General features: G+C 40.0%; 59 protein-coding genes (1 of these 59 only partly in view). 36 read left to right on the top strand and 23 right to left on the bottom strand.

Features of this window, described 5'->3' with window-relative positions:
- The 3 genes from LEP1GSC195_RS13280 to LEP1GSC195_RS13290 all read left to right on the top strand — a co-directional run.
- Positions 1-51: the 3' portion of an HlyD family secretion protein gene (locus tag LEP1GSC195_RS13280; RefSeq protein ID WP_015681531.1), read on the top strand. The gene continues 1,287 nt to the left of window position 1, outside the view; only the last 51 of its 1,338 coding nucleotides appear in the window; its start codon lies off the left edge, out of view; its stop codon occupies positions 49-51.
- On the top strand, positions 48-1,544 hold the full coding sequence (locus LEP1GSC195_RS13285; RefSeq protein WP_015680776.1) for a TolC family protein: 1,497 nt from the start codon (positions 48-50) through the stop codon (positions 1,542-1,544). Before LEP1GSC195_RS13280 ends, LEP1GSC195_RS13285 begins: the two co-directional genes overlap by 4 nt.
- Before the next feature lie 77 nt (positions 1,545-1,621).
- Positions 1,622-3,322 carry a cation:proton antiporter gene (locus LEP1GSC195_RS13290; RefSeq protein WP_015682787.1) on the top strand — a complete coding sequence of 567 codons (1,701 nt, stop codon included), beginning with the start codon at positions 1,622-1,624 and terminating at the stop codon, positions 3,320-3,322.
- A gap of 25 nt (positions 3,323-3,347) precedes the next feature.
- Here the strand turns inward: LEP1GSC195_RS13290 and kdsB are convergent, their stop codons facing one another.
- Genes kdsB through LEP1GSC195_RS13325 form a run of 7 tightly spaced genes read right to left on the bottom strand, consistent with a single transcriptional unit; the run spans position 3,348 to position 8,362 of the window.
- On the bottom strand, positions 3,348-4,088 hold the full coding sequence (kdsB, locus tag LEP1GSC195_RS13295) for a 3-deoxy-manno-octulosonate cytidylyltransferase (RefSeq protein WP_015682124.1): 741 nt from the start codon (positions 4,086-4,088) through the stop codon (positions 3,348-3,350).
- Between the two features lie 4 nt (positions 4,089-4,092).
- Positions 4,093-4,620, bottom strand: coding sequence for a flagellar basal body-associated FliL family protein (locus tag LEP1GSC195_RS13300; protein ID WP_002972703.1), 528 nt, complete (start codon positions 4,618-4,620; stop codon positions 4,093-4,095).
- A gap of 1 nt (position 4,621) precedes the next feature.
- Positions 4,622-5,455, bottom strand: coding sequence for a flagellar motor protein MotB (motB, locus tag LEP1GSC195_RS13305; protein WP_002972845.1), 834 nt, complete (start codon positions 5,453-5,455; stop codon positions 4,622-4,624).
- 10 nt (positions 5,456-5,465) lie between these two features.
- On the bottom strand, positions 5,466-6,248 hold the full coding sequence (locus tag LEP1GSC195_RS13310; protein ID WP_015681831.1) for a motility protein A: 783 nt from the start codon (positions 6,246-6,248) through the stop codon (positions 5,466-5,468).
- A 3-nt stretch (positions 6,249-6,251) separates the two neighbouring features.
- The gene (locus LEP1GSC195_RS13315) at positions 6,252-6,467 is read right to left on the bottom strand and encodes a flagellar FlbD family protein (protein ID WP_040506726.1); all 216 of its coding nucleotides are present in this window, start codon (positions 6,465-6,467) and stop codon (positions 6,252-6,254) included.
- Between the two features lie 21 nt (positions 6,468-6,488).
- Complete coding sequence (locus LEP1GSC195_RS13320; protein ID WP_040506728.1) at positions 6,489-7,568, bottom strand: glycosyltransferase; 1,080 nt, start codon at positions 7,566-7,568, stop codon at positions 6,489-6,491.
- Entirely contained in the window at positions 7,568-8,362 is a 795-nt protein-coding gene (locus tag LEP1GSC195_RS13325) for an MlaD family protein (RefSeq protein WP_015681416.1), read from the bottom strand. The genes LEP1GSC195_RS13320 and LEP1GSC195_RS13325 overlap by 1 nt, the downstream gene beginning before the upstream one ends.
- A 52-nt stretch (positions 8,363-8,414) precedes the next feature.
- Between LEP1GSC195_RS13325 and LEP1GSC195_RS13330 the strand changes: the two genes are divergently transcribed.
- Genes LEP1GSC195_RS13330 through LEP1GSC195_RS13345 form a run of 4 tightly spaced genes read left to right on the top strand, consistent with a single transcriptional unit; the run spans position 8,415 to position 10,750 of the window.
- A complete protein-coding gene (locus LEP1GSC195_RS13330; protein WP_015680632.1) occupies positions 8,415-9,413 on the top strand; it encodes a zinc-binding dehydrogenase in 999 nt (332 codons plus the stop codon).
- On the top strand, positions 9,403-9,933 hold the full coding sequence (locus LEP1GSC195_RS13335; RefSeq protein WP_015682283.1) for an NDR1/HIN1-like protein: 531 nt from the start codon (positions 9,403-9,405) through the stop codon (positions 9,931-9,933). Before LEP1GSC195_RS13330 ends, LEP1GSC195_RS13335 begins: the two co-directional genes overlap by 11 nt.
- The gene (locus LEP1GSC195_RS13340) at positions 9,930-10,238 is read left to right on the top strand and encodes an LIC13255 family lipoprotein (RefSeq protein WP_015681928.1); all 309 of its coding nucleotides are present in this window, start codon (positions 9,930-9,932) and stop codon (positions 10,236-10,238) included. The genes LEP1GSC195_RS13335 and LEP1GSC195_RS13340 overlap by 4 nt, the downstream gene beginning before the upstream one ends.
- Positions 10,239-10,240: 2 nt before the next feature.
- On the top strand, positions 10,241-10,750 hold the full coding sequence (locus tag LEP1GSC195_RS13345) for a hypothetical protein (RefSeq protein WP_015681217.1): 510 nt from the start codon (positions 10,241-10,243) through the stop codon (positions 10,748-10,750).
- Positions 10,751-10,754: 4 nt separating this feature from the next.
- Here the strand turns inward: LEP1GSC195_RS13345 and LEP1GSC195_RS13350 are convergent, their stop codons facing one another.
- The gene (locus tag LEP1GSC195_RS13350) at positions 10,755-11,690 is read right to left on the bottom strand and encodes an acyl-CoA desaturase (RefSeq protein ID WP_015681456.1); all 936 of its coding nucleotides are present in this window, start codon (positions 11,688-11,690) and stop codon (positions 10,755-10,757) included.
- A 104-nt stretch (positions 11,691-11,794) separates the two neighbouring features.
- On the opposite strand from LEP1GSC195_RS13350, the gene LEP1GSC195_RS13355 reads away from it, so the two are divergent.
- The 5 genes from LEP1GSC195_RS13355 to LEP1GSC195_RS13375 are packed head-to-tail and all read left to right on the top strand — an operon-like array spanning position 11,795 to position 18,212.
- Positions 11,795-13,009 (top strand): aspartate kinase, encoded by a 1,215-nt coding sequence (locus LEP1GSC195_RS13355; protein WP_015682031.1) that lies wholly within the window; start codon positions 11,795-11,797, stop codon positions 13,007-13,009.
- Between the two features lie 12 nt (positions 13,010-13,021).
- Positions 13,022-14,074 carry a putative peptidyl-prolyl cis-trans isomerase gene (locus LEP1GSC195_RS13360; RefSeq protein ID WP_040506730.1) on the top strand — a complete coding sequence of 351 codons (1,053 nt, stop codon included), beginning with the start codon at positions 13,022-13,024 and terminating at the stop codon, positions 14,072-14,074.
- On the top strand, positions 14,074-15,624 hold the full coding sequence (locus LEP1GSC195_RS13365; protein ID WP_040506732.1) for a spiro-SPASM protein: 1,551 nt from the start codon (positions 14,074-14,076) through the stop codon (positions 15,622-15,624). Before LEP1GSC195_RS13360 ends, LEP1GSC195_RS13365 begins: the two co-directional genes overlap by 1 nt.
- Positions 15,599-17,209 (top strand): cytidylyltransferase domain-containing protein, encoded by a 1,611-nt coding sequence (locus tag LEP1GSC195_RS13370; RefSeq protein WP_015682276.1) that lies wholly within the window; start codon positions 15,599-15,601, stop codon positions 17,207-17,209. Before LEP1GSC195_RS13365 ends, LEP1GSC195_RS13370 begins: the two co-directional genes overlap by 26 nt.
- Entirely contained in the window at positions 17,199-18,212 is a 1,014-nt protein-coding gene (locus LEP1GSC195_RS13375; RefSeq protein ID WP_015680664.1) for a tetratricopeptide repeat protein, read from the top strand. Before LEP1GSC195_RS13370 ends, LEP1GSC195_RS13375 begins: the two co-directional genes overlap by 11 nt.
- 5 nt (positions 18,213-18,217) lie before the next feature.
- Here LEP1GSC195_RS13375 and LEP1GSC195_RS13380 read toward each other — a convergent pair whose 3' ends face one another.
- Genes LEP1GSC195_RS13380 through LEP1GSC195_RS13390 form a run of 3 tightly spaced genes read right to left on the bottom strand, consistent with a single transcriptional unit; the run spans position 18,218 to position 20,588 of the window.
- A complete protein-coding gene (locus LEP1GSC195_RS13380) occupies positions 18,218-18,889 on the bottom strand; it encodes a response regulator transcription factor (RefSeq protein WP_015680883.1) in 672 nt (223 codons plus the stop codon).
- A gap of 11 nt (positions 18,890-18,900) precedes the next feature.
- Positions 18,901-20,298 (bottom strand): NAD(P)(+) transhydrogenase (Re/Si-specific) subunit beta, encoded by a 1,398-nt coding sequence (locus tag LEP1GSC195_RS13385; RefSeq protein ID WP_015681385.1) that lies wholly within the window; start codon positions 20,296-20,298, stop codon positions 18,901-18,903.
- Positions 20,298-20,588, bottom strand: a complete 291-nt coding sequence (locus LEP1GSC195_RS13390; protein ID WP_039925846.1) for an NAD(P) transhydrogenase subunit alpha — start codon at positions 20,586-20,588, stop codon at positions 20,298-20,300. Before LEP1GSC195_RS13390 ends, LEP1GSC195_RS13385 begins: the two co-directional genes overlap by 1 nt.
- A gap of 207 nt (positions 20,589-20,795) precedes the next feature.
- Here LEP1GSC195_RS13390 and LEP1GSC195_RS13395 point away from each other — a divergent pair, with 207 nt between their 5' ends.
- Positions 20,796-22,538: a hypothetical protein gene (locus LEP1GSC195_RS13395; protein WP_232227792.1), complete on the top strand. Its 1,743-nt coding sequence runs from the start codon at positions 20,796-20,798 to the stop codon at positions 22,536-22,538.
- Between the two features lie 92 nt (positions 22,539-22,630).
- Here the strand turns inward: LEP1GSC195_RS13395 and LEP1GSC195_RS13400 are convergent, their stop codons facing one another.
- Genes LEP1GSC195_RS13400 through purF form a run of 4 tightly spaced genes read right to left on the bottom strand, consistent with a single transcriptional unit; the run spans position 22,631 to position 26,622 of the window.
- Positions 22,631-24,046 carry an SBBP repeat-containing protein gene (locus tag LEP1GSC195_RS13400; protein WP_015681351.1) on the bottom strand — a complete coding sequence of 472 codons (1,416 nt, stop codon included), beginning with the start codon at positions 24,044-24,046 and terminating at the stop codon, positions 22,631-22,633.
- Positions 24,047-24,097: 51 nt separating this feature from the next.
- Positions 24,098-24,814 carry a 7-cyano-7-deazaguanine synthase QueC gene (gene queC / locus LEP1GSC195_RS13405; protein WP_015680854.1) on the bottom strand — a complete coding sequence of 239 codons (717 nt, stop codon included), beginning with the start codon at positions 24,812-24,814 and terminating at the stop codon, positions 24,098-24,100.
- A gap of 9 nt (positions 24,815-24,823) precedes the next feature.
- Positions 24,824-25,195 carry a 6-carboxytetrahydropterin synthase QueD gene (gene queD / locus LEP1GSC195_RS13410; RefSeq protein ID WP_015682722.1) on the bottom strand — a complete coding sequence of 124 codons (372 nt, stop codon included), beginning with the start codon at positions 25,193-25,195 and terminating at the stop codon, positions 24,824-24,826.
- Positions 25,195-26,622, bottom strand: coding sequence for an amidophosphoribosyltransferase (purF, locus tag LEP1GSC195_RS13415; protein ID WP_040506733.1), 1,428 nt, complete (start codon positions 26,620-26,622; stop codon positions 25,195-25,197). Before purF ends, queD begins: the two co-directional genes overlap by 1 nt.
- A 41-nt stretch (positions 26,623-26,663) precedes the next feature.
- On the opposite strand from purF, the gene LEP1GSC195_RS13420 reads away from it, so the two are divergent.
- From LEP1GSC195_RS13420 to LEP1GSC195_RS13445, 6 genes are all read left to right on the top strand, one after another.
- Positions 26,664-27,878, top strand: coding sequence for a ribonuclease D (locus tag LEP1GSC195_RS13420; protein ID WP_040506735.1), 1,215 nt, complete (start codon positions 26,664-26,666; stop codon positions 27,876-27,878).
- Positions 27,878-28,498 (top strand): NUDIX hydrolase, encoded by a 621-nt coding sequence (locus LEP1GSC195_RS13425; RefSeq protein WP_015682425.1) that lies wholly within the window; start codon positions 27,878-27,880, stop codon positions 28,496-28,498. Before LEP1GSC195_RS13420 ends, LEP1GSC195_RS13425 begins: the two co-directional genes overlap by 1 nt.
- 32 nt (positions 28,499-28,530) lie before the next feature.
- A complete protein-coding gene (locus LEP1GSC195_RS13430) occupies positions 28,531-29,595 on the top strand; it encodes a vWA domain-containing protein (RefSeq protein WP_015681743.1) in 1,065 nt (354 codons plus the stop codon).
- A gap of 29 nt (positions 29,596-29,624) precedes the next feature.
- Complete coding sequence (locus LEP1GSC195_RS13435; protein WP_040506736.1) at positions 29,625-30,155, top strand: tetratricopeptide repeat protein; 531 nt, start codon at positions 29,625-29,627, stop codon at positions 30,153-30,155.
- Between the two features lie 78 nt (positions 30,156-30,233).
- Complete coding sequence (locus LEP1GSC195_RS13440; RefSeq protein WP_040506738.1) at positions 30,234-31,445, top strand: Crp/Fnr family transcriptional regulator; 1,212 nt, start codon at positions 30,234-30,236, stop codon at positions 31,443-31,445.
- A 48-nt stretch (positions 31,446-31,493) separates the two neighbouring features.
- On the top strand, positions 31,494-31,799 hold the full coding sequence (locus LEP1GSC195_RS13445; protein WP_002972217.1) for an STAS domain-containing protein: 306 nt from the start codon (positions 31,494-31,496) through the stop codon (positions 31,797-31,799).
- A 33-nt stretch (positions 31,800-31,832) separates the two neighbouring features.
- Here the strand turns inward: LEP1GSC195_RS13445 and gmd are convergent, their stop codons facing one another.
- Entirely contained in the window at positions 31,833-32,861 is a 1,029-nt protein-coding gene (gene gmd, locus LEP1GSC195_RS13450; RefSeq protein ID WP_015681103.1) for a GDP-mannose 4,6-dehydratase, read from the bottom strand.
- 146 nt (positions 32,862-33,007) lie between these two features.
- Here gmd and LEP1GSC195_RS13455 point away from each other — a divergent pair, with 146 nt between their 5' ends.
- Positions 33,008-34,318 (top strand): porin, encoded by a 1,311-nt coding sequence (locus LEP1GSC195_RS13455; protein ID WP_015681895.1) that lies wholly within the window; start codon positions 33,008-33,010, stop codon positions 34,316-34,318.
- Position 34,319: 1 nt separating this feature from the next.
- Complete coding sequence (locus LEP1GSC195_RS13460) at positions 34,320-34,847, top strand: hypothetical protein (protein WP_015680867.1); 528 nt, start codon at positions 34,320-34,322, stop codon at positions 34,845-34,847.
- Here LEP1GSC195_RS13460 and LEP1GSC195_RS13465 read toward each other — a convergent pair.
- A complete protein-coding gene (locus tag LEP1GSC195_RS13465) occupies positions 34,844-36,130 on the bottom strand; it encodes a DUF1501 domain-containing protein (protein WP_015682388.1) in 1,287 nt (428 codons plus the stop codon). The genes LEP1GSC195_RS13460 and LEP1GSC195_RS13465 overlap by 4 nt on opposite strands.
- A gap of 9 nt (positions 36,131-36,139) precedes the next feature.
- On the bottom strand, positions 36,140-37,978 hold the full coding sequence (locus LEP1GSC195_RS13470; RefSeq protein WP_040506740.1) for a DUF1553 domain-containing protein: 1,839 nt from the start codon (positions 37,976-37,978) through the stop codon (positions 36,140-36,142).
- A gap of 76 nt (positions 37,979-38,054) precedes the next feature.
- Here LEP1GSC195_RS13470 and LEP1GSC195_RS13475 point away from each other — a divergent pair, with 76 nt between their 5' ends.
- The 3 genes from LEP1GSC195_RS13475 to LEP1GSC195_RS13485 are packed head-to-tail and all read left to right on the top strand — an operon-like array spanning position 38,055 to position 40,673.
- Positions 38,055-39,125, top strand: a complete 1,071-nt coding sequence (locus tag LEP1GSC195_RS13475) for a zinc ribbon domain-containing protein (RefSeq protein ID WP_015682286.1) — start codon at positions 38,055-38,057, stop codon at positions 39,123-39,125.
- Position 39,126: 1 nt separating this feature from the next.
- Entirely contained in the window at positions 39,127-39,657 is a 531-nt protein-coding gene (locus tag LEP1GSC195_RS13480; RefSeq protein ID WP_015682806.1) for an LIMLP_15305 family protein, read from the top strand.
- Positions 39,658-39,674: 17 nt separating this feature from the next.
- On the top strand, positions 39,675-40,673 hold the full coding sequence (locus LEP1GSC195_RS13485; RefSeq protein WP_015681637.1) for an SPFH domain-containing protein: 999 nt from the start codon (positions 39,675-39,677) through the stop codon (positions 40,671-40,673).
- A 181-nt stretch (positions 40,674-40,854) separates the two neighbouring features.
- Here the strand turns inward: LEP1GSC195_RS13485 and LEP1GSC195_RS13490 are convergent, their stop codons facing one another.
- On the bottom strand, positions 40,855-42,612 hold the full coding sequence (locus LEP1GSC195_RS13490) for a patatin-like phospholipase family protein (RefSeq protein WP_015680957.1): 1,758 nt from the start codon (positions 42,610-42,612) through the stop codon (positions 40,855-40,857).
- Positions 42,613-42,627: 15 nt separating this feature from the next.
- The gene (locus tag LEP1GSC195_RS13495; protein WP_051122366.1) at positions 42,628-43,899 is read right to left on the bottom strand and encodes an MATE family efflux transporter; all 1,272 of its coding nucleotides are present in this window, start codon (positions 43,897-43,899) and stop codon (positions 42,628-42,630) included.
- A 102-nt stretch (positions 43,900-44,001) separates the two neighbouring features.
- Here LEP1GSC195_RS13495 and LEP1GSC195_RS13500 point away from each other — a divergent pair, with 102 nt between their 5' ends.
- From LEP1GSC195_RS13500 to LEP1GSC195_RS13540, 9 genes are all read left to right on the top strand, one after another.
- The gene (locus LEP1GSC195_RS13500; protein ID WP_040506741.1) at positions 44,002-45,312 is read left to right on the top strand and encodes an amidohydrolase family protein; all 1,311 of its coding nucleotides are present in this window, start codon (positions 44,002-44,004) and stop codon (positions 45,310-45,312) included.
- 30 nt (positions 45,313-45,342) lie between these two features.
- Positions 45,343-46,029, top strand: coding sequence for a hypothetical protein (locus LEP1GSC195_RS13505; protein ID WP_015681093.1), 687 nt, complete (start codon positions 45,343-45,345; stop codon positions 46,027-46,029).
- Entirely contained in the window at positions 46,026-47,843 is a 1,818-nt protein-coding gene (locus LEP1GSC195_RS13510; RefSeq protein WP_040506743.1) for a TrkH family potassium uptake protein, read from the top strand. Before LEP1GSC195_RS13505 ends, LEP1GSC195_RS13510 begins: the two co-directional genes overlap by 4 nt.
- A 5-nt stretch (positions 47,844-47,848) precedes the next feature.
- On the top strand, positions 47,849-48,544 hold the full coding sequence (locus tag LEP1GSC195_RS13515) for a potassium channel family protein (protein ID WP_015682579.1): 696 nt from the start codon (positions 47,849-47,851) through the stop codon (positions 48,542-48,544).
- Complete coding sequence (locus LEP1GSC195_RS13520; protein WP_198012801.1) at positions 48,545-49,324, top strand: cobalamin-binding protein; 780 nt, start codon at positions 48,545-48,547, stop codon at positions 49,322-49,324.
- 85 nt (positions 49,325-49,409) lie between these two features.
- On the top strand, positions 49,410-50,249 hold the full coding sequence (locus LEP1GSC195_RS13525; protein ID WP_015681534.1) for a MotA/TolQ/ExbB proton channel family protein: 840 nt from the start codon (positions 49,410-49,412) through the stop codon (positions 50,247-50,249).
- Positions 50,250-50,269: 20 nt separating this feature from the next.
- Positions 50,270-50,689: an ExbD/TolR family protein gene (locus LEP1GSC195_RS13530; protein WP_002977138.1), complete on the top strand. Its 420-nt coding sequence runs from the start codon at positions 50,270-50,272 to the stop codon at positions 50,687-50,689.
- A gap of 1 nt (position 50,690) precedes the next feature.
- A complete protein-coding gene (locus LEP1GSC195_RS13535; RefSeq protein ID WP_002972391.1) occupies positions 50,691-51,113 on the top strand; it encodes an ExbD/TolR family protein in 423 nt (140 codons plus the stop codon).
- Position 51,114: 1 nt separating this feature from the next.
- Complete coding sequence (locus tag LEP1GSC195_RS13540; RefSeq protein ID WP_015682015.1) at positions 51,115-51,711, top strand: energy transducer TonB; 597 nt, start codon at positions 51,115-51,117, stop codon at positions 51,709-51,711.
- 124 nt (positions 51,712-51,835) lie between these two features.
- On the opposite strand, the gene LEP1GSC195_RS13545 is transcribed toward LEP1GSC195_RS13540, so the two are convergent.
- On the bottom strand, positions 51,836-52,672 hold the full coding sequence (locus LEP1GSC195_RS13545; protein WP_015682594.1) for an LBF_0142 family lipoprotein: 837 nt from the start codon (positions 52,670-52,672) through the stop codon (positions 51,836-51,838).
- A gap of 147 nt (positions 52,673-52,819) precedes the next feature.
- On the bottom strand, positions 52,820-53,191 hold the full coding sequence (locus tag LEP1GSC195_RS13550; protein WP_002972640.1) for a phasin-related domain-containing protein: 372 nt from the start codon (positions 53,189-53,191) through the stop codon (positions 52,820-52,822).
- A gap of 244 nt (positions 53,192-53,435) precedes the next feature.
- Here LEP1GSC195_RS13550 and LEP1GSC195_RS13555 point away from each other — a divergent pair, with 244 nt between their 5' ends.
- Together LEP1GSC195_RS13555 and LEP1GSC195_RS13560 are read left to right on the top strand one after the other, a co-directional pair.
- Positions 53,436-54,308 carry an AraC family transcriptional regulator gene (locus tag LEP1GSC195_RS13555; RefSeq protein ID WP_015681503.1) on the top strand — a complete coding sequence of 291 codons (873 nt, stop codon included), beginning with the start codon at positions 53,436-53,438 and terminating at the stop codon, positions 54,306-54,308.
- A gap of 70 nt (positions 54,309-54,378) precedes the next feature.
- Positions 54,379-54,828 carry a DoxX family protein gene (locus LEP1GSC195_RS13560; RefSeq protein WP_015681728.1) on the top strand — a complete coding sequence of 150 codons (450 nt, stop codon included), beginning with the start codon at positions 54,379-54,381 and terminating at the stop codon, positions 54,826-54,828.
- A gap of 196 nt (positions 54,829-55,024) precedes the next feature.
- Here the strand turns inward: LEP1GSC195_RS13560 and LEP1GSC195_RS13565 are convergent, their stop codons facing one another.
- Positions 55,025-56,326 carry a malic enzyme-like NAD(P)-binding protein gene (locus tag LEP1GSC195_RS13565; RefSeq protein WP_015682379.1) on the bottom strand — a complete coding sequence of 434 codons (1,302 nt, stop codon included), beginning with the start codon at positions 56,324-56,326 and terminating at the stop codon, positions 55,025-55,027.
- A 134-nt stretch (positions 56,327-56,460) separates the two neighbouring features.
- Here LEP1GSC195_RS13565 and LEP1GSC195_RS13570 point away from each other — a divergent pair, with 134 nt between their 5' ends.
- Positions 56,461-57,174, top strand: coding sequence for an MIP/aquaporin family protein (locus LEP1GSC195_RS13570; RefSeq protein WP_015682774.1), 714 nt, complete (start codon positions 56,461-56,463; stop codon positions 57,172-57,174).
- Positions 57,175-57,192: the final 18 nt, after the last annotated feature.

Genomic DNA, 57,192 nt, shown 5'->3' on the forward strand with positions numbered 1-57,192 from the left:
GAAATCAAATCTCTGTTAGATGAAACTGGAAGTGGAGACAAAGTCAAATGATCCCAAAGTTAAAACAATCTCTATTCGCCTTCCTTTGTCCTTTTGGAATGTTCTTTTCCTTCGTCCTCGAAGCAGATCCTACACGTGATCCTTTTGAATCTCTACATGGCCCTAATATCTATTCACAAGATTATATCAACCAACAACCAGGAGTTCTCACCTTAGAAGAACTTCTTCGGTCTGTAGAAAAATCGTATCCCCTTGTCCTTGCGGCAGAAAAACTTTTATCAGAAGCCGAATACAATTACTTAGCGGCCGAAGGTGCTTTTGATCTACAATTCAAATCCATGGGAACCACAAAACCAATGGGTTATTATACAAACAATGCAACCGATGCCGTTTTTGAAAAACCAACACCACTGGGGGGAACCTCCTTTTTTGCAGGTTACCGAATCGGGCGGGGAAAGTTTCCGGTCTATGATGGCAAAAGAGAAACCAATGACTACGGAGAGGTAAGAGCAGGTGCCATCTTTCCCCTGATGCGCAACCGAGAGATTGATAAAAACAGAGCCGATATCAAAAAAGCAGATCTTGACCGAAGGCTTGCAGAACTCTCCATTCAAAAATTAAAAATTGAAGTCATCAAAGAAGCAACGAAACGTTATTGGAAATGGGTATCGAGTGGCCAAGAGTATCTAGTTAACAAAGACTTGTTAGCCATAGCGAAAAGTAGACAAGACCAAATCACACAAAGAATCAAGTTAGGTGACATTCCCAAAATGGAAGGAACAGAAAACGATCGTGCTATTTTACAAAGAGAGTCTCAATTTGTTTCTGCGGAACGAGAAATGCAAAAAGCCGCCATCGACTTATCTTTATTTCTGCGTGCCACTGATGGAAATTTAATCCTTCCTACTACAGACAGGCTTCCCATAGGATTTCCCAAACCCATTGAGTATAAAAAACTCGAACTGGAAAAAAGTATCAAACTCGCTTGGAAGTATAGACCAGAATTACAAGACTTTGAATTCAAACGAGACAAAGTTCGTGTCGACCAAGACATGGGTTACAATGCTCTGAAACCACAAGTGGATTTGGTAGTTGCCGGATCTCAAGACTTTGGACCAGGTTCTATCACAAGAGCCAAACCAGAACTAGAAGCATCTCTTGTTCTCAACCTACCTATCCAAACTAAACGCCCAAGAGGGATAATCGGTGCTGCCGAAGCAAAGATAGCTCAACTCGATCAGGAATTACAATTCTCAAAAGATAAAATCAAAACCGAAGTACAAGATTCCATTTCTGAGGTGATTGCTTCGGCAAAACGTGTTACTGTTACGCAAAATGAAGTCGAATTAGCGCGAAAGTTAGAAGAGATGGAACGAGAACGATTTACCCTTGGTGACTCAACACTACTATTTGTGAATATTAGAGAACAGACAAGTGCAGAAGCAGCAGTCCGTGAAATTAAGGCTTTGTACGATCATCATGTAGCCATTGCCCATTTCCAAGCAGCAACGGCTTCTATTTTGCAAATTTCTTCCCTTCCTTAGTCCGTTTTATTATTCAGAAAAAAAAACGACTTTCACTACTCAATGAATCTCTAAACTTTTCCATAAAGAAGGTTTCTATGCACGGGGAAGAGTCACTACTACAAGACATTGGTCTCAGTATTATTTTCGCAACAGTCTTAAGTCACATTGCCAGAGTCCTCAAACAGCCGTTAATTTTAGGTTATATTATCGGTGGAGCTATGCTTGGTAAGGAAATGGGGTTCGGCTTTGTTACCAACGAAGCAAGTATTGAACTTATTTCGGAGATTGGACTCATCCTTTTGTTATTCATCATTGGTCTGGAAATCAATTTAGCGGAACTTGCTAAAATGGGTAAGGCCATGTTTACCTTGGGTATCCTCCAATTCACACTTTCTGTTGCCTTTGTTTATTCCGTGTTTCCTTTTTTTGGACTCTCTATTGGTTCGGAAAAATTTGACCTTCTCTACATTGCAGTGGCTCTCTCTTTAAGTTCCACGCTGATCGTTGTCAAACTCTTACAAGACAAAGTGGAAATCAACACTCTCTCGGGAAAGTTAACCGTTGGAGTTTTGGTATTTCAGGACATCTGGGCTATTTTGTTTATGGGAGTACAGCCCAACCTAAACAATCCAGAGATTTTAAAGATTCTGACTTCTGTTGGAATCATTGTTTTACTAATCGCATTTAGTTTTAGTGTCAGCCGTTATGTTCTCGCAAAGTTATACAAGGCCTGCGCCAGTAGCCCAGAATTAATTCTTTTAACATCAATTATGTGGTGTTTTCTTGTCTGCGGGATTGCAGGTGAAGCTGGACTTTCTAAAGAAATGGGTGCTCTCGTCGCCGGTATGAGTATTGCGGCCTTCCCTTATGGGGCCGACGTGATTTCCAAACTCATCGGAATTCGAGACTTCTTTGTTACGTTGTTCTTTGTCGCTCTGGGACTAAAAGTTCCCCTTCCTAGTTTAGAAGTGATAGGACTCTCTGCGGCAATCATCGCCCTTATGTTGTTTGTTAGGATGATTACCATTGCCCCTGTCATCATTAAACTCAACAAAGGGGTTCGCAATGGCTTTCTCACTGCCCTAAACCTAGCACAGATTTCAGAATTCTCTCTCGTTATTTTGGCGTTAGGTGCTGGATTTGAACACATCACTCCAAAACTTCAAGCAGTGATTCTTACTTCTACCATCATCGCTTCGGTTTTATCCACATACATCATCATGTTCAATCATGATATTGCTGCTACCTTTGAAAGACTTCTTGCGCGTGTCGGAATCTCTGACCAAACCGAAGAATCATCCAAAGATGATAAGGCCGGTCATGGGGGACATGGAGATGGAATGGTGCGAGATATCATTGTCCTTGGATACTTTCGCATTGCTCGTGCTTTTGTGGAATATTTAGAAGATTTATCGCCATCGCTCATCAAACGGATCATCATTGCGGACTACAATCCTGCCTTTAAAGAGGAACTCACAAACAAAGGTTTCCAGTGGGCTTATGCTGACCTTGCTCATCCGGATTCTTTATCTCATATTGGACTTCATGATGCCTCGATGGTCATTTGTACCATCTCTGATTCCTTTTTGAAAGGAACCAATAACAACCGTTTGCTTTCCACTCTTAGCAAACTAGCACCCAATGCAAAAATCATTTTAACAAGTGATGAACCGGGAGAAGCAAAAAAACTAGTGAGTGATGGAGCACAAAAGGTCATTGTTCCTGGTGTCATCACTGGTGAATTTTTGTATGATTATATCTCGCGAGGGATGAGAAATAACGAAAGGGTAGTTTAAATCGAAAAAGGGTTTGATCGCGATTTTAAATCAAACCTTTCCGTTTAAATTCTGCGATCACAACTTCTAAGTCAGCCGGCGAATCCACACCCAGGTTGGCTTTATCAGAAAGATAAACCCCAATCGTGGAGCCGTTCTGCAAGGCGCGGAGTTGTTCCAGTGACTCTGCCGTCTCCCAATCGGAAGCCGGCAAGTGGTTATAATTCATTAAAAATTCCCGTTCATAAGCATAGATTCCTAAATGTCTAAAATACTTAGCATCAGCTTTAAAAGAGGCAGGGATAGGCGAACGAGAAAAATAGTTTGCTCGTCCGTTTGTATCAAAGACCACCTTTACTTTGTTAGGGTCTTTTGGGTCTTCTGATGTGCTAAAGGGAACAGCTGCCGTAGCCATTTCCCAATTTCTATGTTTTGTTTTTAAATCCACAACTCCATCAATGAGGACGGCTTCCATGCCTGGCTCATCCCCTTGGATATTCACAATGATTCCGTAGTTCGGATACTTTTCTGCAACTTCAATGATCCTGTCAGTGCCAGTAGGATGATCGGGGCTTGTTAAAACAGACTCTCCACCAAAACCCAAAACCACATCATGGATTCTTTTGTCATCAGTGGCGACCACCAAACGGTGGAAAGATTTAGATAGGGAAGCGTGGTGGTAGGTCCACTGGATCATTGGTTTGGTTCCAATGAGGGCCAGTGGTTTTCCGGGAAGCCTTGTGCTCGCGAAGCGAGCAGGGATCACACCGAGAATTTGGTCGGACATAGTCCTAGTTTACCAAGAACTCGGTAAAGTAAACCTCTTTGATTTTTCCATTAGTTAAAATGTGATTTAAGTGGGCTTTGATTTCCTCACGTAAATCCAATTGGTTGGTAATGGATTTTAAATCGTCTTTTGTTTTCCTTGCAATGACTAAGTTGATGATGTTTTGCATTTGAGCCACACGTGCCGCAAGTTCCGCAGAAAGTGCCGGTTGACCGGATTCAAATCCAAGAGACATCTTCAACTTAACAAAATGTGATTCACCAACATCAGAAGTATTCACTCTAAATTCTTCTTGAAATGTGTAAACTTCCAAAGGAGGGGGAGCTTTCACAAGAGAGATATTCTTTTGTTGTTTGAACACACTTGTTGCCGTCTTTTGAGCAACAAACATCGATATAACGGTTACAATGATAATCCCGAAAATGGCAGCAGCAATGTACAATAACCATTTTACAATGGGGGACATCCCTGCGGAGGCGGAACTACCTTCGGCTAACCCACCTTCTTCTTCATCTACTTCACGGTCACCCATGTTAAAATTCTCCTTCTACATTTGTTTCAGTGTTCGGCAAACGAGTGTCAGGGAGTCCGTATTTACTTTCTCCTGGTGCCCGTTTGGTAGACTTCTCGGTTAGGATGATGATATCCACTCTACGGTTGAAAGCCTTAGCTTCCGGTGTACCTTCATTTTCTAATACAAGAGGTCTGTAGGATCCAAAACTTACAGCTTGGAACCAACTTGGCTCAATTTCTTCTGAATTGATCATAAAAACGGTAGCATTGACTGCCCTAGCTCCCGCCAAATCCCAGTTATTGATATATTCTCTTTCTTCTCTTCCAGGACGGTTCACAGGATTGACGGCATCATCATCACTATGTCCTTCCACACGAACAAAACGTTCGAGTCCTTTGATCAGACCCGCCGCTTTCCGTAATGTTTCTCGAATGGTTGGTGTTAGGATCGCTGAACCGGGATAAAAATAATCAGCACCAACGAGCGAGATCACAAGTCCTCTTTCATTTTCAGAAATGCGAACTTTTCCCGCTTCTACTTCTGGTTTAAAAACTTCATGGGCATCTTTTTTTGCTTTGGAAAGGTTACGTCCCACCACTTGGGAAGGAAGAGATTCAATCTGCATTCCCATTTCTTCCAAAGAACCCTTGGAAAGAGTTTGCCCCCCAGTAAAAAATCCTGTTGTGGATTTGAATGCAGATAAAATGATCTGCATCTCCTTTGCATCTGTTTTACCCGTTGTATACAAAAGGATAAAGAAACAAAGAAGAAGTGTTACCATGTCCCCGTAAGTTGCCATGAACTCGGGAACTTTTTGGATACACTCAGGACATTTTTCTTTCTTAGAAGCCATGGTTTAGATATTAATCTCCGTCGTCTTTAAGTGCAGTTCTTTCTGCAGGAGTTAAGAAACTCGCCAACTTCTCTTTAACAATCCGTGGGTTGTCCCCTGATTGAATGGACAATGTTCCTTCCACCATCACTTGTTTGATCACAAGTTCATCTTCCGATCGTCTAGTTAGTTTTCTTACAACCGGTGCTGCAAATAAGTTCTGCGCTAACGATCCGTATAGAGTTGTAATAAGGGCAGTCGCCATACCTTGTCCAATCGCACTGGCATCCCCACCACCTAAGTTCTTTAACATCCCTACAAGACCCACAAGGGTCCCAAGCATCCCGAACCCTGGCGCAAAACCAGCGTAAGCATCCCACCAAGAACGGCCGTAAGCATGCCTTGTGGCCGTGTTCCCAATTTCGGTTTCCATAATATTTCGAACAAGTTCTGGGTCTGTTCCATCCACAACGAGTTGGATTCCCTTCTTTAAAAATTCTTCAGGAAGTTCATTGATATCATCTTCTAAAGCGAGTAGACCTTCCCTTCTTGCCTTTTCGGAAAAACTAACTAGTGTAGTAATGAGACCAGGAAGGTCGGAGGGTGGATTTTGAAAGGCTTTCTTTGTCACTGCCCCCACTCCAATGGTGGAAGTCCAAGGGAAGGAAATGATCGTAGCGGCTGCCGCACCACCAAATGTAATCATGACCGAGGGAATATCGATTAGGTCGGTTAAGGCAAGACCCCCCGAAACCACCCCAAGTAACATCAAGGCCACTCCAAGGGCCAAACCAATGACTGTAGCTATATCCATTTCTTATGTTTCCTTGGCCTTCTCTATGACTCGGGGGAGACCATGGATCCTAGTTTTGTAGGACACCACTTTTTCCACAACTTCCGCGACGGGCTCTTGTACAATGAATTTCTTCTCATTCACAAGAGTAATGATCGTATCTGGATTTGCTTCAATGGTCTCAATCAAATCTGCATTGAGAACAAATTCCGCACCTTTGAGTCGATGTAAAATGACCAGGAGATCCCCCTTCAGAGATTTCTACTTATGTCTATCGACTACCTTTCGAATTTCGCTTACGAATTTTTCTTCCGTAAATCGATTGATGGAATTTTGGAAATCTCCGCGTTTGAAATGGATCTTTTCTGCCCTTTGGATGGCCTCATTTAAGGATTTTACGGTCTGTTCTTTGAAAAATACCCCCGTTCTGTCCTCATTGACCGACTCCAAAGCTCCGCCCTTGCCATAAGCAATGACCGGAGTGGCATAGGCCTGGGACTCCACCGGTGTGATCCCGAAGTCTTCCATACCAGGAAAGATAAAGCCACGGGCCTTTTTGTAAAGTTCCACGACTTCCGTGCGGGGTAGGCCTTTTTTCCATAGGATGTTTTTCGGTAAATTTTTAACAAGTTTCCCTTCTTCCTGACCTCCACCGACAAGGATGAGTGGTTTTCCATTCTCACGAAAAGCTTCGATCGCTAGGTCAATTTTTTTGTAAGGAGCAAAGGCCGAGACCATTAAATAATAATCGTCTTTGGAGTTATCATGGACTCGGAAATCCTGCGGCAAACAAGGGGGATAAACAATTTTATAATCACGTCTATAATACTTTTGGATACGCCTTCCCACAAAATGCGAGTTACATGTAAAATAATCCACGCGGTTGGCAGAGGCCGCATCCCAAGTACGAAGGTAGTTAGCAATGGATTGTAATAAAAAAAACTTAAAACCTTTCCGATTAGGAAAATAATCATAATACATATCCCAGACATAACGCATGGGGCTATGGATATAACTCAAATGAAAAGTGTCGGGATGAGGGATGACCCCTTTGGCCACACAATGTGAGGAACTAATCACCACATCATATCCTTTGAGATCCAAAGATTCAATGGCTGTGGGAAATACCGGCAAATAATAACGATAGTATTTTTCTTTAAAGGGAAGATTGTTCGTAAAAGCCGTTGTGATTTTACGACTTTCAATCCTTTCATTTAGTTTTCCTTTGGAATAAAAAAGAGTAAATAAATCCGCTTCCGGAAACGCTTTTAATAAACTATCGAGAACTAATTCTCCACCGCGCATACCGGTAAGCCAGTCATGTATAATTGCAACTTTCATTAGTTTTGTGGTCCAATCCTTCTTCCCGTAATTGGCGTTGTACGTCCGTAATACGATGCTGTAATCAAAAAAGGAATCGGCATGGTGTTCTCCAAATTCCTGGAACTTTCCATATATCGCCTTCCTTCTTTTCCTATAGATTCTGCGTCCTGAATTGTCGCAAGAAGTTCATCATACATTTCTGTATCACCTATTAATTTGGGAATTGTGCCTTCTGTATGATTTAATTTATCGGTGATCGAACGAAAATCCAAGGTGATTTGCCGAAGGTCCGATCGATTTTCTTCCATAGTTACCAAGGTTGCCTTAAAAAAATCATCAAAATACCGAGCCGAGGGTAAATAATCAGGACTTTTTTCCCCTTCACGAAATGTAGGTTTGAAAAAGGGACGTTTCCCATCAGAACTACCTGGATTGATATTGATGATCCTTCCCGAAAACAAAGTGATGGTTTGAAAATCCACTTCATAATTGTCCCAAAGAGTTAAGGGATCTTCTAAGGCAATATGAAGCTCTATCGCATGATCCATGTTATGGTCTAAAAAACGGCGATCCGGTACATCGAGAAGAGGTCTGGAATCAATATGGGCCACATATCCTTTTTGAATTCCTAAAATTCGGACCTCTGTGCCTTCTTTGATTCCATCAATTCTAGAATAAAAAAGGGATAACCTATAAGGATATTTTTTGGCAGGCCGATCCGGTTCAATGACGGTGGTGAAAAAAGCAAAGACCAAAATAGAAAAAAAAACGATTCCTGTTAGGGCTTCCTTCGATAACTTTTTTGATTTCACGGCAGACTTAAAATTCTTCCTTCGAAAGAAAGAGTTGGCAAGCAGATTTTAAATGACTGAATGGGATGAGATGAAAGCAGTCACCATCCTAAAATACGACGAATCCGAACCTCAGTTAGAACTTAGGGAAAAAGAAATTCCCACACCAAAGGAAAACGAAGTTAGGATCAAAATCCATCTTTCTCCCATCAATCCTTCCGACCTCATGTTCATTCGTGGACTCTATGGTTTCAAAAAAAAAGCACCGGTGTCAGCGGGATTTGAAGCCAGTGGGATTGTAGATACCGTAGGAAGTGCGATCAAAACGCTGAAAGTGGGAATGAATGTCTCCTGTGTGGCTCCGCAAAATGATGGATCCTGGGCCGAGTACATGATCACTACCGAAGACAACTGTTTGCCGTTAGTGGATGGAGTGACTCTTGACGAAGGATCTAGTTTTTTTGTAAACCCAATGACTGCTTGGGCAATGGTCTCTCGTTGCTCAAAAGAGGGTCATCCGGCGATGATCCAAACTGCCGCTGCCAGTGCTCTGGGTAAAATGGTAGTGCGACTTTGTAAAGAACGTGGAATCCCACTAATCAATGTTGTACGAAAAAAAGAACAAGAGGATAATCTTTTGGCTATTGGTGCAGAAAATATTCTCAACTCCTCTTCTCCCAACTACCAAAAAGATTTATATAAAATTTCTAAAAAATTAAACGCAACCTATGCGATTGACGCAGTTGCAGGAGAAACAGCACAGTCTCTTGTAGAATGTATGCCTTATGGTTCTAAAATTGTATGTTATGGTGCTTTATCAGAAAAACCATTTTCGGTCAATGCTGGTATCATGTTGTTTCAAAACAAAAAGATAGAAGGATTTTGGTTATCTTCTTGGATCTATGAAATTGGTTTAGAAGAATTTCAAAAACAGGCCAAAGATGCACAAAAGTTTTTAAAAACCGTTTTCCAAACAAAAATCAACAAACGTTTTAAGTTTGAGGAATATAAAGAAGGTTTAGAGTTTTATAAACAAAATATGACCGATGGGAAGGTAGTATTTGGTCCGTAGAATTTTATTTTTATTCACTTTTTTATCTTTTGCATCGTTTACTCATTGTTTGAGTGATACAAAAAAGAATTTAGAAAGTTTAAAAGCGTGTAAGTTTGATTTGGTGGATGTTCGTGTGGACCTAAAACCGAATCCAAACTTTCCCATCATTCCTTTGGTGGATTTGTACCCGCAAGTGTCGGTAGAAAATCCTAACGAAACTAAGGTGAGTATTTATAAATTTGATTTGGAAATCCAACTCATCACTGCAAATGGAAAAGAATACATTGGAAAACTCCAAAACGAAACTCCTTTAGAAGTGGAACCAAAGGCAACTTCCACAGTGGTTCTGAAACTCATTCCCGAACAAAAACAATCGATCCTTCCGAAACTTTTACTTTTGGCAAGACAACTCTCCGAAGCAGCAAAACGCGGAGAAGAGGCGGAGTTCGAAATTTACGGTACGGTGGAAGTGGATAGTGCGTTTGGAAAACTTCCTATTCCCGTTCGGGAAGTCTCTCGGATCAAACTAAAAAAATGAAGTTGTTGTTTCGAAGGATAGGAATTGCACTCCTCTTCGCCGGATTATCTTTCCATTGCATCCAAAATCGAGATGACTTGTTTTATTCTGCACAAGAAGGAAACCAAAAGACATTTGAAACCTATGCTCTGAAAAATTCAGCTTGTGGCACAAACAAACTTCCAGGAGCACTACTACTCGGAAGAGTCAAAATTGATGATCTGAAACTTTGTTTTCGAGCCATTGAACTCATTGATTGTGTTACCTGGAACACAGAAGGGTATGTTCCTGGTTCCTGTAAGGCAATTGGCACAAGTTTCAAATAGTTATGTGGCGTTACTTATTTGATTTATCCACTACAGAAATTTTTTTATTCGCATCACTAATGTTTGCTGGTGTTTTCCTACTTCTATTTGGAAAACTTAGAAAAAAAGAAACACCTGCTAATGTAAAATCAAAACAAGGATCTGGTTCAGATGACCCATCCAATCCGTCCGCTGGGAAATCCAAAAAAGATTCTAAGTCGGCAAAAGACACAAATCTTAAGGTGATGGAAGTTTTTGATTATAATGGAACCAAAATCCTACACCAAGACGGAGCCTATACTGTCAACGACCAAGGAGTGGTTACCAATTATATGAATTGGAATCTCCTTCCTTCCAAATACCAAAAGATGGTAAAGGAACTGGACAACAGATCCTTAGGGGAAAAAGGAGAGGATTACTTTTTAGAAATGATCAATGGGTTTTACTATGTGTCATTGCCGGGAGGAAAGAAAAAAAGATACGATTCCATCCAAAGTATCCCAGCTGACATTCGTAAACGATTGGGAGTATAAACTCTTAAGTAGAAAGCACTCCTACTTTATTTTTTATCTTAGCCGGTTGTTTAGTCCCATGTAACAAACGTTTTTTCTCCTTTTGTTCGCGATCACGAAGAAGTCCTTCTTCTAAAACTTTCTTTGGTGGTTTTTTCAAATCCCAAACAATTCCAAACCAACTTAAGATTTTTAAAATATAATACGAAACATCGACCTCATACCAATAGAAACCTTGGTTCGCAGAAGAACAGTAATAGTGGTGGTTGTTATGCCAACCTTCTCCCATGGTAAGTAGAGCAAGCCAAAGATTGTTTTTACTTGTATCCCTAGAATCATAACGGACCGAACCATACACATGCGAAAGTGAATTAATCGTCCAAGTAGCATGTCCCAGAAAAAAAGTAGAAACTGCGTAGCCGTAGACAAGCCATCCCCAACCGCCGACCAAATAAAGTAAAACCGCATAACTTAACGGGGCGATCCAATGGTAACGATCGAGAAAACGAAGTTCCGGATACTTATAAAAATCAGGAATGAGTTTGGCTTCGTAATCATTATAATCATCTCGCAAAAACCAAAACATGTGAGAGTACCAAAACCCTTTTCGACTGGGAGAATGAATGTCCTTCTCTGTGTCAGAATACTTGTGGTGATTTCTGTGATGTGCCGCCCACCAAAGAGGACCCTTCTGCATGGACATCGCCCCAACCCAAGCCAAAACAAATTGGAAAACCCGAGAGGTTTTAAAGGAAGCGTGGGAAAAGTAACGATGGTAGGCCGCAGTGATTCCAAACATCCGAAGAAAATAGGAACCTACAGCCACCCCAACGAGAGACCAGGAAAACGGAACAGTAAAAACAGTGAGGACAGTTGCCTGAACTAAAAAGAACAAAATAAGGAAAAGTAACGGGGCCCGTTCTTTGACAATGGGCGCGACAGTAGAGGGAGAAGAATTCATTCAAGTAAACCTACACTTATTGGAGTCCCGCACTTGTGTTTGGTTGCAAAAAAATTCATTCTACTTGATTCCCGATTTGCTCATAGCACCCTGTCCATAAACCCATGTCATCGAAAATCGTTGTCCAAAAATACGGTGGAACCTCCGTTGGTGACACCACTAAAATCCAAAATGTGGCCAAACGTATCAAACGTTACCACGATGCAGGCCAAAAAGTTGCCGTTGTAGTTTCTGCAATGGGACATACTACAGACGAACTCGTCGACTTGGCTGACCAGATTTCTAAAAATCCTCCTAAACGAGAAATGGACATGTTGCTCTCCACGGGCGAACAAGTGTCGATTGCTCTTCTTGCCATCGCCTTGAATGAAGCAGGAGTTCCTGCTCAGTCCTTTACTGGCTCTCAATTAAAAATCTTAACCGATGGAAACTTCTCCAACGGAAAGATCGAAATGATTGATCGTTCTCGTATCGATGAAGCATTTAACAAAGGGAAGGTGGTGATCGTTGCCGGTTTCCAAGGAATCGATAAAGACGAAAACATTGTCACCCTTGGCCGTGGGGGAAGTGATACATCTGCTGTAGCACTTGCTGCCGCTCTTGGTGCAGATGAATGTGAAATTTATACCGACGTGGATGGTGTTTACACTGCTGACCCACGAAAAATTCCAACAGCAAAGATGCACAAACAAATTACATACGAAGAAATGTTGGAACTCGCAAGCCTTGGTGCTGGAGTCCTCCACTCTCGGAGTGTGGAATTAGGTATGAACTATAACGTGGTCATCCACGTACGATCCAGTTTCCACGACAAACCGGGAACTTTAGTGATGAGTGAGGACAAAATTATGGAAAAAATGAAAGTAAGTGGAGTCACTGCCAAAGGTGACCAAGCACGAGTGACCATTGCTGATGTAAAAGACAAACCGGGGATTGCTGCGGAGTTGTTTACCCAATTAGCAAATAAAGATGTGATTGTAGATGTCATTGTTCAATCATCACCGAGAGATGGAATCAATACCATTTCCTTTACCATTGCGAAAAAAGACCTAACAGCTGCAAAACCAATCATCGATGCTTACGCAAAAGATCATGGGAATGGAAAGGCTGAATTCGATGAAAACATCTCTATCGTTTCTGCGGTAGGTGTTGGGATGAAATCACATGTAGGTGTGGCTGCAAAAATGTTCCAATCACTTGCTGAAAAAAACATCAATATTGAAATGATTTCCACATCAGAGATTAAAATTTCCTGCGTCATTAAACAAAACCAAGCGGAAGATGCAGTAAAGGCTTTACATACCACGTTCATCGGGTAATTTTACGACCGTATGCAAAAAGGATCACGACTATCTCGAGTTTTCGTTTTGTTTTTTGCGCCGGTTATTGTCTTTAGCCTTCTATTTGCCCCTCTCATAAGTTTAAGTTCCTACGAGTCCTTAAATGCGGTTATGGCCATCGTTGGGCCCAAGTCCATTTCCAGTTTGGATTATGAAGAGGGAATCGAACGTTATAAAAACCTATCTCGATTCTTTCCTAACTACCGAAAAAAAGGATCCCTCCACGCTCAGGTCATCGATTTTTTAATCGATAGAGCAGTAGTGGACAATGTTGCCGATGAGGAATCCATCCAGGTCAATGAAAAACGGATCGAAGCAGAGATCCAAAAACGGATGGAAGCACAAGGGATCAGTGACCTAGAACAATTTAAAAAGTCAGTTCAAACCCAGTTTAATTTACCCTATGATGTTTGGTTGGAAGATTTGCCTTATCAAATCAAAAAAGGCCAACTACTCCAAATTAAAGTAAGTCCCCCACTCCCTTCAGAACAAGAAGTCCTAGCATGGTATAACAAAAACAAGGCGAAGGTGGGATCTGAGTTTAAATTTCGAGAGATTGTATTTTCTCCAGCCAATGCATCGATCGATGAAGAATCCCGAGTTTTCAATGAACTTACCGAAATCAGAAATAAATCCTTAAAAGATCCATCTTTCTTTAAACTAGTAGCTTCTGGTCCAAGAAATGAATCACGGTATCGTTTGAATGGGGGTTTGGTCAACTGGGTTCCCACTTTTGAATTATTCAAAACACATCCAACCACAGCTTCCGTATTATCTCAAGTAGGTGGTCCCGGAAAAATTTCTGAAGTCTTTCGCGATGATCGCAAACGATATTGTTTGGTTTATATTGAAGGAACGAGGCCAACTCCGCTTGATGCAGTCAGAAAAGGGATTCAAGGGTTTTTATTTAGAGAAAAGGAACAAACCTCTTTTGAAGAATGGGTTACCAATACACGCAAAAATACTTCTATTTCCATCTTTGATGCCATCTACATCAAAGAACATAACATCAGTAACCCGGAAGAAAAATACAACATAGATTGATGATGAACCGAAAGGACTATAATCCAAGTTTTGCGGTAGTCTATTTAGACTCCCAATCAATTCAGTTTTTAAATCAAAACTTTAAAGTGGAATTGTGGGAAGAGTTTGTAAATCGGTTGACCAAGGTTTTTCCTGGAATCCAAATTCATATCAATTCAAACACTCTACTTTCTGAAAAAATTCATTCCAGTTCCCTGAAAGACAAACTCAAACTCCACGATGATGTTTCCAAAGAACATGAATTCTTACTGAAACTCGGCCAACTGTTACCCGAATCACAATTCAAAGATCCTGACTGGGATGAAGTTTGTTTTCTTTATTTTACTGGGATTTCTCCTCTTCTCGACTCGCACCTAACAGAAAAAGCATGGATGCGTCATAAAAATTTCTTTAGCCAATATTCTTATTCTGAAAATTTACCACAGGGCCTCACACCCACTATCATCACACGTGAGTTTTTAACTTCGTTACCTGATACATTGGCCACCGATGTGCATTCGTTTTTTTTAAAGAATATCAATCAATATGATGTAGATATATTTTTCCAAGCACCGGACCTTCGCCAACTGCGACTCGACTTTCGTTTGGCTTCATTTCGTTCACTCACTCTCATCCAAGGATTATTATCTCTTGGAGAAGTGTTACCCTACGAAAACTTACTTCCGAAACTAAAAGAGAAACCTGAATTGTTTCGCAGTGCTCCTTCCTATCTGGAATGGGAAATTTATAAGGGCTGTGAACTAAAGTGTACATTTTGTCCGCGTGAGTTTATTGATACAACCAACGATGGAAGTTTTGTTTCTTTAGAGGATGTAAAAAATACCATTTCCAAACTCAACTCTGAGCTCTCCTCTCCCTTAACCATTAGCCTCTCTGGAAACGGCGAACCCCTCCTCCATCCAGAATTTAATTCAGTAATCACTGAAATCTTAAAACTAGAGTTATTAACAGAACTCATCATAGAAACGGCACTCTATACAAATACCGAATCATTACTTTCACTTGTTGCTAGTCTCAATCCTTCCGAAAAAGAAAAACTTTGTGTCATCGTAAATGTTACGACTTTAAAACCAGAAGTTTATAAATCCTTATATGGAAAATCAGAACTAGAGAATGTATTAAAGACAATAGACTTGCTTGCTGAGATTCTCCCGAGTAAGTCGCTGCACGTTCAAATGATCAAAATGAAAGAAGTAGAGGATGAGATTGATCCGTATTTTACATTCTTCGAGAAAAAAGGGATCAATATCATCCTTCAAAAATACAATACCTTTGCGACGCAACTACCAGAACGTAGGGTAAGTGACCTCACACCAATTCACAGAGATTATTGTTGGCATTTGGTTCGCGACTTATCTGTTTCTGTCAATGGAAACGTTTCCATTTGCAAACAAAATCAAACAGAAATCATCGGAAATTTGTATTCGGAATCGTTAAGAGATATTTGGCGAAAAGGATTGGATTTTTTTAAATATAGTTTTTCTGGTGAACACGGAAAAATTCCTGCTCCTTGTTTGAATTGTGATGAGTGGTATACTTTCAACGCGTGATTGTTTTGCCTTCATTCAGGCAAGACTAGGATCTACACGGCTTCCAAAGAAAATTCTAAAATCCATTCCAGAGGAATCAAATACTTCTGTTCTTGACCATATCCACAACCGACTTTCCACTATCTTTTCAAAAGAACAGATTGTATTTTTAGTTCCTGAAAATGATAGCGAACTTATCAATTATTTAAATACCCGAAATTACCAATACTTTGTGGGATCTGAAACAGATGTGCGGGACCGCTTTCGTAAAGCAAGTTTACAGTTTAAAGCAAAACATATCTTTCGTTTAACAGGCGATAATCCCTATATTGATTTAGAATCCATCCGCTATTTGTACGAAGCTATAACCACAATCTCCGATACCTATTACAGCCTTTCTATGGTAGGACTCCCACTGGGGATGGGTGTAGAGTGTTTTTCGGCTGAATCTTTATTCTATGAGACTGAGGGTCCAGTCCCCGAACGCCACACAGAACATGTCTCCTTACATATCAAAGAACATCCTGAGATTCACAAACAATACAGACTGCACCCACCTCATCTCAGCCATCTAGAAGAGATGAGTCTTAATTCCCTTCGTATCACTGTAGATGAATCAAAAGATTATGAACTTGTTTGTCAACTGTGGAGAGAGTTGGGAACCAAGGATGCTTTTTTTGGAGCCAAGGAAGTCATCCAACTAACAAAAGAAAATCCTGAAATTTTTTATATTAATGCCTCTGTAGACCAAGTGGTTTTCCCACTGCCCAAACTAAATCAAACAGCAAAAAAAGTGCGGATCGTTTATGGAGAACCTTCGCAGTTTGGATCAGGCCATTGGGAACGGTGTAAATCCTTGTCCTTATTTTTAGAAATCAAGGGATACAATGTAGAACTCTCGTGCGAGGCTAACACAAGTTCGCCAAACCTACCGCATATTTTGGATGTTCGGGAAAATGAATTCAAATTACCGAACCAGTTTTATATCGACAATCTCCACCATTTGCCGACAGAACCCAATTCCAGTTTCTTCTTACCCAATCCGATAACACCAAAAACCAATGTTGATACTTTCTCATATTTTAGTTCTCCACTCTCTGGGTTGGATTGGAAGGAAATCCAAGTCCCAGGACGAGTTCTTGTATATGCGGGAAACCTCAATCACGAAGATTCAAAACATATTGATACTTATTTATTACAGTTTTTAAATCAAACCTCCAGAAATACAACACCTAACATAGATTCAGTGACGCGAATTGGGGGGAAATCACCAATACAAGGAAATATAAAATACCTTCCCCGAGTGTCTTATATACAATTTTTAAAAGAAATTCAATCTTCTGAATATGTGCTGACCTATTTTGGTCAAACCATGATGGAGTCGGTTGCCAATGGGAAAAAAGTATCTTTAGTAGGGATTACTTCTATCCATGAATCTTTAGGTAAGTTTGCAGAAGAAGAAATGGGAATTCCCTACTTAGGATCTCTCACCTCTTTACCTCAAAATCAAAGTTTTCCAAAGTCTTTTCCTCATCTAAAAACAAAATTAGTTCGCGACGCTCACTTAAAAATCTTGAAATGGTTAGAATCAATTTATGAAAGCTAAAATTCAAATTCTATTGTTTGGTCTTACTCTATTTTTCTCTGTAATTTCTGTTTATTCTCAAACAGAAGACAAAGAAACCATCGAAATCAATGCAAAGATTGAATTGGAAAAAGTCAGTCGTAATATTATCAATGCACTCCGTTATGGAAGGTTTGTTTTAGCAGATACCGAATGGAAAAAAATCCAATCAGAGATTTATAAATCTTATCCTGAATATGACTATTTAAATGGAAGTTTGTTGTATTCTCGAATGGAATGGCAAGAGGCAAAAGAAAGTTTAAATAAAGCTCTTAAAAAAGAACCAAACCATGAAGCCGCTAGTTTCCTACTCGGAATGATTTATGCGCAAGAAGACAGTTGGTCTGAAGCCAAAAATACTTGGATGGAAACCAACCAAATCTCCCCTTACAATCCATTTTATCATTACAATCTGGGACTTGCTTATTATATTTTAAAAGATTATAACAATGCAATTTTATCTTTAAACAAATCCTTAGAATACAAAGCAAACTACAACGAAGCAAAATTCATTTTAGCAAAAACTTATTTAGAACTTAATGAGACTGAAAAAGCAAAAGCAGAACTTGTAACCATCTTAGAGCAAGACCCTAAACACATTCAAGCATCTCATTTGATGGGTCGTGTGGTTTATATTACAGAAAAAGATCCTAAAAAATCTCTCACTTATGTAAAAAATCCCAGACTTCTTGGATGGAGAGAGAAAAAAGTATATGCAAGATGTTATTTTGAAATTCGCAAATGGAGAGATGCTGAAAATCTACTGAGACCTATTGCCTACTCACCGTTTGCCGATGAGTACGACCAAAGTTTTTATTTGAATTTACTTTTGAATTTAGGGTATGATGAAAGGGCCAACGACTTCTTTCACTTCATTCAAAAACAATCACAGAACGAATCAAAAATTGCTGAAGCTTACAGAATGTTACTCTCTTCCCAAGAGGGAAAAGATTTACTCTATCACTACTTCAAACTTCGATATTAATTTGTTTAAGAAACGACGATATCGGTTTTGGTTTGGGTGTATTTCCACTCTACTGCCACACGGATGAGTTTTTCGTTTTCCGTAATGCTGAGTTTGGATTTGATCCGAGAACGCAAAGTTTCAATGGTGGGAGGAGCAAGACCCATATTGGCTGCAATTTCCTTCACAGGCATCCCTTCACCAATCATCAGAAACACTTCTAATTCACGATTGGAAAGTCTATCAATGGGATCCTTTTCGTCTTTTTGAGAAGCCCTGTACAAATGTCCGAGCAGTCGAGTGGCTTGCGAGGAACTTACAAAATAATCACCTTTCAGAACTGTATGGATGGCTTCTACAATTTGTGTGGTTGTGTCTTCTTTAAACACATATCCCATAGCACCCAATTTAAAGGCACGATCCACAAATGTATCATCCGTCAACATACTGATAATGATGACGGCGATATTTGGAAAAGTGGTTCTTAGACGTTTGAGTAACTGCAAACCATTTTGGTTTTGTTTGAGTTGGATATCAATTAACACCAAACTTGGTTGCAGTTTTCCTATATCATTAAATGATTTTTCAATGTTATCCGCACTCCCGATGCACTCTAAATCTTCTGATTTAGCAATTAAGTTTTGTAGTGCATCTACTACAAGAGGGTGGTCATCAACGATATAGACTTGTTTCTTCATATTTTCCGGCTCTAAGATTCTTTTAAAGCTGCGATCATCTCTTGAGTTGCTTTTTTACCATCACCAAACAACATCAAACAGTTGTCAGCAATGAAGAGTGGGTTAGGCACTCCAGCAAATCCAGGACTCAAGGAACGTTTAATCACAACTACCGTTTTTGCATTTCCAACATCCAAAATCGGCATACCGGCAATCGGTGATTTTGGATCTGTTTTTGCAAGTGGGTTAGTGACATCATTCGCACCATTGACTATCACAACATCAACATTTTCGAAAGTACTATTGATCTCGTCCATCTCTTTCAATCGATCATAAGGAATATCTGCTTCAGCAAGTAATACGTTCATATGGCCAGGCATACGACCAGCAACTGGATGAATTGCAAATGTTACATCGATACCGCGTGCAGTAAGAAGTTGGTATAAATCTCGCACAGTATGTTGCGCTTGTGCTACAGCCATACCATAACCAGGGACAATCACTACACTTCTTGCAACATCTAAGAGCATTGCCACTTCATCGGCACTGGTTGATTTGATTTTACCAGAGTAAAAATCGCCATCATCTTTCATTTCTGTAGCGACAGCCCCGAATCCACCGAATAAAACATTCGTCAAACTACGATTCATCGCTTTACACATGATTTGCGTTAGAATAATTCCAGAGGCTCCGACAAGAGATCCTGAAATGATAAGAACGTTATTATTGAGAACAAATCCTGTTGCTGAAGCTGCAATTCCTGAATAGGAGTTAAGAAGGGAAATTACAACCGGCATATCCGCCCCACCAATTGGGATCACGAGGAAGATACCAAGAAGTAAACTCACTCCACTTAAAATCCAATAAATAGATTCGTCCGTTGGTTCTAAACATCCATACACACCAAGTCCGACTGCGGTAAGACCGACTAGGATTTTTACTAGTTGGTCCCCTGGATAACGAACGGCTTTTTCTGTAATGAAACCTTGTAACTTACCGAAGGCGATAAAACTTCCAGAGAAGGTGATTCCACCAACAATCGCAGAGAAAACTATGGAAACAATCTCTTGGTAGTTGACTGCAAAAGCATACTTAGGAATAGAAAGTTGTAGTGCTGCACCGGCAACGAAAACAGAAGCAATCCCACCAAATCCATTGAGGACGGCAACGAGTTGTGGCATGGCAGTCATTTGGATTTTGATCGCTAAGATAATACCAATCACCGATCCAATAAGAACACCAACAATAATCCAATCATAAGTTAAGATGGCTTGATCAAAGAGAGTTGCCACTACGGCGATAAACATACCCAAGGCACCGAGTAAGTTTCCTCGTGATGCCGTTTTTGGGTGAGCTAATTGTTTGATTCCAACAATGAAAAGTATGGAAGCAACGAGATAAGAAAGGTTAAGAATACTGACTAGTTCCATTATTTTGGTGAATCCTTTTTCTTAAACATTCCGAGCATTCTGTGAGTCACAAGAAACCCACCTACTACGTTGATCGTAGCAAAAATAACAGAGAGAAGGCCCAAAATTTTGGTGATGTTACTTTCTTGGATTCCGGCAGCATAGAGGGCACCAATTAAGGTAATGCCGGAAATGGCGTTGGAACCCGACATAAGAGGGGTGTGGAGGATGGGAGGGATTTTTGTGATGATTTCAAATCCCACGAAGATCGCGAGAACGAAAATCGTGACGGCTGTAACAAATATTTCCATATACTAGAAGTAGTTATGGAAAAATTGGCCATTTTGGAAACAAAATTTTACATGGTTTCGCCACCTCGCTTCGCCTGGAAGGTGGTTTTCCCGAATTTTCAGGCTCTATGCCAAATTCTTCCCCTCACAACTGATGAAAAAGACTTCGAAAGAGACCAGAGAACACCAACTCTTTGTTAGTGTTACTTTTTCTCTTTGACAATACCTTTGTTTCCATCAAATTTTTTGGTAGGTCCCAACCATGAAATCATATTTAGTTTTGTTTTTTTTCTCTGCAATTGCCAAATCAGCTGGTACCACACTCGCGTTTCGCCTAGCCCGGGCACAGAACTGCCACTTCCAGAAGGGCCAAACCTACTTAGAGAAGCAGGAACTTCCTGTTTCGTTTCCCAAATAATGTTTAAAGAAGTGGGTGCCATCGATGAAAACTTTATTGGAAATTTCCCTGCCATAGATACCCAATTCATTGAAAATATCCGAACCGACTTAAAACTAAAAAATACAAACACGAGACACATTAAAGAAATTTATGGGATTCCGGAATCCTTGTCCTATCTGAAAGAACTAGAGTCACTTCGCAAAGAAAAGTCATTTGAACGTTTTAAACAAATTCAAAACTTAACAATCGACGAGCAAAATAAGAAGACTATACTGAAATATGCAGAAATAGTAGATTCAGATACATTCTTTCATTCTTCCGATAAATATCCGTTGTATCATGAAATCGAAAATTGTGACACATACTACCACTTGTTTTATTCAAAAAGAGAAAAAGACAATTACAACATCGTGTTATTCTTAGTATCTCTCGGAATCATTCCTACAGTGAACTACGAAAATCATTATTTTACAGTTTATACACGAAAGGCTTATGAAACAAAACTTACAAACATAACTTATAAATTTGGATATAGAAGGCTATTGTCATGGCTTCTATTACCTACATTTAATTTTTTTAATGAAGTAGAAAACTATAACAACGACTACCGATTTTTTGATCATACCAAAGACCAGTTTTTGTCTGCCTTAGAAAATAAACATAGCCAACCACTTCCTATCAAACGATTGAATCCGGTTTATGGCGATATACTCGGTGAAAATTACACTTCCGATTCACAACTGTTTAAAACACGCATTCCGATAGATAAACGTTTTGCTGTAATTCGTGATGGAAAATACAATGTTAGTTTTTTTGACCCCATCCATGGACTTTTTAAAATCCAAGCCATCAATGTGAATGAAAAATTAAATTCAGATATCATTACTAACGGTTTTGAAAAAACGCTAAAAACCTTTATTACAACCAATCTAGTTGATAAAATAAAGAAAAACTATCCTAAGTCTGGAATCATCCATGAAATCTATTCATCCGAATACAGGGACGGAACTTATACCTTCACATTAGAAGTTGCAAAACCAGAAGCAGGAAAGGACCAGTTCAAAAAAGAATATTATGTATTCTCTTGTTTCAAATCCCAAAGTCAAATTTATATCCTTTCCCGAAGTTTGCCAAACGAAACAAGTCGAGAAACCTTACCTAAGTTAGCAGAATCAAGTATCTTAGATTTTTATCCTCAAGTTACATTCCAATCCAAATACATTGAACCTAAACCTCTCGACTTAGACATTGCTATGACAAATGGGAGGAAACAGGGTGGTGGCGAAGAAGACGAAGTTGATAACGACGACGATGAGGATGACGAAGAAGAGGAAGAACTGGCAGGCGGCGGAGGGGGAGGTAGTGCAGCCATGGGAGAGATTGATCTCGGAGGTCTTATTTCTCTTTTAAAAGAAAGGACTCATATCCCTCGAAACAAAATGGATATCAAACCCGGACGTTTCAAATTCAATAATGCACGTTTCAATCCTCCCAAAATGAATAGTTCAAAGTTTCACTTTAAGCCTGGGCGAACCAAAAACTTTTCCAGTCCAGCCAAATGGAGAAAGTAGGTTTTGTTAAACGAAACGAGTAAATCAAGACCACTCGTTATCAAAAAAATTTAATAATATATAAGCGAGGCTTAAAGAATACTGTGTCCCTCCTACTTATACTTACTTAAAAAAGCATCGGTCGTTCCTTGTTTGAATTGGCCATCAAAACTTCCATCGGTAGATCCAGACACATATAAAGTTCCATATTTATCAGAAGAAATTCCCCTTCCATAAATAGTGGAACCACTACTTCCCGAAGTACGAATCCAAATCAGGTTTCCATTTGCATCGTATTTGGTTAGATAAGCATCTTGAAGACCACTGCGGGCGATACCATTCAAAGTGCCCGTGGTATTTCCGGTGGTATAAATATGGGATGCATTGTCTGCAAAAACTTGGCTGACATTAGTAATAGAACTTCCTCCGCCACCCAAAAGGCGAGTCCAAAGTTTATCACCTGTTACACTAAATTTTGTAAGGATCTGTACAGTTCCTCCATCTTTAATTTGACTATCAATATCTGCATTCACATCTCCGGTAAGATAAACAGATCCTTTTTTATCGACAGATAACGCACGCAAGGTAGTAGAGGCAGTTCCACCTGCTAGTCCGAGATAACGAACCCATTTGAAAGCACCATTGTTAGAATCTAAGGACAATAAATATGAATCTGTCAGTCCACCAGGAAGGTTAGTTCCTAAAAATGATCCTACACCACTAACAGTACCAGTGGCTAAAATACTCTTTGAGTAAGGATCATATTGAATTTGTTGTCCATACGCAGCAAAACTTGCCTGACCAATCAACCTAGACCATCCGAAATCTCCATTTCGATTGTATTTAATGACAAAAATGTTCCGATTGCCACCTGCAACATCGCCATTTAAATATGTTTCTTCTGTATTTCCTGTTATGAAAGCGCTGCCATCTGCATCCGTTGTGACCCCATAGCCCAAAAAATCGACTCCTGAAGGTATGATTCTTGTCCATAAGACAGTTCCAGATGGATTAAGTTTAATAAGTAAACTCCCTGTTGCACTTGCAGGAAGTTCATTAAAAGGTGCATCTGAAGTACCTACAATATAAATATCACCAAACCTATCAATGTGAGCTAATTCTGGTGCAGAAGAAGCTACTCCCAAACTTCCCATTTGTTTTAACCAAAGTAAGTTTCCTTCTCGATCATACTTTGCTAAAAAAATATCATTAAGTGATCCTGAAGATATTTTCATCTGACCAGCTAACGATCCCGAGGTAGTTCCCACAGAATATATATTTCCATTTCTTTCTGTTGCAGTTGACGACGAAAATGTATTTACTCCACCAGCACCCAAAAGCCTGGTCCATTCTTTGACACCTTGGTTGTCTTGCGGAATTTCCCAACATTCCCAATCTTCTGAAAAACAACGAAGGAATTGTGTTTTCCAAAAATCCTTTGATTGTGAATCAGATGGGTTGTTAAACGGCACAGCTTTGCATTGCAATGTAATCAAAACCATAGGAAGTAGCCAAAATCGCATTTGCATAGAAAATCCTATAAATTAAAGGTCAGGAATTTTTACAACACTCACATTGACTCACCCAAGAGAAGGATCTGTCATTCCTAATTCGGCAAATCCTTTGTTTCGAAGCAAACAGGAATCACATTTTCCGCAGGGTTTCCCACGTACAGGATCGTAACAAGAATGAGTATCTTTCAACGGAACTTGTAGTTCCAAAGCCCTTTGGATGATTTCTTTTTTGGACATTGTAAGTAGTGGTGTTTTGATTTGGATCGAATGATCCCCTGTAACACCTGTTTTAGTTCCTAAATTGACCATGGCTTGATAGGCACGAATAAACTCAGGACGGCAATCAGGATATCCCGAATAATCTAAAGCGTTCACACCAATATAAACTGAGTCGTATCCATGCCCCTCTGCCAAAGAAATGGCAAAAGATAAAAACAATATATTGCGACCTGGCACATAGGTATTGGGAATTTCAGTGGAATTAGAATCTAAAATCTTTCCTGCATTCTTTCGAACTTTCAGTTTCTTTTCAGTTAAGGAACTTCCTAAAAAAAACTCAGGATCCAATTTTTGCACTACATGAGGAATCCCCAAACGGCTTGTGATGAGTTTACTTTTTTTTAACTCAATGATGTGTTTTTGAGAATAGTTAAAAGAGATAGCAAGGATCGGAGGTTTTTTGACCTTGGGATACCCATATTCCTGTAGCGCTTCATATAAACAAGTGGTTGAATCCAAACCACCTGACAGAAGTACAACGGCTCCCTTCGACTTCGTGGACATACAAAAATCCTATTTAGGCCCTCTGTAGACACAGGAACTTGTACAGGTTTCGTAAATGGTAATTTTGTCGAGAAGAGGAAGTTTTGGTTTCAATTGGTTCCAGAGCCATACCGCAATGTTTTCGCTGGTTGGATTTTCTAAACCCACAACATCATTTAATACATAATGATCCAACTTAGCATCTAATATGGGTTTGACGAGTCCTTTCAGTTCCCCAAAGTCCATAAGCCATCCAGTATGTGGATCTATTTGACCTTTGAGTGTAACAGAAAAACGGAAACTATGGCCGTGCATCCTGCGACATTTATGCCCTTCCGGAACATTTGGTAAAAAATGGGCCGCTTCAAAACCAAAGGTTTTGGAAAGTTCAATCTCTTCCATTACTCTTCCGTCGCGTATTCCGTAAACAGTGACTTTTGGTTTCCGGCATGGTCTTGGAATTCTACAGGGTAATTGGATGTAAAACAAGCATCACAGAACCCACCACCTTTATGTCCTTCCACCGCTTTGTGCATTGTATCCAATGTTAAATAAGCAAGTGTATCTACGCGAAGATACTTTTGGATTTCATCAATACTATGGGTTGATGCGATGAGTTCCTTGTGAGTCGGAATGTCGATTCCGTAATAACAAGGGGAAACTGTAGGCGGTGCAGAAACTCTAAAATGAATTTCCTTAGCACCAGCATTCCGAATCATTTTTATGATTTTTCGGCTTGTGGTTCCGCGCATCACCGAGTCATCAATGATCACCACGCGTTTTCCATTCACTACTTCTTTCACCACATTGTATTTGATTTTGGCTCCAAAGTCCCGAATCTTTTGGTCCGGTTCAATGAAGGTTCTACCAATATAATGAGAACGTACAAGGCCACTTTGGTAAGGAATCCCAGACTCTTCACTATATCCGAGTGCTGCAATATTGGCAGAATCGGGAACAGGAATTACCACATCGGCTTCCACGGGCATAACACGCGCTAATTGGCGGCCGAGAGATTTTCTTACTTTGTAAACAGATTCTTCAAAAATATAAGAATCGGGTCTTGCAAAATAAATATATTCAAAAATACAAAGACTTGGTTTTGCTTTTGGAAACGGATAGAGAGAACGCACTCCAGTATGGTCAATCACAACCATCTCACCTGGTTCTACATCACGCACATATTCTGTTTCTGTAATGTCGAAGGCACAAGTTTCGGAAGCGAATACAATCGCCCCATCCGACCGTTTTCCCATCACAAGTGGTCGGAATCCATTGGGATCTCGAACCGCAATTAGATATCGAGGAGTTAAAACTAACAGAGAGTAAGCACCGCGAACTTGGGAGAGTGACTCACAGAGTGCCTCTAACAAATCCGTTTTATGGCTTTTTGCCATAAGGTGGACAATGACTTCCGAATCGATGGTGGTTTGGAAGATAGATCCGTCTCTTTCGAGGCGATTTCTAATATCCCAAGAGTTCACCAGGTTTCCGTTGTGTGCCAGAGCCACAGGACCTAAGTGGGATTCCACGCGGATGGGCTGAGCATTTCGTAAAAAACTAGCTCCCGTTGTGGAATACCGGTTATGGCCAATGGCCGAATCTCCAATGAGCTCTTTGATCTTCGGTTGAGTGAAGATATTTGCCACGAGACCCATATTGGCATACCGGTATAAGTGAGATCCATCGGTTGTGACGATCCCACTGGACTCCTGGCCTCGGTGTTGCATTGAGTACAAACCTAGGTAGGTAAAATTAGCAGCTTCCTTGCTATTGTAGATGCCGAATATGGCACATTCTTCTTTTGGTTTGTCAGATTGGAGAATCATTGTTAGAATGACAATTGCAGTATTTCCAAAATCCCAATTAGATGCAAATCAATTCCAACTATATTCTCGTTGATACAGCAAAAGCTTTGGATTTAGCTCTGATTAATCTCAGACAGTCCAAAATCATGTCGATCGACACCGAGTCCTCCGGTTATTACACGTACTACCCCAAAGTTTGTCTCATTCAGATCAATTCTAATGGCAAAAATTACCTGATTGACCCCCTAAAAATCACAAATTTGTCAGCTTTGGGTCCTTTGTTCGAAGATCCGAACATTCTCAAAATCTTCCATTCAGCACAAGATGACATCAAAGCTCTGAAAAGAGACTTTGGGTTTAAGTTTGTGAACACAGCAGATACGATGATCAGTTCTCGTTTGTTGTCACTGGAACAAAGTTCTTTGTCATTTGTTGTGGAACATTATCATAAAGTTACACTTTCTAAAGTAGAACAAAAGTCTAACTGGGAACTTCGTCCTCTTCAAAAACAACAACTCAAGTATGCAGCACTCGATACTGCATATTTAGAATCCATTTGGTTAAAAATGGAAGAAGAACTCAAACGCAGAACTCTCTACGAGGAAGCAAAGTCAGAATTCGAATTCATTGCATCCGAAGAGTATGTAGCAAAGGAAGGAGAAGGTTTTTCTCTTGGAAAATTTCCTGACATTCTCAATTTTACTCCACTAGAAAGAAGAAAGATTTTAGAACTCCTTCGTTATCGTGATGAAAAAGCAAAACGAATCAACAAAGCTAGTTTTAGAGTTTTTAATAACGATAGACTCTCACAAGCTGTGAGAGAACAACCTAATGAAGAAAAATGTGTTGAATGGTTTGGTAAAAAAGATGGAACAGAAATCTTTAAACTACTCATTGCGGAATATAGCGATCCTATCGACACATCAGAACTTTCGAAACGTCATGGTGAAGATTTAAACGAAGACGAAAATCACAAATTCGGGAATGCCAAAAAATGGCGACTTCGTATTATGCGCGCTAGACGAATGGAACATTCACTTCTTCCATCAAACAAACAGCTGATTAGCATTTTGCGCGCTGGACCTAAAGACTTAGAGGAACTAAAAGCATTACATGTATTTTCTGATTGGAAGGTACAAAACTATGGGCCGAGTTTGCTTGCTGCCATCCAAGGATTATCTTTCGATTCGATGATCAACCGTTTGGTGGCCATAAGATCCAAAGAAGCATTTGTTGCCAAACGAAGGAAAAATCAAAACTCGAAAGACGAGGGTTAATGTTACCCTACCAATCTTTTGTCGAAAAACTCTCTAAGGACTTCGATGAACTTCCCGACACACCAGAAATCAAATCTGGTGTCATCTTTCCACTTTTTGGATCCAAAGAATCTGCAGAAGGAATCATCCTTACCGAACGTTCGAAAAATCTTAAATCCCACCCAGGCCAGATCTCCTTTCCTGGAGGAGTGAAAGAAGAGGAAGATCCCAATCTCCTTGTCACAGCCCTTCGAGAATGGGAAGAAGAGATGGGAGTCCACCGTTCCACTCTCAAAGTTTTAGGAAAACTAGAAGGCCTGCATACAAGGACGGGTTTCCATATCACACCGTTTTTGGCCAGTTATGAAGGAGATTTTTCTTTTTATCACAATACGGCCGAAGTGGACCGGGTTATTCTTCTTCCGTTTTCCGATCTTTGGACAAGACCTTTTTATGCCATTCAAGTTCCTGGTAGGGAGCATTTTGCGTATTATTTTGATCTAGGTGACGGCCTCCTTTGGGGTGCCACTTGTGAACTCATTTTGCGTTTCCTCCGGGAACATTCTTCTTTCGACAGAACTCCCCTCATAGTCAAACCGAACCTCCTCAAACCTCCGTTTTTAGACCCCAAATCCCTCTAAGGTCAAATTCGGTTTTCGCCGATGTTGTACAGGTGCGAAAACAAAATCGAAACCAAGGACTGCGATTCACTCATTTTTTTGTCATCGTAAGTTGTATTTTGTTTTTTCTTTCTTATTTTCCCCTTCCTGCACAAATACAACCTAACAAACGATATGTGTTTATACTTGATGCTAGTGGCTCCATGTCTGAAAAATGGGATGGCAAAACCCGGATGGCCGTTGCCAAAGAAAAATTATTACAAGTACTCGGCGGACTTCCAAAAGATGTGAGTGTTGGGCTTGTTGCTTATGGAAACAGAATCGCTGGTTGTTCTTCTGCTCGTTTGTATCATCCCATCCAACGAGGGGCGGCTTCGGTTGTGAGTCAAAAAATCTCCTCCATTGTCCCCGCAGGATCCACACCCATCGCACAAACTTTGAGTGTTGTGGGAGAATACCTTTTGAATGATGTGCAAGAAACAGAAATTATATTTATCTCCGATGGAGTCGAAAGTTGTGATGGAGATCCAAAATCCGTCCTTTACCAACTGAAAAGTTCTGGAAAAAAATTTCGTTTGCAAGTCTTGGGAATTGATATTGATCCGAAGGGGGAAGAAGATCTAAAAAGACTTTCGATACTGGGGGATGGGAATTATTATCCTTTGAAACGTCCCGAAGATTATGATTCTTCTTTTAAACGAATCTTTTTTGCACAAGAACCAGAACCGGTAACTCTTTCCCATTCAGAATCGCAAAGCCCTCTCCCCACACAAAACCAAATCAAAATTCTCAATATCCTACCCTACGAAGAGGGATCAGAATCCGGTTACATTCTAAATTACGAATACAGAGCTACAGCCAATACTTCCTATATGGTGCAATTGTATCTCTATCCCGCAGAAGAAAAGTTACGAAGTTTTCCAGTTCCTCCACTTCGCGAAAGACGAATGGGAGACTTAACCAAACACCAGATCGAATTCCAATTGGGGTCCGAAGGAAAAGGACGTTGGGTCTTTCGCTTGCCGACTGGAAAACGAATGCGTGCCTCCGCCGAACTCTGGGATATGACGGGTGTTCCGAAAATTCTTGCCCTATCAGAAGAAAAACCCGTTCAGTAGAACCCGGGTTTCGACCGAAACTGATAGTAATGAGACAGAATTCGACAGATTGGCAATTTTGGAAACGGGCCCTTTTCGCTATAGGAATCCTAATCTCTATGGGAATTTTGCCCCTAACCGCAGATCGTTCGGTAAGTCAAATTTTTGCAAATGAACGCACCAAACAAGGTGACCTTCTTTTCCAAAAAGCAAAAGAATTTTTGGAAGATAGGAACCACTACCGATCCGTAGAATCCTGCAAAAGTTTTTTATTACTCTACCCAAGCCATCCCAAAACACGAGAGGTTCGGAAGGTTTTAAGTTCCAACTACCGCATGACGGGAGATATTTTAGCTCTTGCCGAAAACGAACTCAAAATTTATAAAGAATTTCCCAATACAGAAGAAGGTCTCGAATCGTACTTAATTTCCGGCAAAGCTTTTGTCCGTATGGGCCGGGAAGATAAAGCTTATCAGATTTTTCAGGACATTATCAAAAATACGTATTCTAGCAAAATAGCACAAGAAGCGGAATTAGAACTGACTCAGATGGAAATTCTGGGTGAGAGTAAAAATAAGTAATTTTTACGAAAATATTGCCCTAGGGATCTCCGATAATAAACTAGGCACGTTGAGCAAAAAGGGTTCAGAGATTTAAGAATGTCGTTTTTTCAAATGGTTACTTTCCCGGCGAACTCCTACATTATTGTAGAGGGGAAAAAGGATGCGAACAATTTCTATATCATCCGTGAGGGTAAAGTACGTGTCACTCGTGAGACTGCTGTTGTTGGAGAAGATCCCAACCAAGTTTTAGGGCCAGGTGACTTTTTTGGTGTAGTTGCCGCCATGAGTCAACATCCTCAAATTGAATCCGCTACCTCGCTTACAAATGTATCTTTAATTTCTGTTAGTTATGACCAATTTGGAACCTTAATCCAAAAGTCTACCGCTGTTGCAATGAATATCATTCGTTTCTTCTCCATGAAGTTACGACAATTTGATACAACCATCACTCGATTGTCCTTCCGAAATGCAGTCGAAGAAGATCCAAACGAACTTTTCAAAATTGGCGAATACTATTTCCAACAGCAAAATACCTCACATGCCTCCTTTGCATACCAAAGTTATTTAAAACACCTTCCCAATGGACAGTTTGTACCGCAGGCTAAGTTGCGATTACAAACCATGAACCAACCGTTTCAAGCGGCTGCCATTGATTACACTAAGTTCAATCGAAACTACAAAGATAGTGAGATGATCTTTTGCGAACACGAACCAGGTAAGGAACTTTTCATATTACAAAGTGGAAAGGTAAAGATTTCAAAAATCGTAAACCAAAACGAAGTGATGCTCGCTGTTCTCCAAGCAGGGGACATCTTTGGAGAGATGGCCATTCTTGATAACAAACCTCGCTCTGCTTCTGCGGTGGCAGCTGGGGATGTCGAACTACTTGCCATCAACAAAGCCAACTTTGAAGGAATGGTAAAAGCCCAACCACAATTGGCAACAAGGCTCATTACTTTACTATCCGAAAGGATTTGGATTGCCTACAAACAATTAGCAAACTTACTTCTAAAAGACCCACAAGGTCGTATCGTAGATACACTCATGACTCTGGCAGAAAAGAACAGGATCAAAGTGACTCCCAAACAAGCATACAATTTTGAAATTGGAACCAAGGACCTTCTGAAAATGGTGGGTCTTACCGATCCAAAAGATGAACTCATCATTTCCGATATCATGAAGAATAATAAATTTATTCGTATGGATATGGGAAAAATTGTTTGTTCAGACATGGCAGAGCTAGAAAAACTCGTCCAATTCTATCATAAAAAGGCTAACATGGAGAATAAGCTGAAGAAGTTGAAATAACTTCTTGCCAACTTTCCTCTCCTGACTTACGTTAGAGGCCAAAGAAATATGAGTGATAAGATACTAGTAGAAGAAAAGGGAAACACGATCCGTGTTCGCTTTATGGATCAGATTCTGGATGGAAATGCACCGGAACTCCGAGAAATTTTAGCAGAAATCCTAGAAAAGAACGTTCAAGAAATCTATTTGGATTTGGAAAAGGTAGTGATTGTAAGTTCTCTCGGGATCTCTCGCCTACTTTCTTTCAAAAACAAAGCAGATGAAAAGAAAATGACAGTGAAGATTGTCAACATCCAAGAAAAATTAAAAGAAACTTTGAAGAAGTTAATGTTGGATCAGTTTTTTGGTCTCTAGACCAAAAAACGATCCACTCTGTTTCTATCCTACTTAAATAACTGGTTTCAAACCTTGAGAAGCCAAGTCAGCTTCCATCATAATTTTTACTAATTCTTTGAACTTAACTTTTGGTTCCCAACCTAACTGGCGTTTTGCTTTTTCAGGATTTCCAATCAAAAGTTCCACTTCAGTTGGTCTGTAGTATTTAGGATCAATTTTCACAAGAACTTGGCCGGACTTTTTGTCCTTACCAACTTCTTTGTCGTCCTTTCCTTCCCAAACCACTTCGTAACCAGCAATTTTATAAGACTCTTCAATGAACTCACGTACGGTATGTGTTTCATTGGTTGCCACAACATAATCGTCTGCCTTGTCTTGTTGCAACATCATCCACATCATCTGAACGTAGTCTGGAGCGTAACCCCAGTCACGTTTGGAATCTATGTTCCCCATGGTAATGAAAGGTAGTTTTCCCGCTTTGACTGCTGAAACACCAAGTGTGATTTTTCTTGTCACAAAGGTTTCCCCACGTCTAGGAGATTCATGATTGAAAAGAATTCCATTTGATGCGTGCAAATCGTACGCTTCTCTGTAATTCACCACAGCCCAGTATGCATAGAGTTTAGCCACAGCATAAGGGGAGCGGGGATAAAATGGAGTTTTTTCTGTTTGCGGAACTTCTTGGACAAGTCCGTAAAGTTCGGAAGTAGATGCTTGGTAGAAACGAGATTTGATCCCTGTTTGTTTGATGGCATCTAAAATCCGCAAAGTTCCCACCGCATCTACCTCGGCCGTATATTCAGGAACCTCGAAAGAAACCTGCACATGGGACTGAGCTGCCAAGTTATAGATTTCTGAAGGTTGGATTTTTTCTAAGATTCGGTTTAAGTTCGAGGAATCTGTCATGTCTCCGTAGTGGAGGTGGAGATTGGAGTTTCCATGTAGGTGTTCAATCCGATTGCGATTGAAAAGGCTCGTTCTGCGAACGATTCCGTGGACCTCATATCCTTTTTGTAAGAGGAGTTCTGCCAGATAGGACCCGTCTTGGCCTGTGATTCCGGTGATGAGTGCTTTTTTCATAGATTAGGGATCAGTATTTTAAATTTCTTTGGTAAGAAAAGGAAAAATGGAATAGAAAAGGCAAATATTACCAAAAAGTAGGTCTGTTTTCTTTTGCCTTTAGCTCCTTTTTCCAAACTGTGACAATTATTACAAAAATGAGAGCTATGCTAAACCCTTTTCGTAATCAATTTCGTGCCATTTTCCTCTTAAGTTTCATATCTTTTTTATCTCTGAGCATCGATGCGGAGGAAAAACCGGAAGCGAAAGTGGAAACAAGTTCCAATCCGGCAAATTCACCGAATTCCTCGTCACCCCAAACCCTTACGGCACAAACAACAACACCGGAAAACAAATCGAATTGGGAAACTGGACTTGGAAAAGGAATTCGTGCCACCTCCTCAGACGGCAAACACAACATCCAATTAAGATTTAGATCACAAGTCCAAGGAAACCAAAGTTTTCAATTAGATCCATCACAAGACACAACAAACTTTCTTGTAAGGCGAACCAGATTACAGTTAAAAGCAGGATTATTCAATGATACATGGCTTGTGAACTTACAAATGGGTTTTGCAGAGCGAGATATGGAAAGCCAAAGACGAAATACCCTGCGTGATGCGAACATTGTGTACAACCAGTATCGTGATGTAAAAATCGCTTTTGGTCAAATGAAAGTTCCCTTCAGCAGACAACGTTGGAATTCATCCAGTGCCTTACAAACGGTAGATAGGTCTTCTGTCACAGCAGAATTTAATTTAGACCGAGATGTAGGAACTTATCTTTTTTCAGAAGATCTTTTTGGCAGCAAACGTATGTTTGCTTATTACCTTGGCGTCTTCGGTGGACAAGGAAGAAACCGTGTGGAGAGACAAACCCCCGGTGTGCTTACTGTTGCCAGATTTATATTTTCTCCTTTCGGTGGAATGTCAAAATCCGGTTCTGATAATGATTGGTTATCAGAAAGTGATTTTGCAAGATACAAAGAACCAAAATTATCTCTCGGTGTTTCTGGTGCTTACAATAAAAATTCAGACAGGTCTCTTAGTACACATGGTGTTGAATATAGTTTTGCAAAATTCAATTATAGCCATGCTGCGGGGGATATTTATTTCAAATGGATGGGTTTTTCTTTTCAATATGAATGGTTATGGCGAAGAGCAAACACAGCTTATGTGGAAAAAACTGTAAATACCTCACTCTCCAGAGAATATTCTAGAAGTGGGCAAGGACACTTTGTACAATTGGGATACCTTTTTACAAATCAATATGAACTTAGTTTTCGATTTGGTGAATTTCGACCCTTGGGAGAGACAGATCCTAGTTTGAAGTATTCCCGTGAAGTGGGAGGAGCACTATCATATTACTTTGCAGAACATAATTTAAAATGGCAAACGGACTATTTCTATTACACAGGCACTCCTACGGCAGCAGAAGGAGACCACGTGGTTCGAACACAAATACAGGTATTTTATTAAAATGAATCAATTTATAAAAATCATCGTCGCAATACTTTTGTTAGCTTTAAATTTAAGTCAATGTAAAGCACAACGCGAAGATAAAATAAAGGAAACACAAAATAAGTGCCTACAAACATTGTATTTAGCTAGTTTGAATGCGGGAAAAACTGGATTTAGTGGGAATTTCCAATTTTTAGGTTCCTGTTCCGCTTCTTCTAACGATTCGCCATCTTGCACAGAACAATATGCCTTAATTAAAGAAGAAATCTCTTGTCCACTTGGATATACAAAGTTTTCGTCTAAATGTTCTATTCAAAACTTAGTGGGAGTTTGTCGTTACCAACCAAACGGAGATACAACCAAAGTCACTACAGTGGTATATGCAAAACCAAATGATACGAAAGATACTGCCATCGCCAACTGTCAAAGTTTTGGATCAGGTTCCTTATTTTCAGAAACCTATTTGAATCCAGGCGACAAATCCACTTCTCTTGATACGATTCTGACAAACGGCTATCTTTGTATTGATAAAGCGCAAAAAAACTAAAACAAACCTTCATAGACTTTGGCTTTTTTCGTGGTCAAAAGAAACGGACGACCAAAAGAATTGGTGAGTGAACCATCGGGATTGACTCCCGCCGCTTGGTAAATAGTAGCGATAAGATCTCTCACATGTAAAGCTTCTTTGGGATTTACAGGTTTGGATCCGGTTTCATCTGTTTCTCCTAATACAAAACCTTTGGTAAAGGGACCCCCTCCGAGTAAAGTCGACCAAACTTTAGGGTGGTGATCACGACCATCCCTCGATCCGACATCAGGGGTTCTGCCAAATTCGCTGGTAAGAACAAATAACGTTTGTTTAATGAGACCGGTATTGTTTAAGTCTTCTAATAAAGAAGCAATTCCCATATCTGTTTCTTTCATATTTTTTGTCACTTGTGCTTTGTTGCCTGTATGTGTGTCCCAACCTCCAATAGAGATATGAATGAAGGGAACTTCCTGTGCCGCGAGTCGTTTCGCCAGTAACATAGCCTTCCCTTGCCATGTGGTTCCGTATCTTGCTCTTGTTTTTTCATCTTCCAAACTAATGCGAAAACTATCGATGTTTTTGGAATTTCGAAACTCTTCTGCTGCCACGAGCATATTTTTCCAATGTTTGGATTCCTTTGTGGGATAGGTTTTAGAAAATTCCTCATTCATAAAAGAAACCAAATCTTTTCTTCGAAGAATTCGATCTTCTGCAAATTTTCCATAGGAAGGATTCAAATGTTGGATGGGTTCATCCACATTCCCAACATGGTAACCAGAATAATCGATTCCTAAAAATCCTGAATTTCCATTTTTCCCACCACGGCCACCAATCGTAACATAACTTGGAAAGTAGGAAGATTTGACTTTTGATTTTTTTGCATAGGCAATCACTGCACCGAAATGAGGGATGTCGGGAAAGCCCATAGCTTCTGTCATTCGATACCCTGTACCCAGTAACATTTGTGCAAACCCATGATCTCCTTCTTCACTCCATGTAGAGCGAATGATGCCAATTGAATGCAGTTGTTTGGCGGTAAGAGAAAAAGGTTCTAAGACAGATAATCCTGAAATACTAGAACTCACCTTACCAAAAGCACTGTTGGGTTTGGGATCGAGAGTGTCTACGTGACTCATTCCTCCCATCATTTCAATAAAGATGACTGACTTTACCTTAGAAGGAAGGGTGATCGACTCCTCTTCTTCCGAAGCGTGTAAACTACCAAAAGGATTGGATGAAAATAGAAAGGGACTGATCCCCAAACTAATCATTGATTTTTTAATAAATTCTTTGCGGTTCATGAGGATTCCTTAGTTAATGTGTTGGAATTCTTGGCTATTGAGTATAGCCCAGAAAATATCTTGGAGAAGGTCTTTGTCAAAAACGTTATCTGGTTTTGACAGGAGAGATTTTAGTTTTTCCTTTTCTCCCTTCGAAGGAAGCCGTCCCAGAAGCCGGTAGTAAAGATTTCCAATGACTGGATCCATGGATTTCAATTGATCAAATTCTAGTTTGACAAGAGAGTCTTTGTTTCCAAAATCCCAAACTAACTTTCCGACCACACGGCCATTCATCAGTGTTAACATTTGTTCTATGGTGAGTTCATCGATATCATCTGAAATATCCACTCGAGGGCCGGAGCCAAACACAGATAAAATCGTATGATAAGGAGCTGGTCTTTCGACCTCCACTGCGTTAGTAAATTCCTTTAGATTGTCTGTAGGAATTCGAACCGAACCTGTGCCAGTTAGGTCATAAGGTTTTTGTCCCATAAGGCTTGTAAACCAGGATAAATTTCTCTCCCTGATGTTACTGATTTTCTGTGAGTCAGAAACTCGAATGAGGGAATTGAGGAGTTGGTCACTGTCCAAACGTTTGGGAGAAAAATAACGAATCGGATCTTGGTCGGTAGCACTACTTGTAAGAGAGCGATTGTAAGCATTCGAGGTAACGATATACAATATGAGTTCTTTTAGTTTGAGATGGTTTGCAAGAAAATAGGCATCCAAATGATTGAGGATCTCTTCTCCCGTAACCACCGTATCTTCATTCCAATCATCTAAAGGAGTGAAAAAACTCCAACCCATAAGCTCTGTCCAAACGCGGTTGATGATGACCTTACGAAACCGGTCGTTGGATTTGTCAGTGAGCCAATTGGCAAAGGCCTTCCTTCGGTCCTCCCCCGGTTTTAGTTTGGCCTCTTTCCCATCTAAAAATTTGGGGCGAACCAAATCTCCACCGGGTGCATCGTCTGTATGCGGAAATCTTAAACCAAGTTTGGGTTCGTAGTATAATGTGGCGTAGGCGACTTCATGTTTTTTCTGGTAGTCTTTCCTTTGTTCGTCGGTCCATTTGTTCCAATTGTCTCGGTTCCATTCGTTATTTTTATCTTGTAAGGTCTTTTGGTCTTCCATAGGAAGATGAACTTCCAATTCACGAGGAACATAACTAAAAGACTTTCCGTACCGATTGGCTTCCCAAGTCCCATCCCGAAAGAATTGTTGGCTAAAAAATGCTGATAGCGCATAATAATCCCTTCTTGTAAAATCAGAAATATAAGGATGGTCATGGCACCTAGCACATGCTACTCGTTTTGCATAAAAAAGCCTTCCCACGTACTCTGCTGTTTGTAAAGGATCGGCTCCGTCTCGGATATAAAACATTGTGGCCGGAGATTCATTCACAGAACCACTAGAGGTCAACATCTCTTGTACGAGCGTGTCATAAGGTTTATTTTTATGAAGAGAACCTGCCACATATTGAAAGAAAGTGCCTGTGGGAATTTTACGGCCTTTGGATTTGTCTCGTAACATGGACGTGAATTTGGTTCCCCAATATTCGGCAAACTCAGGTTGTTTTAAAAAACTAACGGCAAAGGATTCTAAACTTTGGTCTTTCGAAACTGCCTCTAATTCCTTCCATTCGATCACACTGGGAATCACTCCTCTTAAGTGGAGAGACAATCGGCGTAGTGATACCTTCGTGTCCACCTTATCTATATTAGGCGATATTTTTAAATACAAATTATCTAATGGATGAACTGCATTCTGTTTTGACCGAGAAAAAACATAACCCACAGAGAGAATTAGAAAGAGAATAGACAAAATTAAATAACGAAACTTAAGAATTAGATTTAGTACCAATCGCATATTCCTAAGATTCTATGTTGGATTTTGGGATTTGAAAATATTTTTCTTGCAAAAGTCAATTTTTTGCGGATAAACCTTGGTTGCGATGGCAGAAGAAAAAATCTATGAAATGCTTTGGGACTGCGAATTCTGCGGTTCTAAAAAACTACTCGGTAAAACTCATAGGCATTGTCCCAATTGTGGAGCCACTCAAGATCCCACGCGTAGATACTTTCCCAATGATGCGGATAAGGTCGCCGTCCAGGATCATATTTACTACGGCGCGGATAAAACTTGTCCTTTCTGCCAAACTGCCAATGGGGCTAAAGCTACGTTCTGTGGTAACTGCGGTGGTTCTCTGGATGGGGCACAAAATGTAAAACTTCGTTCGGACCAAGATGGTCTCACCGAAGATTCTGTCCAAAAAGCAAAAGAAGATTTGGCTTTTGCCAATTCGGAATTCATCAAACCTCATCCCAAAACACCGAAGTGGGTTCTTTGGTTACTTGGCTCGATCGTATTTGGTGGAATTGGATTTGTTTGTCTCGGAGTTTTATGGACAGAAAAAGTAGAACTCCAAATCACCCATCATGAATGGTCTCGTAGCATTGCCATAGACCAATTCAAACCTGTTTCCGAATCCGAATGGTGTGACTCTATGCCTATGGGTGCGTACAGTGTGTCCAGAAGTCGTCAAATCAGAAGTTATAATAGTATACCCGATGGCGAAGATTGCCATACAGTTCGTTCGGATCGTGGGGACGGAACTTTTTCCGAAAGTGAAAGTTGTTCCACCAAATACAGACAAGAACCAGTCTATGATGACCATTGCAGTTACCGGATTGATAAATGGGCTTTTGATCGCAATGCAGTGGCCAAGGGATTTGGAACCACACAAGAGCCTTATTGGCCCACTCCCCAAATCCGCGAATGTGGTAACACCGCCATTGGTTGTGAAAGGTTAGGAGCGAAAACAGAAAAGTATATGGTTTATTTTACAGAGTCCAGTGGCGAAACCAAAGGGGAAAAACATGACTGTGAATTTGATATAGCCAAGTGGAAATCATTACCAGCCAAGGCACTCTACCAAACAGAAAAAAGTGTAATCTTTAACTACATCACATGCGACACCATACAAATGTTAGAAGACGCTACGACAGAGGAATAAAATGGACCAAACTTGGTTAAAAACAACATTAGAACGTTTTAAGAACGAACAAGATCCGATTCGCAAGTTCTTAAAAGAAACCAAACTTTTTGAAGAAGCCCTTGCTAACCAAGAGTTTGAAAAGACAGACCTTCTCATTCGAAAAGAACTGGGAGGAATTCTCACCTCATTCAAAGAAAGTTTTCGCAAACTAGAAGAGGGTTTTGTACAAAAAGCCCAAATTCAAAATGTCGGAAAAACCAATCCGGCAACCACACTTCTGGATCGTATCATCATGAAAGTGAACTCGGCAGGTTATGGACTCAATGGCCTAGGAACTGGTGTTAAGGCCACGCAGGAAGAAATGGAAAATTTACTGAACCACGACTTTGGAATGTTAACGAAAGTGGGAGAACTCCAAAAAGAAATTTTAGAAACTCTTCCCACATCGTTCGCCTCAAACCCCGAAGTGGCAATCGAATCCATAAACAAATTGTTTTTGGATTTTGAAACACAGTTCGAAGCAAGAAACTCAATCTTTTTAAAAAAATAGGATAAGGAAAAAGGAATATGGCACTAATAGATAGAATTAAATTTGAAGGAAGCCCCAGTGAAATCGTTTGGAAATATCCATCGGACGAAATCAGCACCGCAGGACAACTCGTAGTCGATGAAAGCCAAGAAGCCATCTTTTTTAAAGAAGGAAAGGCTTTGGATACCTTTGGGCCAGGAACTCATACTTTAAAAACAGGAAATATTCCCATCCTCGAAGCTCTCGTCAATCTTCCGTTTGGTGGAAAAACTCCCTTCACGGCAGAAGTTTATTATGTAAATAAAGCCATCTTTGCGATGAAATGGGGAACAAACACTCCCATCCCTTTGGAAGATCCAAAATACAAAATTGTTCTCAACATCCGTGCCTTTGGAGATTACAAGTTTAGAATCAAAGATTCCAAAGCCTTTTTAATCAATGTGGTCAAAGGGGGAAACCGGACAACAAACGAATCCATTGATGAATTTTTGAAACCAAACATTGTCCGTGGGATTGGTGATTTTATCTCTGAAGTCATCTTAAACAACAACACATCCGTTGTAGAAATTAATAAGTTTAGAGATGAAAGTTCCACTGCCGGAAAAGTCAAACTCGCTCCAGAATTTGAAAAGTATGGAATTGATTTAACAGAGTTTAACGTATCTTCGGTGAACTTTGACCAAAACGATCCCAACTACCAACGAATTCAAAAAATCATTACCGATAAATTTGAAATCGATATGCTCGGAGACAAATACCAACAAAAGAAAATGTTCGATATTGGACAAGCGGCCGCAGAAAACGAAGGCCAAGGTGGCGGTGCCATGGGTGCTGGGATGGGGATGGGAATGGGGATGAATATGGGCCAAATGATGGGCAATATGATGAACCAAGGCGGAGGTCAACAGCAAGGTGGTGCACCAGCAGCCAATGATCCGGCAGCTCGGATTGCGAAACTGAAAGGATTACTTGACCAGGGGCTTATCAACGCAGAGGAATTTGAAGCCAAAAAGAAAGAAATTCTTTCTTCGCTGTAAAACTTAATTAGAACTCAAAGTTCAAATTTCCATCTGACAGTAGAATATAAACTCTGTTAGATGGAAATTCAACAATCTCTGTCTTCCACCAAATCAATTTCCATACAATACAGAATCAATCCAATTTGTTTTTTGAAAGTCCTTCCCTTCCGAGGCCGATGGTATGGATCTATGATTTTCCTTAAGAAAATAATTGTTTGATCTCTGCTAAATTGGCTTCGGCTTCCTGTTCGCCCTTATCAATGATTTCTTGATAACGGGCAAAATCAAATAACTGAAATTCTTCTAAATGGAAGTGCACAAATAAATCCATTTTAGGGCGTTTGAGCCGAGTGATTTCTCTTCCTTCCAAAGTAATGGTTCTTGTCATAATTTGTAAGATGGGTGGGTATTTGAGAGTGTCCCAAATATAACGAAAGAATCCTTTTTCTGTTGTGTTTCGATCTTCAAAAAGTTTGACCGGAACAATTTCTTGCAGAGGAGACACATTGATTCCCATCACTACATCGGCACCTTTGGTACGAATGAGATTTTCAGGAACGTTGTTGATCATTCCCCCATCCACAAGTAACTTTTCCCCCAAACGATAAGGAGGAAAAGCCCCTGGCAAACTCATGGCACTGGTCAAAGCTTCGGTGATGGGACCTTGGTCAAAGATATGTTCTTTCCCCGTTTGTAAATCCACTGCAGAGGTTGCAAAAGGAAGTGGTAATTCTTCAATCCTTTGGTCACCAAATCCTTTCTTTAACATCCGTTTCATTCGTTTGCCTTTAAAAAAAGCAACGATGGGTAAGGTAGGGTCAAAAGCACTTTCCAATCCACCAAAGAAATTTTTGATCATTTCTTCAATTTCCTCTGGGGTATTTTTTCTTGCATACAAGGCAGCAATCACTGCCCCCATCGAAGCGCCAGATACAAAATCAAAATGAATTCCTTCCCGATGTAAAACCTTTAATAATCCAACGTGAGCAAGAGCTCGAGCTCCACCACCACCTAACGCCAAACCCCTAGTTTTTGCCACCAAATATCTTGCTAGAGTATCCTTTTGATAAAACGTTTTTAAAGATTGGTCTTGGGGGAGATAACTTTTACGAACTCCACTCTCCATCATACGAATGGCGCGGCCTTCAAAGTTTCGAATCCGACTTTTCCAAAACTGAATGATCTCTTCTTTTTCTTTGTAAAACTTCTCTGGTTCATCTTCCCAAAACACAATAAAGTCCGATTGAACCACAAGATAATGTAAATCCATTCTGGAAGTGGATTCATCAAAGTAGATATGAAGTAAGGGAGTTTTGTTTCTTAAATTTGTAAGATACTCGGAAATTTGGGTGGGATCCATTCCCTTAAAAGTAGAGATCGGAATGGCTGTAGAGAGTTTTTTGGTGACTTCACCATATTCATCCAAGAAGGAAGTTACTTTTTCACCAAAGTGGTATTCCGGTTCTAAGGGAACATGAACACATAATCTACGTAAGCCGATAGAATGATCTTTCGGATTATGACTGGATCTATCCAAGTTCTCTCTCATTCGAGATCCCATCATTTGAATGATATTTTGTGCAAAGATCTTTTCTTGAGATGCTAATTGTAAAAAAAGTTTTCCACTCAAAACATAAACAAGGGAATCAATCACAGCAATGGCGGAAGTAGAATGGTTGGAGCTGGAGATGAGTGAGTTCTCAGCTAATACTTGGCCGGAACCCACATATACATGGCTTTGACCAGCGACATTTTCGAGAAGGATTTCTCCATACCGAACAATGTAGATGGACTCCGAAGACTCTCCTTTGTAATAGAGAGCTTCGTGGCTTCGGATTAATTTTTCTTGGACGTTATTCGAAAGTCGCAACAAAACCGATGGGGGAAGTTTTTTGAACAAATCCACAGACTTTAAAAATTTTTGTATGGCCTGCCGTTCTAATTCAGTTCGTTTCATTTTCCCCTCACCCTATTAAATTCGTATACTTACCCACTCCTTCCTACGAAATTTTCCGACAAAAAGCACTGCCATGAGTAAAATCCAAATAAAAAACGCAGACCAGATTCCAATCGTTCCCCAAGCTAGGACTATCCCGAGTAGATAAGCCAACGGCAACATAACAAGGAAGGATACAACAAGGTAAACAAACATCACATAATACATCATCCCAGCACTACGAAGTGCAGATCCAATCACCATGTGGTAGGCATCTCCCGCTTGGATGAGGGCCACGATACAAAGTGCAGGGTAAGCTTCCTTGATGACGGCAGGCACATCTGTGAATAATCCAATGAGCCAAGGACCTGAGATGATGAAGAAAAGTCCCATACTTCCCATAACGATGGCCGAAAAAGTTGCGGAACGCATGGTTCCTTCATAAGCCAAACGCATTTTGCCCTGTCCCATGGACTGACCAAGAATGGTAGTGGCAGCAATTCCAAAAGAAAAGCCTGGCATAAATGACAAACTAAGGCATGTTAATACAACACTTGCCGATGCAAGGGTTGTTGTGCTAATCATTCCTGCAATTTTATAAAATCCAGAAAATGCAAAGTTAACAAGCGTTCCTTCGAGAGCCGGTGCAAACCCAACCATACAAAGTTCTTTAAGAATTTCAAAACTCGGTGCAAAGATTTCATACTGAAAGAATTTGATTACATCTTTGCGGAAAAAATAAAACAACACGATAAGAAGTGCCGGAACAGAAGACAAACCAGAAGCAATAGCAGCCCCTTTTACTCCCAAAGCAGGGAATCCCCAGTTTCCAAAAATCAGTAACCAATTGAAAAAGATATTGGTAACGGCAGCCAATATAGAAGAAATCATACCAGCTTGTACAATTCCAATACCATCGAAAAATCCACGTAAGGCGAACCCTACAAAAAACAGAACAGTTCCTAAAAACCGGTAAGATAAATACACACCGGCCACTTCGATTACTTGAGGGTCATCGCCGATCCATCCCATAAATTCTGGGGCATAAAGAAATCCAAAATAGGATAATAAAGATCCTAAAACTAAGGACAAATAGACGGAATTGATCAGGGTGATTCCGACCCCTCTGTCATTTTTTTCGCCAAATCGACGTGCAACGATGATTTGCACGGCCATAGATCCGCCCATAAGGAAAGCAAAAATAGAGAAATAAACCATTCCACCAAATCCCACAGCGGCAAGAGGGACCTCTCCCAATTTACCAACCATAGCGGTATCAGCAACCATGATGGCAGTATAACTAATCATTCCAAAAAAAAACAGGGATTGCTAATCCAAGAATTTTCTGATTCAATCGAGTTGGCTTCAAGATGCGTCTAATTTTGTGAAGCATAGTTTTGTCATTCTTATATGTATTGCGATCTACACAACCACCTTTATGGATGTTTACCCCCCGAAACTTTGTTTCGAATCGGCAAAAATAACCCGGAACCTCGTTGGCATTTGTATTTGGATTCCTATGAAAAAGCTTATGGTATAAAAATTCGACCTTCTACTTTTTTTGAAGATTATGCTGACATTCAAAAGTTTTCTAAACTCTATCACTTTCGAGAAAAGGCTCCCTTTTTACATTTTCAAGCAAAGTTCAATCTGATTATCGCCTTAGTAAAGTTTGATGAAAGAGAAATTACAGAAGTCACACACGATGTAGTGCTTTCCAATAGTTTGGATGATATCAGTTATGCAGAATATCGTTTGATGTTTGGAAAAGAAGAACCAAAAGAAAGTTTTTATACAAAACTTATGGCTTGTTTGGAAGGACTAACCAAAGGAGAAGAGTCTGCCAAAAAAGAAGGAAAACCCATCCAATCAAAACTTGTCATGTCATTACATAGAGATTTAAACTTTGAAAGAAATTATGATTGGATGAAAAATTGGATGGAAAAAGAATCTATGATTCGCAACGGTCTTGTGGGAATTGACTTCTGTCATATCGAAGAAGGCCATCCACCCAAAGACAAAAAAACTTTTTTCCAATCTGTCACCAAGGACAACCAAGCGGAACCAAACACTGCTTTATCGATTCTCTATCATGTTGGAGAAAGTTTTCGAGACAAAACTCCTTTCTCTGCGGTTCGTTGGGTTTTAGAGTCGGCAAAAAATGGTGCCCATAGACTGGGGCATGCCTTAGCTCTTGGGATTGATTCCGATTATTTTTTAGGGGATGAAAGAACAGAACTTGTATCCGAAGCAAAAGACCAAATCGAATGTGAATTGGAATCATATTCGGAGATCACAAGTTTTGGTCCGTACTATCCAAAAGAAGAACTCGAACTCAAACGAAAGGAATTAAAAACTAAACCAGATTCTGAAATTCTCAAAATTCATTTTGATGAAACACAGTCCCAATACTTACATACCTTCCAAAACTATGTTATGTCTAAGATCGCCAAAACGGATGTTGTGATTGAATGTTGTCCTTCTTCCAATTTGTATATTGGAATGTTAGAATCACATATTGATCATCCCATCACACGGTTTCTTCAAAACGATATCAAACTCACCATCGGTTCGGATGATCCGGGGCTATTTGGAACCACAATGCCAGAGGAGTATGGACATGCGCATACGGCAGGGGTCTCCGAAAAAGATCTAGAATCCATCCGAGAAAAGTCATTTTCCTATCGATCTACGAAACTTTCTGGTCGTGAATTGGATTGACCCTGACACAGATTAGGTAAACTGGAATGTATGCGGATTTTTTCCCAAATATTTGTGCCAATGATTGTGATCTCCTTAACTATGGGGCCACTACTTGGGCAAACCAAAGAGGGATTTTATGACACAAATAATTACGACTTAAGAAATCTTCCCAAGTCGGATCCAGAATCCAATGTTTTGCAAGATGTGACACTCCCACCCAAGTTCGAAACCCCGGTCCTTGCCACACCCAAAAATGCAAAAACCCAATACACCGGAATCGACTCCATCCCCGGTGCAGGTTCCTTACTCAATTCAAGAACCACATCCAACTCCAGTCAAAACGCAACTAATCCTTATAGTTTAACTGGTTCCCAAAATTTACCCATAAACCCACTTACGGGTGAAATTAACGAACAAGCTTTGCAAAATCAATTACAGAAAAGCAGACTTAAACAAGAGTTAAAGAAAAAACAAAAAGAAGAATTTGATGAAGATGCAGTTTATGAAGAAACTAAATTCAGAAGGGCTTATATCATTTTCTTTTTAACTTTACCATTTGCGTTGGGAGCTTCAGCGGCCGTTGTTGCTGCATTTGCTGTCGAAAAAACAATTGTGGGAAGTGCCATTATGATTACCGGTTCTACTGGTCTTTCTGGAACCAATGTATATTTGGACAGACAAAGGTTGGAAGAACACCGGGAAAAGAAAAAACAAGTAGCCGAAGTTTACCCTTGAAGTTCAAACGATTCTTCGTTTTTCTCCATCGCATTTCCCTTTATCTACAAGTACAACGATTCGAAATGCGAAAGTTCTATATGGAACAACTTCGTTTTGTAGGTCGGGCGTTTTATATTCTATTCGGATTTTTATCGGTCGCCATTTTAATTTTAGATTTTGGATTTTATTATCCAGAAGAATGGAAACCCTATGTTACTATTTCCATTCGATCACTGGTTACATTTTTTATTTTATACGAATCCATTCATTTAATCTTCACAAACAAAAGATGGAGAGAGTATATATCTCTACACAAAATAGAACTTATCATTTTGTGTATGTTAGGTTTAGAATTCATTTATGAAAAGAATATAGTTGCCATCTTAAAATCCTATCATATCTCAGGGGATGACACCACACTTATCTTTTTATCAGCAAACCAAGTTTTATTTCTCTTTTCCAATTTGGCACATTTTTTCCGTCTTTCCAGAAATCATGATTCTAAAAAATTAAGCCCTTCGATTGTATTTGTATCTTCTTTTGCATTCATCATTTTAATTGGAGTTTGTTTTTTACATTTTCCAAAGTCTACGAACGGAACCGTCAATTCCATTGATATCATTTTTACAACCATCAGTGCCACTTGTGTAACGGGGCTTTCCACTGTAGATCTGACAAGCCAGTTTACGCTAACAGGCCAACTGATGGTTTTACTTCTCATCCAGGTGGGAGGACTCGGACTTATGACATTAACAAGTTTTTTTTCCATCTTCCTTGCAGGCAAAGTTTCTGTGAGTGATACGATGATGATTAAAGACCTTCTCTCCGAAGAAACTATGGGTCGTGCCAAAGAGATTTTAAAACAAATTACACTCCAAACATTGGTGATTGAACTATTAGGTGCTGTATTATTGTTTTATAGTTTTCCTGACAACTTCCCAATTGCTTTGTCAGAAAAAATTTACTATTCCATCTTTCATTCCATTTCTGCTTTCTGTAATGCTGGTTTCAGTTTGTTACCAAATGGACTGGCAACAGAAGCGTTCAAACATTCCGAAGGTTTTTTATCTGTGATTATGTTCCTCATTGTCCTCGGAGGCCTGGGTTTTCCTGTTTTATTTCAAATCCGAAGGCGTCTTTCCAATCCTTTTGATTATAAATTCCGATGGTCCGTCACATCCAAATTAGTATTCTGGACAACCGGCTTTCTTTTGTTATTCGGCTGGATTTCCTATTATTTTTTAGAAGGTAACTCTAGTTTAAAAGGTTTAACCACCACAGAACAAATCTTTCATTCTTTGTTTTATTCCGTAACTACAAGAACGGCTGGATTTAATACCTTAGAATTGAGTCAGATGGGTTTGCCAATCACCTTCATCTCATTTTTTCTGATGTGGGTCGGAGCCTCCCCAGTTTCCACAGGGGGAGGGATAAAAACTACTACCTTTGCCATATCATTACTCAATATCACTAATCAAATTCGCGGAAAAGAAAGGATGGAAATTGACCACCGAACTATTGCTAATTCTTCCATTGCAAGAGCCAGCGCAACTATTGTATTATCTTTGTTTGTGATATTTTCTGCCATCTTCTGTTTGTTGCTCACCGAAAATGCAAACTTTATCGATTTGTGTTATGAAGTTGTTTCCGCTTTTGGCACGGTCGGTTTGACACGTAGTCTCACACCACATTTAAGTGATTACGGTAAAATTATTATTTGTATTGTTATGTTTGTAGGAAGGGTTGGAATTTTAACACTACTTGTAGCCCTTTCTAAAAAAGTAGATCATATCTCTTACGAATATCCCAAAGAATATGTGGTTGTAGGTTAATCGTTATGCAAAGAAAAAAAATAGCAGTCATTGGAATTGGTAGTTTTGGAAAGTTGTTTGTTCAATATTTATTTGAAGATGGCCACGAAGTCATTGCGATTGATAAAGATCCGGTGATCATCGATTCGATTAAAGAGTCTGTAACCGTGGCAGTTGCTTTAGATGCCACAGACGAACATGCCTTACTTTCACAAGGGATTGCCGATGTGGATTACGCAGTGATTGCCTTAGCAGATGATTTTGAAACTTCTATTATTTGTGCCGATAGTTTAAAAAAATGCGGTGTCAAAACTATTTACGCTCGGTACCAAACTCCATTACAAATGAAGGTTTTGGAACTGCTCGGAATCAAAGATCTTTTTAACCCAGAAGAACGTGCCGCTAGAAGTATGGCCGAAACCTTATCCTTTTCTGGTATGCGCTCCAGTTTTTTACTTTCTGATGATTATAGTGTGGTGGAAGTCACAGTTCCAAAACGTTATATCAACAAAACCATTGCAGAAGCTGACTTACGCCACAAATACAATATCAATGTAATTACGATCAAACGACCATTCACAAATAAAGAAGCTAAAAGAGCCTCCGACGCCAAAGGAGAAAAGATTTTAGGAATCCCACATGGAAACACAGTACTACGCGAAGAAGATGTGGTTGTTTTATTTGGATCGCAAACAGATATCACTAAATTTTTGGAAACGTAAATCATGGGACCGGAAAGAATCATCTGTCTCACCGAAGAACCTACCGAGATGCTCTATCTGTTAGGTGAAGAAAAGCGCATCGTAGGAATTTCAGTTTATACAGAACGGCCACCAAAAGCGAAGGAAGAAAAAACAAAAGTTTCTGCCTTTATCAGCGGAAATCTTAAAAAAATTACATCTCTCGAACCAGACCTTGTCATTGGTTTTTCCGACATCCAATCGCAACTCGCAAAAGACCTCATTGAACGAGGGTTAAATGTTCTTATCTTCAACCAAAGGTCTATAACCGAGATCCTATCTAATATGCAAATGCTTGGAAACCTTGTGGGTCAGGCAGATAAAGCCAAAATCCTAATCGATGGATGGCAAAGAGACATCTCCAGGTGGAAACTCGAAGCAGAAAACCAAACCTACAAACCCAAAGTCTTTTTCCAAGAGTGGGATGAACCCATCATCACAGGAATCCAATGGGTGAGCGAAGCCATAGAACTTGCCGGCGGAGAGGATTGTTTTTCCCACTTAAAAGACAGAAAACTAGCCAAAGATAGAATCATCACGGCAGAAGATGTAAGAGATTCCAACCCAGACATCTACGTAGGTTCTTGGTGTGGGAAAGCCATGGACTGGGACTGGGTACGAAACAAATCGGAATGGCAAGAAGTGAGCGCCCTAAAGAAAAACAAAATCTTTGAGATGGACCCAAGCATTATATTACAACCAGGACCGGCTTTATTTTTAGAAGGGATTCCCAAACTGAAAGAGATCTTTTCCTCCTTCTAATTCCCGACTTTGTCATGCCCCTGTAATCTATTTGTAACAAGGATCATCTAGATTTGAAACATATCAATTAGATATGGAGACATTCATGAAATTCTCATGTAACCAGACAAAAGCGAAACTCACTTTGTCTTTTGTGATCGCACTCATCACAATCTTTACTCTTGCAGGAAAACTCGAAGCACAAACAGCACCTGCTGCCCCAGCGACTGAAACCACACAATCAACAGAAACTCCGACCGAAACTCCCGCACCTGTAGCAGAAGCTCCTGCGGAAGCGCCACAACAAGAATCCGAAATTGGACTCGTGAAGTTGTTTGTTACTGGTGGATGGTCTATGTGGCCACTCCTACTTTCTTCGATTATTGGATTTGGTGTGATTCTAGAGAGAATCTACTTTTTCTTCACGGCAAAACTTGTAAGAAAAGGATACAACCAAGACTTACAAGATGCGATTGATGCTTCTGGTATGAACGGTGTAGATGAATTCTTAAAAGCAAACGAAGGGCAACGAATTACTGATATTTTAAAAAATGGTATGGAAGTTTCTCAAAACGATCCAGAAATTTTTGCTTCTGGAATTGAAAGAGAAGCCGGCGAAGTGATGACACTTCTAGAAAAAGGACTTACTGTTCTTTCTGCTGTTTCCACAATTGCGCCTCTCGTTGGATTCCTTGGAACTGTATCTGGTATGATCAACGCATTTGATGCGATTGCCAACGCTGACCAAGTAAACGCGAAAGTGGTTGCTGGTGGTATTAAAGAAGCGTTAATCACCACTGCTGCTGGTCTTATAGTTGCGATTCCTGCCATGACATTCTACCAATACTTACAAGGCCGAGTCGGATTCTTTACTTCTGAAGTAGAAGAAGCAGCGAACAAAATCTACAAAGAATATTTAAAACTCAAAGCCGGTAAAAGAGCGTAAGTAACGGATAGTAACGAACCATGATTAAGTTAAAGAAAAAACAAGAACTAGAGGAGATATCGGCAGCATCCATGTCGGATATTGCCTTTCTACTCTTGGTATTTTTTATGGTAACTGCCGTATTCTTTGTAAAGGAAGGACTTAACATTTCTCTTCCTCGCAAACAATCCGAACCTCAGCCGTTTTTACGAAAGAATGTATATGAAATTTTGGTTACTCAAGACAGATACAAAATGCGTAATCCGGCTTTCGGAACCAAAGAATACACTAATTTGCAAGAGTTTCGTGATGACCTAAACCAAATGGAAATCCCGGATCTTAAAAACAAACTAGCACTCATTGTTACAACCGGTGATACCAAATATGCAAAGATGTTGGATGCACTATCAGCAATCCAACTACGTGGATTTGAAAAAATCTCAGTGAGAAAGAAGAAATAATATGTTACGAAGAAAGAGAGTCGCACCTTCAGTTCCCGTAAGTTCGATGGCAGACATTGCCTTCTTACTCCTCGTGTTCTTTATGGTAACCTCCGTATTGGATTCGGATCCAGACCTTCCCATCAATCTACCAGATGTTCCTGGTGGAGAACAGTTAAACAAAAAGATTGCCAATCTTTACTTAACTGCCGATGAAAAGAGAACTGTCTATTTCAACTCAGTCAAAATGGAACTCAATGAAGCCATGAGTGAAATCCGTGCAAAACTTTCGACCACACCAGATCTCAAAGTTTTGATTCATGCGGACCAAGATTTAACTTATGAAGAACTAGACAGTGTATTCGAAACCCTCCGAGAGATAGGGGCCTTAAAGGTCTCCCTCGTTACCAAGACCACCCAAGGTGGCGGGTTAAAAGGGAAGTAAAGTGAACGGAACAGTTGTTACACAAAAAAGATCCAAACGAGAAAGGATCCATCGATTTATCGATCGGTACCGAATCGAAACTGGTCTTGCTATATCCGCATTTTTACAAGCCGTCATCATTCTCTTTTGGTTCACTCCTCATTTGGAAACGGACAGTTTGGATAGTCTCGTGGAAGAAGTGGCATTCATTGACAATGTCCAAATCCAAGAACCATCCACTGATTCCAAACCAACCGATGGAGACTTTGATCTTACCGACAAAGAAAAAGAAGAGAAAAAAGAAGACCCAAGAATTGCTGGTGCTTCTGACCCCATTGTATCTGGCGCTACCTCACCCGTAGACTTATCTCCCAATAATCGTCCTGAATATACTTCCGAAGCAAAAGCACTCGGGGTAACAGGAACCATGACTTTAGAAGTCATCATCGGAAATACAGGAGAAGTGTTACGAGTGAGATCCGTAGGAAAGCAGTTAGGTGGTGGACTCGAAGAAGAAGCCATCAAAGTTTACCGTAGAAAACGTTTCTCCCCTTCTATCTTAGAAGGAAAAGCCATTACGGTAAAAGTACTGGTTCCCATTCGATTTACATTGAATTAAAAAGTTTTTAATCTCCCTAAAAATCTTTTCTTAAGTTTTTGTGGGCGAATCCACCACCGAAGCGGTGGTGGACCGGGCTCTCCGCTGCAATCTGCAAGCAGGATTTCCGCTACGATCCCTTTCGCTACTCCGGTAACTCCAAAACCTTATCCTCTTCTTCCATAGGTTGCTTCGGGATTTCCATTTTTTCAATGCGAATCTCATGAACAAAATCAGGATCTTCAAAACGATCTAAAATAGTTATCCTTCTTGGGTATTGTTTGTCGTTCCAGGCTTCATAATAACCGTATTTCAAAACACCTTTGTAGAAACTAAAAAGTTCACGGTAAGTGAACTCCATCCATTCCAAAGCACCACTTGTTTTTTCAAAGTAACCAACATATTGGTCTGTGTCGGGAGTCGCGTTAGTTTGTACTGAGGTCAAATACACCACTTCAAAATCTTGGCCTAGTTTTTGGGTAGGACCCGCATATTGAATGATGGGAAACTCAGTTAATCGCCAAGGGAGTGTTAAATACAAACGAAGAGACTCCAAATAGACACGGACTTCATCATCACCAGTAAAAACTTTTCCAGTATCGGCTGCAATCTGGTAGGCATCTTTTTTAACTAGGCCAAGGATGAGGCCTTTTTTTTCCCCACCCAGAAATTCCACTTCCATCGCATCTTTTTCAAAATCCAAGTACACGCGAAGCCTTTGTTCTGATTCTTTAATTGGTGTAAAAAAACGAACAAACTTAGAGTGCCAAACGTCTTTAACGACAAATTGAATTTGTTTGTATTCTTTCCAATTGCCAGGTGTGAGTTCTTTCACAGGAGGAGTCGTGATCACTGACAATCCTTTCTTCTTTAGATCAGGATTGAAACCTTCTTTTTGTAAGGTGGGAGGACGTAGGTCAGCAAGAGAACAAGAGATAAAATAAAAAGAAATACAAATAATTAAGGCACTGAAACGAAACATTGATTCCAGAATGAAGTGAAAACAATCACCTGTCAATAGGGAAAGTGGATGAGAATGAAGTGAGGTAAGTAAGAACTAAAAGTTAGAGTTTGAAAACGAAAAAAGAAAAAGGTCGGTAGACCCGACCTCTTCTTCTATAAGTGAAACTTATGCTTTTGCAGCACCTGTTTTTTTGATAGATTCCGCAACTTCATTGATTTTTGCTTTTACGGATTCAATTTTTCCTTCAGGCATTTTTGCTTTGATTTCTTCAGCAATTTTGTTGTAGTTTTCTACGATTTTAGAACGAGTTTCATCGTAGTTTTTTCCTGCAACACTAGAGAATTCTTTAATGTCTGTTAGGATTTTGTCAACGGATTGGCGAATCTTTACAGAGTCTTCCGTGTTATCCAAAGCACCTTTTGATACTAATTCATTATAAGTTGTTTCCAACTGAGTTTTTGCTTTCCCAAGACCTTCTTTTCCTGATTGGAAAAGTCCGATACCTGCGTTGAGAATGTCCATGATTTGTTTTTCCATAATTTAGCTCCTGGTTTTCACCTATTTGTGCAATGCACAACACAGTTATGTGCGGCGCACAAAATCTTTCAAGAACTTTTTTATCCTGTTTTTGTATTTTTTTAGATTTTTTAACGTCGAGAGTTTGGGCTTTATTGTGATTAGAAAGGTACCCACAGGCAGATCAGCTTCCTCAGAATCTCTGAATATGCTAATTTTGAGGTTTGGGAGAGGATTTTAGCAACTGCACGATGCAGAGTTTTTTATGCACAAGGAACTAAAGAACATTCCCATCATTCATCTAAAGGACATTCAGAAAGAAGTCACCAATCCCTACTTTTATGCAGGCAGGTTGGAAGAGTTACCAAGTGAATTTCAAACCTTTGACAGTTCGCATAGGCATTCTCATTTTGCTTTGTTTTACTTCACTGATGGAAAAGGAACTCACTCCATTGACTTCCAATCTCATACGATTGAAGAAAATACTCTTTTCTTCTTAAGGCCGGGGCAAGTGCATTCTTGGACTTTTTCCAAACCAGTAAAAGGTTTTGCTCTAAAGATTTATCCTGACTACCTTTCCGAACAAGGAGGGTCTATCTCTAGTTTTCAAAACTATCCCTTTTTCCAATTAGGAAATCCTACCAGTAAGCTCACAATCAATGACTCAATACAACTGAAAAATGATTTTGAAAGATTACTCAGTGAAAAGGATTCTCAATCGAATTCTTCAATGACCTATCTTTTAATCCAATTGGTATTACAACAATCTTTGAAAGAATTCAATCTTTCTCAAAATGAAATGATAACTATTGATTCAAAGTTATATACATTCTTTAGTTTATTAGATAAAAACTTCAAAGACCAAAAAACAACATCGTATTATGCTAAAGAGATGGGTATCTCCACTGGAAGTTTGAATCAATTATGCCAAAACCAGTATGGCAAATCAGCAAAATCAATCATTCAAGAAAGATTGGTTTTGGAAATTAAACGACTGTTACTCCATTCTGACTTTAACATCAATCAGATTGCACTTACCTTAGGATTTACAGACAATTCCTATTTTAGTAAGTTCTTCAAAACGCACACAACCAACTCTCCAGAAAATTTTAGACTTTCGAAACGAAAACTACCATAAAAATCAAATTCTCTCCATTTACCAAACTTCCGATTTTCCGTAAGATAAACCTAGATTTTAGGAGAATGGAATGTTAGAAAAATTATTCTACACAGAAGCCAGTTGGCTTCCTACTTTATTACGATTGGTTTTAGGTTTGGTGATCCTTCCACACGGATTACAAAAGTTACTCGGAATGTTTGGAGGATACGGGTATTCGGCAACACTGGATTTTTTTAAATCAGAAGGGATTCCCTATGCGATTGGATTTTTAGTAATCATAGCCGAATCTTTCGGAGCCCTCGGTCTTATTTTCGGATTCTTCACAAGGATTTCTTCTTTTGGGATTGGACTCACCATGCTTGGAGCTGCCATTTACGTAAGGAAAAACGGATTTTTTATGAATTGGTTCAACCAACAACCGGGAGAAGGATTTGAATACCATATCCTTGCGATTGGAATTGCAGTGATTTTGATGATTGCCGGTGGAGGCCAACTAGCAGTAGATAGTTGGATCTCTGAAAAGATCCAATCCAACTGAATTCAATAGATTCCAATTAAAATGAAATGTATTGAGCTGAAACAAAGCGAATTTGAACTTATCTCAAACAAAATGAAAATTAAAGAAAAGGGAATTTAGCGGAAACGTAACGAAAACCAGAAACGGAACTAGTTTGGTTGCCCATCTAAAGACAACCGTCACTCGCAAGGGAACGAATCGTTGGATTTAGATGGGTTTAGTCGGTATAGATTTCTAAAGCACTGATTGGTTCTTTTTGTTGTGCCATGATCGATTCCAAAAATTTCACATAAGCCTCACGTCCCGGATATTCTACCTGGTTCACACCTGTTTTGACAGCAGCTTCTGCCACAGCGGGTGCTACATGGTAAAGAACACGTGAATCTAAAGGTTTTGGAATGATATAATCGGCACCAAATCGGATTTCTAATTCATTGTATGCTTCGGTAACTTCTTTGGGAACTGGAAGTTTTGTAAGCTCACTCAGTGCATAAGCTGCCGCTAACTTCATCTCCATGTTCACTACTTTCGCACGAACATCGAGGGCGCCACGAAAGATAAACGGAAATCCGAGTACGTTATTCACTTGGTTAGGATAATCGCTCCGACCTGTTGCCATAATGAGATCGGGTCTTGCTCTTTTAGCATCAGGATAAGGAATCTCTGGATCGGGATTGGATAGAGCAAACATAATGGGTTTTTCTGCCATTGTCTTTACCATAGCTTCCGTCACCACGTTGGCAACAGACACTCCAATAAAAAGATCAGTTCCAGGAAAAATATCTTCTAGAGTTTCTGCATCGGTGGTGCGAACAAATGGTAACTTGGAATCATGTAAATTGGTTCGTTTATGATTGATCACACCACGAGAATCCAACATATAAATGAATTCATGTTTCACTCCAATATGAGTTAACATCCCTGCAATGGAAATGGCCGCAGCTCCAGCACCGTTGATGACAACTTTTAAGTTACCGGCTTTTTTACCAGTGATCTCTAAAGAATTGAGAAGTGCCGCAGTGGAGATGATCGCTGTTCCATGTTGGTCATCATGGAAAACAGGAATCTTCATACTTTCATCTAAAGTTTTTTCAATGTGAAAACATTCTGGAGCACGAATGTCTTCTAAGTTGATACCACCAAACGTTGGTTCGAGGGCCTTTACGATAGTTATAAATTTTTCAGGATCCGTTTCATTAATTTCGATATCAAACACGTCGATGCCGGCAAATTTTTTGAATAAAACTGCCTTTCCTTCCATCACTGGTTTTCCAGCGGAAGCTCCAATATTACCAAGACCTAAAATAGCAGTTCCATTGGTGATGATTCCGACTAAGTTTCCTCGGTTTGTGTATTCATAAACGAGATCAGGTTGTTTTTCTATTTCGAGGCAAGGGTAAGCGACGCCCGGTGAGTAGGCCAAGGAAAGGTCGTAACTGTTCTCCGTTGGTTTTGTCGGAACTACTTTGGTTTTTCCTTTCGGAAACCTAGAGTGATACTCAAGCGCGCTATTTTTCATGGTCTATTTTCCCACGATTTATGATTCAATGGAAAATCCTAGAATAAATTGGTGGAAAGCAGTTCCAAAAAAGGTTGCGAAAGGTTCTATGTCCCTTTAGATAAAGTCCTTACGAAAAGCCAGAGGGGGCTCATTTGGAACTTGTTGGAGAATTTTTTGGAACGGCAGTTCTCATTCTACTAGGTGATGGTGTTGTTGCCGGTGTTTTGTTAGAAAAATCGAAGGCCAAGGATGGTGGTTGGATCGCTATCACAACTGCTTGGGCGCTTGCCGTTTGTTTTGGTGTTTTGGTAGCAAAGGCTTTAGGAAGTCCAGGAGCTCATTTGAATCCCGCAGTGACTCTCTCTGTTTGTATCCAATCGGGAGATTATTTTAATTTTATCCCTTACAGCCTCGCACAAATCGGAGGTGGAGCTCTCGGAGCCTTCCTTGTCTACTTACACTACTTACCTCATTGGAAAGAAACAAAAGATCCAGGAAAGATTCTAGCGGTATTCTCTACAGAACCAGCCATCAAACACACAGTATCCAATGTGATTAGCGAAGGTTTTGGAACCTTTCTACTTGTTTTAGGAATCCATGCCATCTTCTCGCCGCTCAATGGGGGAGCCACAGGCATTGCAGGAGCCGGCTTTGTAGGTTTACTAGTTTGGGCCATTGGCCTATCCATGGGTGGAACCACAGGTTATGCAATCAATCCCGCACGCGACTTAGGTCCAAGAATCATTCATTCTCTAGTCCCCATTCCCAATAAAGGAAATTCTGGTTGGAAGTATGCCTGGCTTCCCGTATTTATACCGTTAGCTGGTGCAGGGATTGCTGCGGTGGTGATAAAGTATTTGGTATAAGCAACAACAACCTACTTT

The organism is Leptospira wolbachii serovar Codice str. CDC (assembly GCF_000332515.2).
Classification (GTDB): domain Bacteria; phylum Spirochaetota; class Leptospiria; order Leptospirales; family Leptospiraceae; genus Leptospira_A; species Leptospira_A wolbachii.

Coding starts and splice junctions, on each gene's coding strand:
- LEP1GSC195_RS13465 (WP_015682388.1), bottom strand. CDS start 36,130: ATGAACCGCAAAGAATTTATTAAAAAATCAATGATTAGTTTGGGGATC.
- LEP1GSC195_RS13345 (WP_015681217.1), top strand. CDS start 10,241: ATGTGGCGTTACTTATTTGATTTATCCACTACAGAAATTTTTTTATTC.
- LEP1GSC195_RS13350 (WP_015681456.1), bottom strand. CDS start 11,690: ATGAATTCTTCTCCCTCTACTGTCGCGCCCATTGTCAAAGAACGGGCC.
- LEP1GSC195_RS13460 (WP_015680867.1), top strand. CDS start 34,320: ATGAATCAATTTATAAAAATCATCGTCGCAATACTTTTGTTAGCTTTA.
- LEP1GSC195_RS13370 (WP_015682276.1), top strand. CDS start 15,599: ATGAGTGGTATACTTTCAACGCGTGATTGTTTTGCCTTCATTCAGGCA.
- LEP1GSC195_RS13480 (WP_015682806.1), top strand. CDS start 39,127: ATGGACCAAACTTGGTTAAAAACAACATTAGAACGTTTTAAGAACGAA.
- LEP1GSC195_RS13400 (WP_015681351.1), bottom strand. CDS start 24,046: ATGCAAATGCGATTTTGGCTACTTCCTATGGTTTTGATTACATTGCAA.
- LEP1GSC195_RS13555 (WP_015681503.1), top strand. CDS start 53,436: ATGCACAAGGAACTAAAGAACATTCCCATCATTCATCTAAAGGACATT.
- LEP1GSC195_RS13535 (WP_002972391.1), top strand. CDS start 50,691: ATGTTACGAAGAAAGAGAGTCGCACCTTCAGTTCCCGTAAGTTCGATG.
- LEP1GSC195_RS13565 (WP_015682379.1), bottom strand. CDS start 56,326: ATGAAAAATAGCGCGCTTGAGTATCACTCTAGGTTTCCGAAAGGAAAA.
- LEP1GSC195_RS13525 (WP_015681534.1), top strand. CDS start 49,410: ATGAAATTCTCATGTAACCAGACAAAAGCGAAACTCACTTTGTCTTTT.
- LEP1GSC195_RS13310 (WP_015681831.1), bottom strand. CDS start 6,248: ATGGATATAGCTACAGTCATTGGTTTGGCCCTTGGAGTGGCCTTGATG.
- LEP1GSC195_RS13320 (WP_040506728.1), bottom strand. CDS start 7,568: ATGAAAGTTGCAATTATACATGACTGGCTTACCGGTATGCGCGGTGGA.
- LEP1GSC195_RS13385 (WP_015681385.1), bottom strand. CDS start 20,298: ATGGAACTAGTCAGTATTCTTAACCTTTCTTATCTCGTTGCTTCCATA.
- LEP1GSC195_RS13290 (WP_015682787.1), top strand. CDS start 1,622: ATGCACGGGGAAGAGTCACTACTACAAGACATTGGTCTCAGTATTATT.
- LEP1GSC195_RS13550 (WP_002972640.1), bottom strand. CDS start 53,191: ATGGAAAAACAAATCATGGACATTCTCAACGCAGGTATCGGACTTTTC.
- LEP1GSC195_RS13300 (WP_002972703.1), bottom strand. CDS start 4,620: ATGGGTGACCGTGAAGTAGATGAAGAAGAAGGTGGGTTAGCCGAAGGT.
- gmd (WP_015681103.1), bottom strand. CDS start 32,861: ATGAAAAAAGCACTCATCACCGGAATCACAGGCCAAGACGGGTCCTAT.
- LEP1GSC195_RS13500 (WP_040506741.1), top strand. CDS start 44,002: ATGTATTGCGATCTACACAACCACCTTTATGGATGTTTACCCCCCGAA.
- LEP1GSC195_RS13490 (WP_015680957.1), bottom strand. CDS start 42,612: ATGAAACGAACTGAATTAGAACGGCAGGCCATACAAAAATTTTTAAAG.
- motB (WP_002972845.1), bottom strand. CDS start 5,455: ATGGCTTCTAAGAAAGAAAAATGTCCTGAGTGTATCCAAAAAGTTCCC.
- LEP1GSC195_RS13470 (WP_040506740.1), bottom strand. CDS start 37,978: ATGCGATTGGTACTAAATCTAATTCTTAAGTTTCGTTATTTAATTTTG.
- LEP1GSC195_RS13530 (WP_002977138.1), top strand. CDS start 50,270: ATGATTAAGTTAAAGAAAAAACAAGAACTAGAGGAGATATCGGCAGCA.
- LEP1GSC195_RS13515 (WP_015682579.1), top strand. CDS start 47,849: ATGCAAAGAAAAAAAATAGCAGTCATTGGAATTGGTAGTTTTGGAAAG.
- LEP1GSC195_RS13355 (WP_015682031.1), top strand. CDS start 11,795: ATGTCATCGAAAATCGTTGTCCAAAAATACGGTGGAACCTCCGTTGGT.
- LEP1GSC195_RS13505 (WP_015681093.1), top strand. CDS start 45,343: ATGCGGATTTTTTCCCAAATATTTGTGCCAATGATTGTGATCTCCTTA.
- LEP1GSC195_RS13420 (WP_040506735.1), top strand. CDS start 26,664: ATGCAAATCAATTCCAACTATATTCTCGTTGATACAGCAAAAGCTTTG.
- purF (WP_040506733.1), bottom strand. CDS start 26,622: ATGATTCTCCAATCTGACAAACCAAAAGAAGAATGTGCCATATTCGGC.
- LEP1GSC195_RS13485 (WP_015681637.1), top strand. CDS start 39,675: ATGGCACTAATAGATAGAATTAAATTTGAAGGAAGCCCCAGTGAAATC.
- LEP1GSC195_RS13435 (WP_040506736.1), top strand. CDS start 29,625: ATGAGACAGAATTCGACAGATTGGCAATTTTGGAAACGGGCCCTTTTC.
- LEP1GSC195_RS13365 (WP_040506732.1), top strand. CDS start 14,074: ATGATGAACCGAAAGGACTATAATCCAAGTTTTGCGGTAGTCTATTTA.
- LEP1GSC195_RS13285 (WP_015680776.1), top strand. CDS start 48: ATGATCCCAAAGTTAAAACAATCTCTATTCGCCTTCCTTTGTCCTTTT.
- LEP1GSC195_RS13425 (WP_015682425.1), top strand. CDS start 27,878: ATGTTACCCTACCAATCTTTTGTCGAAAAACTCTCTAAGGACTTCGAT.
- LEP1GSC195_RS13330 (WP_015680632.1), top strand. CDS start 8,415: ATGACTGAATGGGATGAGATGAAAGCAGTCACCATCCTAAAATACGAC.
- LEP1GSC195_RS13455 (WP_015681895.1), top strand. CDS start 33,008: ATGCTAAACCCTTTTCGTAATCAATTTCGTGCCATTTTCCTCTTAAGT.
- LEP1GSC195_RS13360 (WP_040506730.1), top strand. CDS start 13,022: ATGCAAAAAGGATCACGACTATCTCGAGTTTTCGTTTTGTTTTTTGCG.
- LEP1GSC195_RS13560 (WP_015681728.1), top strand. CDS start 54,379: ATGTTAGAAAAATTATTCTACACAGAAGCCAGTTGGCTTCCTACTTTA.
- queC (WP_015680854.1), bottom strand. CDS start 24,814: ATGTCCACGAAGTCGAAGGGAGCCGTTGTACTTCTGTCAGGTGGTTTG.
- LEP1GSC195_RS13380 (WP_015680883.1), bottom strand. CDS start 18,889: ATGAAGAAACAAGTCTATATCGTTGATGACCACCCTCTTGTAGTAGAT.
- queD (WP_015682722.1), bottom strand. CDS start 25,195: ATGGAAGAGATTGAACTTTCCAAAACCTTTGGTTTTGAAGCGGCCCAT.
- LEP1GSC195_RS13495 (WP_051122366.1), bottom strand. CDS start 43,899: ATGATTAGTTATACTGCCATCATGGTTGCTGATACCGCTATGGTTGGT.
- kdsB (WP_015682124.1), bottom strand. CDS start 4,088: ATGTCCGACCAAATTCTCGGTGTGATCCCTGCTCGCTTCGCGAGCACA.
- LEP1GSC195_RS13440 (WP_040506738.1), top strand. CDS start 30,234: ATGTCGTTTTTTCAAATGGTTACTTTCCCGGCGAACTCCTACATTATT.
- LEP1GSC195_RS13340 (WP_015681928.1), top strand. CDS start 9,930: ATGAAGTTGTTGTTTCGAAGGATAGGAATTGCACTCCTCTTCGCCGGA.
- LEP1GSC195_RS13445 (WP_002972217.1), top strand. CDS start 31,494: ATGAGTGATAAGATACTAGTAGAAGAAAAGGGAAACACGATCCGTGTT.
- LEP1GSC195_RS13375 (WP_015680664.1), top strand. CDS start 17,199: ATGAAAGCTAAAATTCAAATTCTATTGTTTGGTCTTACTCTATTTTTC.
- LEP1GSC195_RS13545 (WP_015682594.1), bottom strand. CDS start 52,672: ATGTTTCGTTTCAGTGCCTTAATTATTTGTATTTCTTTTTATTTTATC.
- LEP1GSC195_RS13390 (WP_039925846.1), bottom strand. CDS start 20,588: ATGGAAATATTTGTTACAGCCGTCACGATTTTCGTTCTCGCGATCTTC.